Raw genomic sequence first — 57,671 nt, forward strand, 5'->3', positions numbered from 1 at the left:
AGGCTCCCCTGCTCGTGCTCGCCGCCGGACTGTTCCGCCACCAGCCCGATACCCAGCCCGAGCTCGACGTAGGTTTTAATCACGTCGGAGTCCTGGGCGCTGAGCACCACATCCGGCGTCAGCCCTTTGCGGTTGAAGGCCTCATCAATGCGTGACCGCCCGGTGATACCTTGCCGATAGGTGATTAAGGGCCATTTTGCGATAGCCTCGAGCGTCAACGGAGAGACCTGCGTCAGCGGATGGTCTGGGGGCAGCAGCAGGCTGTGATGCCAGCGAAACCACGGGAACGCCGCCAGCAGCGGATCGTTGCTTAAGCGCTCGCTGGCAATGCCAATATCCGCCCCACCGTTTTGCAACAGCATCTCTATCTCCTGGGGCGTACCCTGGATGAGCTCCAGGCGCACATCCGGGAACAGCTCCCGAAAGGCCTTGATCACCGGGGGCAGGCTGTAGCGGGCCTGAGTATGGGTGGTCGCGATAGTTAACACGCCGGTGGCGTCGTTGGTAAAGAGATCTGCCAGACGGCGCACGTTGCTGGCTTCATTGAGAATACGTTCGGCGATGGTCAACAGTGCTTTGCCGGGCTCGGTCATTCCCAGCAGACGTTTGCCGCGACGAATGAAGATCTCAATGCCCAGCTCCTCTTCCAGCTCGCGGATATGGCGACTGACGCCCGACTGAGAGGTATAGAGCATGTTGGCGACCTCGGTCAGGTTGTAATCCCGACGGGCCGCCTCACGGATAATTTTAAGCTGCTGGAAATTCACGGTTCACTCCGGCGAAACTGACATGACGCTATTGTTAAAGTGCGTCCGCCGTGTAAACAAATAATAAAAATCCGCAACTTATGCTTTTATGGAATATTAGCTGACCAGCTGCAGCTCGCGGTTCTCCAGCGACGGGCGGCTCACCAGCGACATCAGGATCTCTTTCACCGCCTGCGCCTGCGGTGACAGCGAGCCGCGGGCCGAGACGTTAAGCGATAACGGCAGGCTCATGGACGGCGAGCTAATTCTCGCCATCCAGCCGTTAGCGGCACTGGAGAGCGATCGCGCAGCCGATTCAGGCAGCACCGTCACCCCCATTCCGCTGGCAATGGCAGCGGTCAGGGTAGAGATGGAGTCGATCTCGCCAATGATTTTCGCCGTCAGACGGCGCAGCGAGAAGGCTTCATCGACGCGCAAACGCACGGCGCTATAATCACGCGGTAAGAACAGATTCATCTCGGCCACCGCCGTTAAATCGACGCTCTGACCCGGGCAATCCCGCGTCCCTACCAGATAGAGATCTTCTTTTAGTACTGGCTGGCTGGTGATCCCCGCCACGGGGGAGCGATCGTAAAGCACCGCCATATCCAGCTGTCCGCTGAGTAATTTGTCGTTCAGCGCCGCGCCGCTGTTTTCATGCAGGTAGACCAGTACCTCCGGCAGCTCTGCGCGCACCGCCTGCAATAACGGCATAGTCACAGACGAGGCCGCCGTACCCGGTGCCAGGCCAATCGAAACCTGGCCGGTCAGCGTCTGCCCGACATTGCCCACCGCCAGCTGCGCCTGTTCACACTGGCGCAAAATAGTGCGTGCATGGGTATAAAGGATCTTGCCTGCTTCGGTCGGGGTCACGCCGCGTTTCGTGCGGATCAAGAGTTGCTGATCGAGTTCACCTTCCAGAGTGGCCACCTGCTGGCTCAGTGCCGGCTGCGCGATATGTAACACTTCAGCGGCCTGGGTCAGGCTGCCGATATCGACGATTTTTACGAAGTATTTCAGTCGTCTTAAGTTCATGTTGCCCCCTGTACGAAATGCGTTGCCGGTTCCGGCGCGAATGTACAGAGGGTTTTGCAAGATGCTTGCCAGTTTTTAAAAGAGGTCCGATATGTCCGCTAAGCGGCTGAAAATAAGGAAATCCAATCACTGTCGTCGCATTTTAAAGTGAAACAGCGGTTTATGATCTGCCCCATTCGGGGTATATCCGCACCAAAAACGTGCAATCCGCTGGGGAAAGCATCACTTTGCTGATTTTGTCAGCAAACGCGTCAAACAGAGGAGATCACCCTTTGACAACGGCGACCCACGTCGATAATATGCGCCCCGTTCACACGATTCCTCTGTAGTTCAGTCGGTAGAACGGCGGACTGTTAATCCGTATGTCACTGGTTCGAGTCCAGTCAGAGGAGCCAAATTTAAGAAGCCTGCTTAAGGAAACTTATGCGGGCTTTTTGTTTTTGTGCACGGGTGCCGACAGCGTCGGCACCACCGGGTTTACTGGTATTCGAAAGAGGCCACGATGGCTGAAGAAACGTCCCCTGGCATAACGGTTCCCGCTTTCGAATAAACGCGCGCCTGAAGTTTGAAAGTGGTACTCCCCCCTTCCACAGCACCGATTAATGAGCTGTTATTGCTCAAAATGGTTCCCGTGGTTTGCTGAGATAACTCAACGGCAGTATTGGCTGCAGGTTGCGCCGCGTTGTTTGCCCATCGCGTGGCATCTGTCTGGTCAGGGGTACCCGTAAAAGTCACTTTTACATTAGTGGTGCTGGCCGGGCAGTCGGTCACAGGTAAATCAAACATGGTTATGGGTGACCCCGAACCTGCCGCCTCTAAGGACGTGGCCGCGATGGATTGTCCCAAGTCCACGTTCAATGTACTGGAGCCACCATTAAGTGTTTTACAGGGAGTAGCAATCACTTTTCCTGTGACATTGATACCCACCGTATCTGCCGCGTAAATATTGCCAGCAAAAAGAACAGCGGAAATGGATGCGGTCAAATAGCATAAACATTTTTTCATTTTAGCCCACCTTGGCATGATATTAAGATATGACAAACGTCATTGATATGTCAGTGTCAGCGTAGCAGTTGAATTCGCTTCACCGACAGTGACATGATTTTTTGTCTGATAATAACGGGCAGTAACAGGAAATAACTCTTTCCCGCCGCTGGATGTTTTTAACGCCAGCCTGCTGTTAATAATAAGAGGTTTACCATCATATAATAACTGCACCCCAACGCCTTGCGCGGTATTAGCGCCACCTTGATTATTTAATGCCATTACACTGGGATCGCTGACATCCGGGTTTTGCTGTCCGTTCAACGTGACATAGATATTGGCAGCTCGATCGCAATCCAGGCCAAGATTCTGCGTGCTGGTTTTTCCAGGGGTAAAGCCTGGCGTTGTGCCAAAATCCGCTTTTGAAACATTGCCTATCGGAAACGTTAAATTAGGTGTAGTGATCGAACAGGCCACCTGGGTAATGCCTCCCCCGTTCAAATGAACAATAACGGGTGTGATTCCTGATACCGACCAGGTGCCAAGCTGTCCGATAGTGAATGCACCGGACTGAATAACGCCCGTTTTATACAATGTATAGCTAATCGGGGGGAGGTTCACTGAACCTGAAACTGTATTATCGGTGGAGGGCGGGTTGTCCAGATATGCCCACGAAAAGTTTACTTCAATAGCCACACCGGGAATATTGGTCGCATAGGCATGGGTAATCGATGTCGCTACGCCACCCAGATAAGTCATTTTATAATAGTTAGTATTTGTGTCACCCTTGCATTCCAGCAGTTTCTGGCCTACTCCGGTCGAACTTGAATAGATTACGGAGCCAACGGGTACATCTCTTTGCACTATCACGTTATTGGGCGAAAAGCTCAGGATTTGTTGTCCCTGGCCCTCAGCAAATACACAATCGGCAAACACATCAAAGCTGGAAAACCAGCATACCATTATGAGTAATACGCCAGGGATCTTAGCGCCCATAATTTTATTTGCATATTTCATTGCTTAATACCACTCCGGAATTAATTGCAGATTCATGAAGCACATAATTAACGCGGCATTGTTCATCCGCTGCCTGGCCCCAGCGTGCAATGAGCTCTCCGCTGTTTTCGAGTCCGGTGAGGTAAACCTGGCCCTGATCCCCAACAATAAATCCGCGAGAATTTTTGTCTCGGGCAAGGGTCACCGTAGTTCCGAAGGGAACGGGCAGCCCATTTCCCCGTGTCAGGGTCATTAATACACGGATCCCCACGTTAGCGATATATTTCGCGCTGACCACCGCACCGCGAGTAGGAATAACGGTCTGAGTCGTTAATTGCAGTTCAACATCATCAGGTAGCGTTTCCGTCTCCAGGCTCAGGCTATTTTTGCGATATGGCGAGACATTGCTGGCGACAGTATAACCGCGAAAATCCGTTCTCACGCCGGTCTGGCCAGAGACGCCCACGCCCGACGCGCCCGGGGCTTTAATCAACGCGATGGTTTCGCCAAAAGGCTGAGCCAGCGTCATCCCGTTGGCATGAACCAAAATCCCCCCATTCAGGCCGTAGTTGACGCGCTGCATATTTTCGTCAGTGCTATAACCGCCGGTCACTTCGCCGTAGGTTCCGTGATAGTCAGCGCTAAGATTACCGGTACGACCTGCTGCGTTGTTGCTATACCCTCGCTGCATACTCCAGTCCAGGGCGTTTTCTTCCAGCGCCGTGCCACTCAGACTCACCGTCTGGGTTGTGTTTCCTTTTTTACTGGTATTCAGACTGTAGCTGGCCCAGGTATGACTCAGGAAACGATCCAACGGAATGCTGATATTTAATGCCAGGATCCGATCTTTATCGTACGTTTTCCCCCCGCCGCTGCCCGCTGCGCTCGCATTATTGCTGTAGCTATAACTCAGCCCCCAGGTAATGCCGTTCCATGCGTTGTTATAGCTGACGCTGTATGAGCTCATCGTCTTGTCAGCATTCCAGTAATCCTCACGGATTGCGCTGCCGGTGAGGGAGCCGAAGGCGGGCCCCAGCGTCTGACTTAACGTCATTTCAGCACGGTTACGCCGACGATCCTGCAACGAATCACTCTCGCCGTCGGCATCCAGCACCTCCTGCATTGCGTAATAGCCTGCCGTAGAGTAGCGATAGCTGGTCGCCGAAAAATTGGTTCCGGTATCGGTGAAATTTTTACTGAAGCGTACGCGCCAGGCTTGCCCGCTTGATTTGCTCATCGAGGCAGGGTTCGACCACGCCTGGGTGACATCCACTGACAAGGCGCCAATCGTTCCCATATTTTTACCGATGCCAAGGGCCCAGGCGTGATATGGGCGAGATACCTGTATGCCGCCATAGAGTGTTAAGCCCTGAGGCAGACCATAAATGGCGGTGCCCTGCATCAGCGGACGCTTTTCAACCTCGCTGTCACTGGGACGATACTGACCGCCCGTCAGGCTGTACTTCAACCGCCCCTCTCGCTGCAGAACAGGCACAGAGGCATAGGGCACCACAAAATCATGTTCGCTGCCGTCCGCTTCTTTAACGGAAACCGTTAAATCACCGGCGCCACCGGTGGGATACATATCGGTAATTTCAAATGCGCCCGGGGCAACATAACTCTGATAAATGATGTAGCCATCCTGGCGGATAACTACCTGGGCATTCGTGCGCGCAATGCCGCGAACCACGGGCGCGTACCCTTTCTGACTGTCCGGCAGCATCTCATCATCAGAGGCCAGCTGACCGCCGCGAAAAGGGATACTGTCGAAAACGTCGGAAGGCGATGAACTGTCGCCGAGCGTCAGCTGGCTTTTCAGGGGGATAATGTTGCGCTGGGCATAGGTGTAAACCGAATCCCACTGCGCTTTGCCGTCGTTATCCCGGCGCCAGGTTGTATAATTTCGCAGACGCCAGGGCCCCATATTGATACCCGGGCGCAGGTTGGCATACTCGCTATGGCTGTTATTCGTCGTGCTGTTTCTGCCCCAGGTATTATCGCCGCTGAGACTGTAATTCAGCAGCAAGGCGTTAATCCCCTCGTCCCACATTTCCGGCGCAACATAGCCGCGCGCCTGGGAAGTGAGTGCGGCCTGCGGAAAACTCAACAACAGTTTTTGCGCACCAAAGATAAAGTCGGCAGACGCCTGAGGAATGGCGGCGAGTTCTACGCATTCGCTTTCGGTATCGAGCCCGGGGAAGCGATCGGTTTTGACGCCATAACTTTGTAGCAAACCTGGCGACAGGCAAGGCTGCAGACGATTATCACCCCGGGTCGTGGCAACCGATCTGAATGCAATTTCGCGTGTATCCACCGTCTGACCGTTAACAACCACCTCAACGCGATATTTCCCTGGCACCTGCGCACCACGCGCAAAGGATGAGAGATCAACGCCTTTCATGGAGGGATTATCGACTTCCAGCAGTGCCGGATTAAAATACTCCTCTGCACAGGCGCTCTGCATCACACCGGGTAAAGCCAGTATAATTAATAAGGCGAGCCGGGTCGGTGGAAACCAGCAACATAATATCGTGCGCATAATGAGTTTTTATTAACCATCCCTTGGTTATCAACGCCTTAAATAGCGGCATGATGTGTCGCTCCGACACCACCATAGTCATTAATCAATTTAAATGTGACAGGCCCGGAACTGACCCCTGCCGGAAGTAAAAACGACGCCGATGCGCCTGATGCGACAAAAGTCGGTTCAGGCACGTTTTTTCCCGCAACGGAAATTTCATTAAAATTCATATAATAATTACCCGGATTACGCACCGAAACGTGATTCGCAGAAATTTTCCAAATCAATTTTTCAGCAAAATCCTCAGGCACCTTTCCTTTTAATGACGAAGGGCGATAAATTAATTTGATGCGTGTTTTTACTGCAATCTGAAGCGAGTTCGCTTTTTTTTCCGCCGCAGGAATGGCCTTGATATTTAACCAGTACATCGATTCTTTATTGTCCGGTAAATTCCCGGCGCGGACGATCCTCATCACATTCTCCTGACCGCGATCCAGTCGGTACAGAGGAGGCGTAATAATAAAGGGGATCCTTCCGGTGCTATTATCCTGATTATCAAACCATGACTGAATAAGGTAAGGCACGGTATCGGGATTGGAAACGCTAATGGCTGCTTCCTTTTTTCCGCCGTCGTAAATCACTCGCGTTCCGCCTATATTAACGCCCGCATAGGCTGACGATGCGCCAGAGAGTGCCAGCAAAACGGTAAAAAGGATATTTCTGAAACGTTTCATAAAATCTGGGTTTTAAATAAGCTGGTAAATATTTCACCAGAGTATTTATCTTTTCATTTAAGCCAACAATGAAAACCCAGCGTAATTTTACTCTGACAGACGCTTTACCTGCATTAAAGTAAAAGCCCGCTTAAGGAGACTTAAGCGGGCTTTTATTCTTACGGCCAGGCTTACTGGCTGGACGTCATGACCAGCGGCATGCTCTGTGCGCCGATACCGACATTCACCGGCATCCCCGACCGGCGCTCCAGCGCCCCGCTAGCCTTCACGGCATCCACATCCGCGCCGTTGAGCTGGGCGCGTAACCCTGCGGTCATCGGTAGCGGCACCTTATTTGTCGATTCAAACTCCGCACGATTACGGGACAGCGGCTCATGCACTTCGACCCAACGACTGCCGTCCGGCTCGGTGGTGACTTTAATCGGCTGATCGATAAGCTGCACGCGCGTCCCGACCGGAACATTATCGAAGAGGTATTTGATATCGTCGTTGCGCAGACGAATGCAGCCCTGGCTCACGCGCAGCCCGATCCCAAAGTTTGAATTGGTGCCATGAATTGCGTAAAGCCTGCCGATATAGAGCGCATACAGCCCCATCGGGTTGTCCGGCCCCGCAGGTACAAACGCGGGCAGAGTCTTGCCCTCTTTGGCGTAAGCCCGACGGGTGTTTGGGGTTGGCGTCCAGGTGGGCCCGTCCTGCTTGCGCTCGACGGCGGTTACCCAGTTACGCGGCGTCTCGCGCCCGGCTTCGCCGATACCGATGGGGAAGATCTCAACGGTGCTACCCCCTGGCGGGTAATAATAGAGGCGCATCTCCGCCACGTTGACCACAATCCCCTCACGCACGGTTGCGGGGAGGATGAGCTGTTGCGGCACTACCAGCTGTGTACCGGGTTGAGGCAAAAACGGATCAACGCCCGGGTTCGCCTCCAGCATATTACTGAGCCCCTGCCCGTACTGGGCCGCAAACGCCTCCAGCGGCAGTTTGTTGTCCTGCGGAACGGTGATCACCTGCGAGGCTCCCACCAGACGACTCCCTTCAGGCGGCAACGGATAACTCACCGCCAGCGCATGCTGACTGACCAATAAAGCAGCGATAAAGCCCAACTTCATTATACGACGCATTATTCCCTTCCTCTGTCGCTCCGCGTATCTGACAAGCATAGCCCTGTTGCTGTGTTTATCGCCAGTTAACAAACCATCATTTCAATGAATATCACCCGTTTACCTCACGCGGGGATAAAATCGTTTTCACCCGTCCGCTATCGCGGTAGTCTCATACCCGTCGCCGTTTCAGGGCGACCGCAACGTGAGCGATATTCTTTCTAATACCTATAAAAAATAACGTCAGACAGGATCACTATGGATACCACCCTCGCCTCCTCGTCCCCCGACGGGGCTATACCATCGCTGCATCGCGCGCGCCGCGCGGCCCTCGGCAGTTTTGCCGGTGCGGTAGTCGACTGGTACGATTTTTTGCTCTACGGCATTACCGCCGCGCTGGTTTTTAACCGTGAGTTTTTCCCGCAGATCGATCCGGCGATGGGCACCCTCGCCGCCTTTGCCACCTTTGGCGTCGGTTTTTTGTTCCGCCCGCTGGGCGGGGTGATTTTCGGCCATTTCGGCGACAAGCTGGGCCGCAAGCGAATGCTGATGCTGACGGTCTGGATGATGGGCATCGCCACAGCGCTGATTGGTCTCCTCCCCTCTTTTGCCGTTATTGGCTGGTGGGCACCGGTTCTGCTGGTGACCCTGCGGGCCGTGCAGGGTTTTGCCGTCGGCGGCGAATGGGGTGGCGCCGCGCTGCTGTCCGTTGAAAGCGCCCCGGCACGGAAAAAAGCCTTCTATAGCAGCGGCGTACAGGTGGGCTATGGCGTAGGTCTGTTGCTTTCTACCGGGCTGGTGTCGCTGATCAGCACGCTGACCACCGATAAACAGTTCCTGAGCTGGGGCTGGCGCATCCCGTTCCTTTTCAGCATTGTGCTGGTGCTGGGGGCACTGTGGGTGCGTAACAGGATGGATGAGTCTGCCGAGTTCGAGCAGCAGCGGCAACAACCCGCAGAGAAGCGTCGCCTGCCGGTGATGGACGCGCTGATCCGTCATCCGGCCGCGTTTTTGAAAATTATCGCCCTGCGCCTGTGCGAGCTGCTGACCATGTATATCGTCACGGCTTTTGCGCTGAGCTACTCCACCCAGAATCTCGGCCTGCCCCGGGAGCTGTTTTTGAATATCGGCCTGCTGGTGGGGGGCATCAGTTGTCTCACTATTCCCTGTTTTGCCTGGCTGGCGGACCGGTTTGGCCGCCGTCGGGTCTATATCACCGGGGCGTTAACGGGCGCATTGAGTACCTTCCCGTTCTTTATGGCCCTCGAAGCCCAGTCCGTTATCTGGATTGTGGTGTTTGCCATTTTGCTGGCGAATATCGCCCATGACATGGTGGTGTGTGTCCAGCAGCCGATGTTCACTGAGATGTTTGGCGCAAGTTACCGCTACAGTGGCGCCGGGGTTGGCTATCAGGTGGCGAGCGTAGTAGGCGGCGGTTTTACGCCGTTTATTGCCGCCGCGCTGGTGACCTTCTCCGGCGGTGACTGGCACAGCGTGGCGATCTACCTGCTGGCCGGGTGCCTGCTCTCTGCCGCCACCTGCCTGGTGATGAAACCGGCCGCTACCTGATCTCACTTTTGTTTCACATACAGGTGACATACTATCGGGTAACGCCGTACACCTGTGGAACAAGGAGACAGAGATGAATAATAAGGACTCCAGCCTGACCCCGGCTCAGGCACTGGACATGCTGGATGCGCTGTACGATCAGGCGGTTAACGCCCTGCGCAGCGCCATCAGCGACTATATCAAAGACGGAACGCTCCCCGATGCCGAGGCCAGAATGAATGGCCTCTTTGTTTATCCGTCACTCTCCGTGACCTGGGATGGCAGCGCCACCAATACGCCGAAGACCCGCGCCTATGCGCGATTCACTCACGCTGGCTGCTACTCCACCACGGTCACCCGTCCGACGCTGTTCCGCCCTTACCTGGAGGAGCAGCTGACGCTGCTGTATCAGGATTACGGTGCCCATATCACCGTGGAGCCCTCGCGCCATGAGATCCCCTACCCGTACGTTATCGATGGCTCAGAGCTGACCCTGGACCGCTCCATGAGCGCGGGCTTAACGCGCCATTTCCCGACCACCGAGCTTTCGCAGATCGGCGATGAGACCGCAGACGGGATCTACCATCCGGCGGAGTTTTCCCCGCTGTCGCACTTTGATGCCCGCCGGGTCGATTTTTCGCTGGCGCGCCTGCGACACTACACTGGCACCCCCGCAGAACACTTTCAGCCATTTGTGCTGTTCACCAACTACACCCGTTACGTGGATGAGTTTGTCCGCTGGGGCTGTAGCCAGATCCTCGATCCCAACAGCCCCTATATTGCTCTCTCCTGCGCGGGCGGGATCTGGATCACCGCCGAAACCGAAGCGCCGGAGCAGGCCATTTCTGACCTGGCGTGGAAAAAACACCAGATGCCCGCCTGGCACCTGGTCACCGCCGACGGTCAGGGCATCACCCTGATTAACATTGGCGTGGGCCCGTCGAACGCCAAAACCATCTGCGACCACCTCGCCGTGCTACGCCCGGACGTCTGGCTGATGATTGGTCACTGCGGCGGCCTGCGTGAGAGCCAGTTGATTGGCGATTACGTGCTCGCCCACGCCTATCTGCGTGACGACCATGTGCTGGATGCGGTGTTGCCGCCGGACATTCCGATCCCAAGCATCGCCGAAGTGCAGCGGGCGCTGTACGACGCCACCAAAGAGGTGAGCGGCATGCCGGGAGAAGAAGTTAAGCAACGGTTGCGCACCGGCACGGTTGTTACCACTGACGACCGTAACTGGGAGCTGCGCTACTCGGCCTCGGCGCTGCGCTTTAACCTGAGCCGCGCGGTGGCGATTGATATGGAGAGCGCCACCATCGCCGCTCAGGGTTACCGCTTCCGCGTACCCTACGGCACTCTGCTCTGCGTCTCCGACAAGCCGCTGCACGGGGAAATTAAACTTCCCGGCCAGGCAAACCGTTTTTACGAGGGGGCGATCTCCGAGCATCTGCAGATTGGCATTCGCGCTATCGATCTGCTGCGCGCCGAAGGGGATAAATTGCACTCGCGTAAACTGCGTACCTTTAACGAGCCGCCGTTCCGCTGATCATAAAAAAGGAAAGTTATGCAAACCACCTCACCCCTATCCACCCTGCGCCAGTGGCTGGAGACCCAGGCGCTGGATGGCATTATCGTCCCCCGCGCCGATGCCTTTCAGAGCGAATATTGCCACCCTCATGACGATATTCTCGCCTGGCTGACCGGCTTTGACGGCTCGGCGGGACACGCCCTGATCCTGCGCGATCGCGCCCTGCTGTTTGTTGATGGACGCTATCAGGTTCAGGCCCGGGAACAGGTTAATCTGGCCGAGATTGAGATCCTGCATCTGCACAACGATCCGCTGGCAGACTGGTTACAGCAGAACATGAAGCCCGGGGCGCGTATCGCCTTTGAAGCGATGCTGATGACCCATACCCAGTATGAAGCACTCAATGCCAGTCACTGTGAGCTTGTCGCCCTGAATGCATCGCCGTTTGATACCCTCTGGCAGGATCGTCCGGCCCCGCCTGCGGGTGCCATCCGCGAAATGCCGGTGGAGATCAGCGGTGAAAGCAGTACCGACAAGCGCCAGCGCGTTGCTGCCATTCTGGCAGAACAGCACGCCGATTATCTGGCCATCACCCAGCCGGATAACATCGCCTGGCTGTTGAACGTACGCGGCAGCGATATTCCGACGAGCCCGGTACCGAACTCGTTTGCCCTGCTGAGCCGCGACGGCGCGGTGACGTGGTTTGTCACGCCTGAAAAAACCCGCGCGCTTCCGCCCGCGCTGCTGGAGAGCCTGACGCTGGCGCCTCAATCCGATTTTCTGTCGCAAAGCCAGCAGCTGTGCGCCGGTAAGCGCGTGATGGTGGATGCCGATTCCGCCCCTGTCGCCCTGCGCTTTGCCGTAGAGCCGCAGGGGGAGATTCTCTGGCACGCTGACCCGATCACCGCGATAAAAGCGTACAAAAACCCGATTGAGCTGGCGGGCTACCGCGACAGCCACCATCAGGATGGCGTGGCATGGGTCAATTTCCTGGCCTGGCTGGCGCACGAGGTGCCGCGTCGCGAAGCCTCTGGTCAACCCATTACCGAGCTGGAAGCCCAGGCGCAGCAGCTTCTCTTCCGTCAGCAGCGACCGGGCTTTATCGAGCAGAGTTTTGCCACTATCTCCGCCTCTGGCAGCAATGCGGCGATGTGCCATTACCACGCCAGCGAGCAGACTAATGCGGCTATCACCCGCAATCATTTTTACCTCAATGATTCCGGCGGGCAGTATCACAACGGCACGACCGACGCCACGCGCACGCTGGCTTTCGGGCCGCTGAGCGACCAGTGCCGTCTGCATTACACCGCCGTGCTAAAAGGCTTTCTCTCGCTTATTTCCCTGCAATTCCCGTCCGGAACCTGCGGGCATCAGATCGATGCGTTCGCGCGGCGTGAGCTGTGGGGGCTGGGGCTCGATTTTGATCACGGCACCGGACATGGCGTGGGTCATCAGCTGCTGATCCATGAAAATCCGCAGCGTATCGCGAAGAAGGTTAACCCCTGGCCGCTGGTGGCGGGAAATATCATCACCATCGAGCCGGGCTATTACCTGGCCGATGCATATGGCATTCGCATTGAAAACCAGGTAGAGGTGGTGGAGAGCGTACCGGGCTTCTGCCGCTTTGCGTCGCTGACGCTGGTCCCCATCGACCTGAGTCAGGTGGATCTGCATCTGCTGAGCGAAAAAGAGATTAAATGGCTGGATGATTATCATCACCAGGTGCGTGAGGCACTCTCGCCGCACGTTAACAGTGAGGCGCGCCCATGGCTGATCGCGGCCACGGCGCCTGTTCGCGTACACGGTTAAAGCACAAAGACCAGAAACGGTAACCTTCGGGTTACCGTTTTCGGTTTACCGACCCATTTTCAGGGAAGCGGAAAGATGTTAATCACGCATATACTGGTACATTTCTGAAGCCGTCAGATTCCAGTGGCCTCCATCAAATAGTGGCATATAGCTGCCATCATCCACACCGAGTTCATCCGCGATCAGCTGATTTAATTTGTCGTTCATTTTTATGATCAGATCGCGATAGCGTTCCGGCTCTGTAGCCAGATTATGGTTTTCATCGGGATCGTTGACGATATCGAAGAGTTCAACATCGTTATTATCCAGCAATGCTTCCAGTGTCACTGGAGTATTATGCTGTTTCAGGGAGAAGTAGCGAGCAAATTTATACTGACCATCATTAATCATTCGGATAGCGGAGCGGTGCTTAAAATCAGGCGCTATTTTAGATATCTCTTTTTTGAACTCCTCATGGGGAAGCTTTTGGGCTGCAAGCGCTCTGAATTGTGCAGTATATTTCGCATCCATATATAAGATCATCCCATAGCAATAAAGTGAGCCAGAGCGAAGGGTATGTACACCTGCTCTTTCTGGCTGACTAAGCAGTACGCTCATATCGCGGCCTTTCCTGCCAGCCAGAACTTTACTGCGTTTTTCTATATCACATCCGGTCAGACCCACCAGCGTCGGCACTAAATCCAGATGGTTGGTTAAACTATTACAACGTTTGTTTCCCGGATAAGCGGGGTGGCGGATAATCATCGGGGTGTGAATCTGCTCTTTGTAAACTGATGAACCTTTGCCATGCATCTGATGTGCCCCGCCTAATTCCCCATGGTCTGCGGTAAAAACGATGATGGTCTTATCGGTCAGGAGCAGATTATCCAGTTCGTTGAGAATAGCCTCAAGATGCCGGTCATTGTCGCGAATACAGTTGAAATAATAATCCAGCAATTTGCGCCAGCGGCGATCTTCGTCTGGAAACTGCCCCTCCATGACGGCCCGGGCATTCTGATACTCTTTATGTGCGGCAGGTCTTCCGGGTTCGTCAAATGCCTGGTGGCGGTTGGCCGGAAGAGGATAATCAGGCCAGCTCTGCTGATAAATTTTATTATGCGGCGGCTGTGTCGGGAGCAATGTATGATTTTCTTTATCCATTGCGCCTTTCCATTGCACTTTTTCACCCGCTTCATCAGTATCGATAAACATCACATCATGTGGATTAACCAGATTAACGGCGGCAAACCAGGGTTTGTTCTCATCATTCAGCGGGCGCCCGGTATTACGTAACCAGCTTATCGTTTGCCCTGTGGTCACCGAGTCAAAGAAATAGCCGCCTTTACTTTTACCAATAAGATCGCCAATACCGTGATAGTCAGAAAAACCATACTCTTCCATAATCTGGTTCAGGCGAGGCGTTGGGATTTCTGCAATATCAATATCTTCTACCGATTTCCCAGCAACAGGCTGATCGATTTCCCGTGTTAAGTGCCATTTTCCTTTGTAAGCGGAGTAGTAGCCCAGTTCACGCATCATATGACCGACGGTGCGGAGCTCAGGATCAAGATCGTAATTCATCCATGGAAAGCCAAGGTTATCAAACATGCGGGTTTGCGGCATATGTAACCCGGTATACATCACTGACCGTGAAGGTGTACAAACGTTGGCCGTATTCTGGTGATTGGTAAAAGTCACCCCTGTTTTCATCAACCGCTCACGTCCAGGCACAGGAAAGGGATAACGATCGAAAAAACGTTCCTGATCGCAGGTTATCAATAAAATGTTATAGCCTTCAGGGAGGGTTTCCGGAATTTTACCTGTAAACGGCCTATCCCAGGCAGGTTTAGTTTCAGCACAGCTCTGCGCTGCATTTCCGGTTTCTGGCAACAGACTGGCAACAACGGCAATCCCCAGGCCTTTTAATAAATCACGACGATTTTCATTTATTATATTCTTTTCTTTCATTCTCCAGACTCCGTTAATTTTACTACCTGCGCCCGGATTTCCGGGGCAATTTTCATCACCAATGCGGGCGGCTGGTGATTTAATAGAAGCGTTCTCATGACGTTCATATAGGGTGTGATATGGCGGAAAAAAGCTAAATAGCCTTCGCAGAGGTAATTCTGTGCCTCGTTGCCCTCGGCGATAATACGGTGTTTAGGGCATCCGCCATGGCAGGCAAAGCGCCAGTGACAGTTCATACAGCGTGAGGAAAGCCGGGCCTTTTCTTGCCCAAACTGCCGTTGAAACGGCGAACTGGCCAGAACGGCCATTGAGTCCTGTTTAAGATTGCCCAGCTTATATTCCGGTGAGACAAAGTGATCGCAGCTGTAGACATCGCCATTTTTTTCAACCAGTAAGCTCTGTCCGCAGGTCGGTTGCATTGTACAAAGTGTTGCGGGCTGCCCTGTCCATACGCCAAGCAGGTTGTCAAAAAACTGGATAAACACCTCTCCGACATCCTGTTCCAGCCATTCATTGAAAATAGCGCACAAAAATTCCCCCCAGCCCTCTGGCGTCACTGACCAGGGAAACGCAGGTTCAACGAGAGGAATGAACTGAATATGGCGGAGGCCCAGTTTCCGGGTCAGACAACGGTAGAGGGTCTGTCCCTGAGTCTCAGACTGATGGCTGACCACCACCATGGCGTTAACCGGGACATCGTGCTGCTGAAGGCAGCGAATTGCCTGTACGACTTTTTTCCAGGAGGGTTTTCCCGCACGCGTTTTACGCCATGCGTCGTGAAGTGAAGCGGGCCCATCAATTGATAACCCCACCAGAAAATCGTTCTCTTTCAGAAAACGGGCCCACTTATCATCAAGCAGAATGCCGTTGGTTTGCAGGCTGTTGTGAATGGTTTTGTTACCACGGTAACGCTGTTGCAGCGCAACCACCTGTTCAAAGAACGCCAGTCCACATAATGTGGGTTCACCACCTTGCCAACAAAACTCCACGCTCATAGAGGGTGTCGACGCAATGGTATTCTGGATATAGGCTCCCAGCGTTTCGTCATCCATTACGGTACAGGCAGGACGGGACACATTATTTTTAAGATAGAAACAATAATCACATGCCAGATTACAAAGATTGCCCCCTGGTTTGGCGACGGTGTTAAAATTATTACTCATTACTACTTATGCTCGTTGGTATTAATTGCAGTGATGATAAAATCATTTGTATTAATAAGATCGTTGCCATTGTTACTAATAGTTCTGTAATTATATTATTCTTGTTTTATCTTTATTTATGTCAGCTACAAAAGCGAAGATGTTATTATCCGTTATAATTGGTGTAATTTAATAACGCCTTAATCATCTGGAAATAGAAATTTCTGGGTCGTGATGACTGTTTCTTTAAGGTGATCTATCAGGAAGCTATAAAAGCTTTCGAGGATTAAGCATTCGAAGAAAATATCAGTAAGGGTTGGAACTGACTGCGCGGGTGCTTGCCGGATGTGAAGGATTTATCTACGAGGCTGAGCTTGCGAATAGCGGTATCAGTGAAGGAGACCATGGGGGATCAGAAACGGCCAACGGAGCGTGAAGTTCCCGACCAGGCCGCAAAAGCGACAGAGATCAAAAAACCCGGCCATCTTACTCAGATGGCCGGGTTAATCTGGCTTTAAAGCATCCTAAGAGTCACTGCGCTCTCTTAAGATTAAAATTTGGCTCCTCTGACTGGACTCGAACCAGTGACATACGGATTAACAGTCCGCCGTTCTACCGACTGAACTACAGAGGAATCGTGTGAACGGGGCGAATATTAACGATGCCACCTGGCGTTGTCAAAGGCAGAATGCAGATTTTGCATCGTTTGCCGATTTATTCCCCACTTTGCGCATTCACTATCCGTTCTGCGGGGATCGCCGCCACATTTTCACGCACAGGCCGCGGATATTTCCATAACCAGCGCCCGCTGACCATTCGCCAGTAGAACAGCGCGCCGCGAACCGTCCAGTCGAGGAACATCCCCAGCCAGACACCCACCACCCCCATACCCAGCATGATCCCCAGGGTGTAACCTGCTACTACGCGGCAGCCCCACATCCCGAGCATCGAAACCCACATGGCAAAACGGGCGTCCCGCGCCCCTTTAAGCCCGGCAGGCAGCACCCACGACGCCGCCCAGATGGGCATAAAGGCGGCATTCAGCCAGATTAAGATAACCACCACGTCTTTTACATCCTGCTCATGGGTGTAGAACGACGCCATCAGGCTGGCAAACGGCGCGGTGCCCCAGGCAATGGCCGTGAGCCCGATTGTCGAAAGCCAGAAGACATGGCGCAGCTGGCGCTCCGCCTGGCCTATCTGCCCTTTCCCGAGCCGTTTACCGGTAATAATAGTGGAGGCGGAACCCAGCGCGTTACCCGGCAGGTTGATCAACGCGGCAATGGAGAAGGCGATAAAGTTACCGGCAATCACGTCAGTACCCATTCCCGCCACGAACATCTGGGTCAACAGCTTGCCGCCGTTGAACAGCACCGACTCAATGCTGGCGGGGACGCCGATCCCCATCACTTCCCAGATAATGGCGAAGTTGAGCGGCTTGAAATAACTTTTGAGGCTGATGCGCAGTGACGGGTTAAAACCAACCGCCAGCACCACAATAATGGCGATGGCGCCAATGTAACGGGAGATAGTCAGACCCAGACCGGCCCCGATAAAACCGAGCCCGTCCCAGGAAAAAAGCCCGTAAATCAGCACGCTACTGATTAGAATGTTGAGGATGTTCATCCCACCGTTTATCAACAGCGGAATTTTGGTGTTCCCTGCCCCACGCAGCGCCCCGCTGCCAATCAGCGCAATCGCCGCGGCCGGATAGCTGAGCACCGTCATTTCGAGATACGACAGCGCCAGAGCTTTTACTTCTCCGGTCGCTTCCCCAGCCACCACATCGATAATCTCTTCGCCAAAATAGTGGATCACCGCCGCCAGTACAATGGAGAACAGCGTCATGATCACCAGCGATTGCCTCGCAGCAGCCCTGGCCCGGCGCGGATCGCGCTTGCCCAGGCTAAAGGCCACCACCACCGTGGTACCGAGGTCTATCGCCGCGAAGAAGGAGATAATGACCATATTGAAGCTGTCGGCCAGCCCGACACCCGCCATCGCCTCTTTACCGAGCCAGCTGACCAGGAAAGTGCTAAGCACACCCATCAGCAGTACACAGGTATTTTCCAGAAAGATAGGCACGGCAAGGGGGGTGATTTCGCGCCAGAAGAGAACTTTGTAGCTCTTGCGTTTGCTATACCAGCGCGTGCGCATCACGGCCTGGCGTAAAGCGGAGGTGACGTTCAAAGTGGACCTTAAAGAGAAAGTTGAAACTACATTTCAAATAATGAGGGAGAAATGCAGATCCTGCAAAGTATTTCCCACAAAAATATGTAGGGAATTACGACAAACTGGTGACAGAATCGGCAGTTGGTCGAATCGGACTAAGATCAGGTTTGACAAAAGTTTTTTCGCCGCTAAGATAACGCTCCACAACGATTCCTCTGTAGTTCAGTCGGTAGAACGGCGGACTGTTAATCCGTATGTCACTGGTTCGAGTCCAGTCAGAGGAGCCACATTTAAAAAGCCTGCTTTCGAGCAGGCTTTTTGCTTTTCTGATGACGGTAGACCGGCGCCCAAAAAAAAGCCCTCCGACCTGTCGGGGGGCTTTGCTTTTTGGCGGTGATTACTCGCCTTTGGCTTCCGCGTGCTTCATCTCGCCCATAACTTTCAGTTTCTTGGAGATCTCGCGACGCTCTTTAGAGATCTCGGCGTTTTTGATGATGTAGTCGTCTACGCGGTCTTCGTAGTCGCTTTTCATGCTGGCAATGATGCCCTGGATTGCTTCAACGCTCATGCCTGGCTTGATGTAATCGCTCAGGTTGTCCAGCAGCAGAACACGCTTCTGGTTGTCACGGATCTTCTTCTCAACGTCCTGGATTTCACGTTGCAGTTTGTTCTTGCGGCGGAACAGGCGGACGAACTCCAGAACATCCTGGAACGAAGGCTTAGTTGTTTCCATTTTTACACCCCTGATAATGTGAGATTCGGATTCGTTTAAACAACCGCGATAGCATTAACCTTACTGACAGCGATTGCTGATGACAATAATTTTCCGTTGTCCCTATCATAACCTCAATTTCTGCTGAATCGAAGCAGCAGACAACACAACCCTGCATAGCCGCTTTTTATTTGCGCAATGCCCGGCAGATTAGATGCGACAATAATTCCAGCTGGCGAGCAAGTTCCATGCTCAACCATACATAGCCGTGTATGGGCGTTTCCGCCACGTTTTCATTGTGATGATCGTTGATCAGCTGACGCAGCTCGGCAACGATTTCGTTCAGCCGCTCGGTGTTCGCCAGTATGGGCTGCGGATTGCCTTCATAAAGCGCATGGGCAATGGTGAGCAGCGTTTGCTGTGTCATCTGCTGCGTCTCTTTTAAGGTCCGGGCATTCAGCATCACAAAATGGCTGGCCCGGGAGGACCAGTGGGCGTTGATCTGTAGCTCGAGCATGCAGACAAGATTGCGGCTCACGGTCTGGATCGCTTCAAAGATCGCTTTCTGGATATGGGTCTCTTTGCTGGCCGGGGTAATCAGACCGCGCATTTTGACCACATCGTTGAGGATGGTTTGCAGGTGTTTTTCCAGCCGTGGTCGTTCCACCAGGTTGGGGGAAAAGCCCGCCTGATAGACCCGGTTAAAGGCGGTGACGTAGTTCGCCATCTGAATACGCCAGTGCAAAAAGGCCCGCTGCGGCCAGATGCCAGTAAAGAGCATCGCCAGCAATGACCCCAGGATCACATCACCGCTTCGCCAAAGCGCAGTTTGCATATCCCCGGTCGGCGCACCAATCACCACCGCAAGGGTGATACCGATAAGCAGCGCCTGATAGGGTCGTTTGCCCAGTGCCAGCCAGCCGCAGAGAAACATGGCCGCCGCGCACCACAGCAGCATCAACGGCAGAGAGATAAGCTCCAGTTTCAGGGCAATTAACCCCATTGCCGAGCCCAGAATGGTGCCGCCAATGCGCTCATACGCGCGCGGAACGACGTTCCCCCAAAAGGAGATCGGCCCCATGATGACCACCAGGGTGATCAGCGGCCATGTCCCTTCCGGCACGGCCAGCAGACGCACCAGTAAAAAAGTGAGGATAAACGCCAGCGCGATACGGCATCCATGTACGATGCGGTAATGACGATACAGTCGAATTTCAAAAGGCGTTAGAGATTTGTCGGGGCGCACACGCTCTCCAGCTTTACGGCAAACCCTGATTGTACTGCGTTTTCTGCCGGAGTTGTGCTCCCCGGCAGAAAAACCCTGTTAAGTGTGGGCATTAAGGAACCGTTATGCCATGCGGCTCTGTACAGGAATAAACATCTCAATATCCCAGTAGCCGTCGACATTCCCATCATTCAGATAACGTTCAAAACAGGCTTTTGGCGCGATCTGGTAATCGACATCCTCAAGCAGACTGTCGAAAAACCGATTCCACGGCGTGGCGAAATCATGGTTCTCAACGCGGGCCGTCGCCACCGCGTAGTCGCCTGCCGCCACTTCGGTCAGGATCACCCCTTCACTGTTGGGAGGAATAACAAAATCGTCCGGCACGGTGACAACCGTGTCGCAGCGTAGTTTTTCGGCAGGCACTTCGTCAGGGTTATCATAATAGACCGCCACCCACTCCAGCGGCTGGATCTGACGCCCCTCTACCCACATCATCAGTTGTTCAAAACCCTGCTTAACGGTTTGCTCCCACGGGCCAACCATATGAAAACCGGCAATTTTGCGTTTATTCTGGTGCGTGATGCTGTAGTCCATGCTGCCTCCGATTGTTTACTGTATATACATACACTGTAATGCAGAAAAAAGCGGTTTAACAATAATGACCTGTCTATTATGGGAGCAGGCTCGCACTGTCGCCAGCCTGCTCCTCCAGGCGCTACGCCTTATGGTGCAGATAGTCGCTCAGCCGCGAGAACATCCCGCCTTTACCCACATTCTCCAGCGTCACCAGCGGCCAGTGGGCTACCACTTTATCGCGATCGTACAGTTCGATCTCCCCGACCCGCTGATGGGCGGCAATCGGTGCTTCGAGCTCTTTCTTATCGAGGACATACTTCGCCTTGATGTTCGGCAGCTCCGCCTTTGGCAGTGCCAGCCAGAAGTCCCGATCGGTACCTAACGAGATACGCTCTTTATCGCCGTACCAGATGCGCTCGTTGCCCACCTGCTTACCGTTACGCAGGATCTGCACGGTATCGAAATTCTGCTGGCCCCAGTGGAGCAGTTTGCGCGCCTGATCCTCGCGGCCTTTTGGGCTTTCAGCCCCCATGACGACAGCAATCAGACGGCGCTCACCGTCAACAGCAGAGGCGATCAGGTTAAAGCCGGCGCCAGAGGTGTGTCCGGTTTTCAGGCCATCCACGCTGAGCGACTTGTCCCACAGCAGACCGTTCCGGTTCTGCTGGGTGATACCGTTCCAGGTCAGGCTCTTTTCACTGTACATATGGTAAAACGCCGGCTCGCCGTGGATGATGGCGCGGGAGAGCACCGCCAGATCGTAAGCGGAGCTGTGCTGGCCCGGCGCATCGAGACCATGTACCGTTTCAAAGTGGGTGTCGCGCAAATTCAGCTTTTTAACGTAATCATTCATCATATTGACGAACTGCGGCTGTCCGCCCGCCACGTAATCGGCCAGCGCCACGCAGGCGTCATTCCCGGAATCGACAATCAGTCCGCGGCTGAGGTCGCGCACGGAGACCCGTTCACCCGCTTTCAAAAACATTAGCGAGGAGCCGTTAAAAACCGGGTTCCCTTTGGCCCACGCGTCCTGGCCTACGGTCACCATATCGTCCGGCGTAATGCGATGGCTGTCGATCGCGCGGTCAACCACATAGCCGGTCATCAGCTTGGTCAGGCTGGCCGGATTGCGCTGCTGATGTTCGTTGCCCGCCGTTAAAATTTGTCCCGTCGTATAGTCCATCAGCACCCAGGAACCCGCCTGGATAGCTGGCGGCTGCGGCGCATAATTAATCGGGTCGGCAGCCAGCGCGGATGAAATGCTCAAAGTGAGTAAAGAAACAGCAATAAACAGACGGCGTTTCAACGGTATATCCTCAGGTCATTTAAAATCGTTGCCCTTTTTACGGAAGTTTCCCGCTGGATACCTGGAATAATTGCAAAAAAATGTGACAGCACGCATGTTTTTCCCGGATACCAGGTCGCAAATTTGCAGGTGGGCAGCGCTTTTTCTTCGGCGTGCCTGGCCGGATGGTTTACCATAGCAGTGTCACTCATAAACAGGATGGTATTACTGGTGTCTGACTCCGCCGCGCGCCCGACTTTTTTATTCCACGATTACGAAACCTTCGGCACCAGCCCTTCGCTGGATCGCCCTGCCCAGTTTGCTGCCATCCGCACCGATGCGGATTTCAACGTTATTGGCGAGCCGGAGGTATTCTATTGCAAACCGGCCGATGACTATTTACCCCAGCCGGGGGCAGTGATGGTGACCGGTATTACGCCGCAGGAGGCCCGCGAGAAAGGGGTGAATGAGGCTGAGTTTGCCCGTCGCATTCACGACCTGTTCACCGTGCCCAACACCTGCGTGGTGGGCTACAACAACGTGCGCTTCGATGATGAAGTAACCCGCCATATTTTCTACCGTAACTTCTACGATCCCTACGCCTGGAGCTGGCAAAATCGTAATTCGCGCTGGGATCTGCTCGACGTGATGCGCGCCTGCTACGCCCTGCGTCCGGAGGGGATTAACTGGCCGGAAAACGACGACGGGCTGCCCAGCTTCCGTCTGGAGCATCTGACCCGCGCGAACGGCATTGAACACAGTAATGCCCATGATGCCATGGCGGATGTGTATGCCACCATTGCGATGGCGAAGCTGGTTAAGACCCGACAGCCGAAGCTGTTTGAATATCTGCTAAGCCATCGCAGCAAGCAAAAATTAACCACTCTGATTGATGTGCCGCAGATGAAACCGCTGATGCACATCTCCGGGATGTTTGGCGCCTGGCGAGGCAACACCAGCTGGGTCGCCCCGCTGGCCTGGCATCCGGACAACCGCAACGCGGTGATTATGGTGGATCTGGCTGGCGATATTACCCCGCTGCTGACGCTCGACAGCGACCAGCTTCGCGAGCGTTTGTATACGCCGAAAGAGGCGCTGGGTGACGATGCCGCCGTACCGGTGAAGCTGGTGCATATCAATAAGTGTCCGGTGCTGGCGCCAGCCAACACCCTGCGCCCGATCGATGCCGAGCGGTTGGGCATCGATCGTCAACGCTGCCTGGCTAACCTGAAGCTGCTGCGGGAAAACCCGCAGGTGCGGGAAAAAGCGGTGGCGATCTTCGCTGAAGCGGAACCATTTATTCCTTCTGAGAATGTCGATGCCCAGCTCTATAACGGCTTTTTCAGCGATGCGGACCGCAATGCCATGAACATCGTTTTGCAGACCGATCCCCGCAACCTGCCCGCTCTGGACATTACCTTTGTGGATGAGCGTATCAGGAAGCTGATGTTTAACTACCGCGCGCGAAATTTCCCCGGCACGCTGGATGAGGCCGAGCAGGAGCGCTGGTTGCAGCATCGCCGTACCGTCTTTACGCCGGAGTATTTACAGGCTTATGCCCAGGAGCTGGAGATGCTCTACGGTGAGTATGAAGGCAATGCGGAGAAGCAGGCACTGCTGAAAGCGCTGTATCAGTATGCGCAGGAGATAGTGTGACCTGAGAAAGCAAAAAAGCCGGAGGCGATGTCTCCGGCTTTTTTTGCCCGTCGGCACTACGGTGGCGCGGGCCTACGGGTTTTGTGGTCTATTAATCAGGCGACGTCTTCGTACTGCGGTACCGGGTTGCGGAAGCTTTTAGTCACACATGCCAGGTAAACCAGACCAATACCACCCCAGATCAGACCCAGAACCATGGAGCTCTCTTCCAGGTTGATCCACAGCGCACCCACGGTCAGCGCGCCACAGACCGGCAGAAGCAGATAGTTGAAGTGGTCTTTCAGCGTTTTGTTGCGCTTCTCACGGATCCAGAACTGCGAGATCACGGAGAGGTTAACAAAGGTAAAGGCAACCAGCGCACCGAAGTTAATCAGGGCGGTAGCGGTAACCAGGTCAAAGTTAATCGCCAGCAGCGCAATCGCACCGACCAGCAGCACGTTCCATGCTGGGGTACGCCATTTCGGATGAACATAACCGAAGAAGCGCGTCGGGAATACGCCGTCGCGGCCCATGACATACATCAGACGAGAAACGCCCGCGTGCGCCGCCATGCCGGATGCCAGTACGGTAACGCTGGAGAAGATCAGCACGCCCCACTGGAAGGTTTTACCCGCAACATAGAGCATGATTTCTGGCTGTGACGCGTCCGGATCTTTGAAGCGAGAGATATCCGGGAAGTAGAGCTGCAGGAAGTAAGACGCACCGATAAAGATGATGCCGCCCAGCAGCGCCGTCAGGAAGATAGCGCGCGGGATGACACGCTCTGCGTCTTTCGTCTCTTCAGACAGAGAAGAGATACCATCGAAGCCCAGGAACGAGAAGCAGAGGATCGTCGCACCGGTGATCATTGGCACAACATGCGCATCTTCAGACCAGAACGGACGTGAGCTTACCAGCGTACCCGCACCTTCACCGTGAGAAACGCCGTAGATGATCAGACCGACAATGACCGTCACAATCGCCATCTGCAGGATAACGATCAGGGTGTTGAAGTTGGCAACGGTCTTGATGCTGCGCAGGTTAGAGATGGTCATAAAGGCCACCAGCGCCACAACGAAGATCCACGACGGCACGGAAGGCACCAGCGCTTCGAAGTAAATTTTTGCCAGCAGAATGTTGATCATCGGCATGAACAGATAGTCCAGCAGTGATGACCAGCCCACCATAAAGCCAACAGCCGGGCTAATGGACTTCTGAGCATAGGTGTACGCAGAGCCTGCGGACGGGAAGCGGCGAACCAGCTTGCCGTAGCTCAGCGCAGTAAAGAGGATCGCGACCAGCGCAAAGGCATACGCCGTTGCAACGTGACCGTCAGTGAGGCCTGATACGATACCGAATGTATCAAACAGCGTCATCGGCTGCATATAGGCAAGGCCCATCATAACAACCGGAATCAACGTAAGCGTTTTACGTAATTCCACGCGAGAGGTTTTTGGAGTTGCGTTATGCGACATAGTTATTCTCCTTTACGGTGAATACCGCCACGTAAGCGAATGATTGCCCCATTTCTTTCTTCCTCAGCGACAACAACTGTCGGATTTTAGTAAATATCTATCCGGTACGAAGCCCGGCCTCTTGGATTTAAATGATTTTCTTACATGCAAAAAAAAATAACCGACGCCTTTTATATCGTCGATTATTTATATGTTTGCAGCGGCGCATTTTGCCCTGGTTTGAGGCGAAAAGGCAAGGGTGCGACGGCAATTTGAAACAATAATTCATACTAATTGCTTGATTTTCCGGCTTCGCTTTGGGCATAAACAGCAGCAATAGCACTATTTGCTAAAATTTCCTGCCGCCACCAGGCACTGGCGAGGCCAGCAGTCTGTTCATTCCAGCCTATCCATACTGAATCATAACTGGATTGCGCCATCACCTGCTTCTCAATTAACGCCCCACTTTCGATAAAACGCTGAGCTAAATAACGCGGAAGGTAACCGCAGCCTAAGCCGCTTATTTGCAGTTCCAGTTTGGTTTTAAAATCGAAAACGGTAATGGCTTCCTGATCGTCGAGCAGCTGCGATGACGCGGTGCAGCCAGGCAAAGCGCTGTCGCCCACCACGATGGCACGGTAGCTTTTAATGACCCGGCGGTTAATTGGCTCTGGCTCCTGGGCTAAAGGATGGTGCGGGGCAATGACGAAGACCTGTTCGAGCTGCCCCAGACAGGCAAAACCAAATTCACTGAGCTGGGGCGGCTCGTGTAATGCGCCGACGACGATATCTGCCCGCCCCTGCACCAGCGCTTCCCAAGAGCCCGCGAGGACGCCGTTGATAAACTTAAGCCGGGTAACGCTGTGTCGCTGATAGAAGGCTTCAATCAGCGGCGAGAGCAGTGAAAAGGGAAAGGTGTCGTCTACGCCGATTACCAGCTCATTTTCCCAGCCCTGATGCAGTTTGACGGCCTGCTTTTCCAGCTCGCGTACTGAATGCAACACTTCCCGCCCTTTTTCCAGCAGCATTTTTCCGGTGCGGGTAAAGCGCGCCCGGTGACCGGTACGGTCGAGGATCTGAATGTTGAGGTCGCTTTCAAGCTTATGAACGGTATAACTGAGGGCGGAGGGCGTTTTAAAGAGCTTCGCCGACGCCGCAGCAAAGCTCCCCTCTTTTTCCAGGGCATCGAGGATGATTAGGACATCCAGCAGCGGTTTCATGCTCACCCCCTTGTGGTGCGCTTACGCTCCGCCAGCGGCGTTACTCCATAGGCATAACCAGCGGATCGGGAAAGAGATACTCAAATCCCAGTTCATGACAGATGCGGTTCCCATCAATCAATTTGCCCTTCCCCTCTCCAGGGGCATCGTGAAAGTGCGGTGGTGCCAGGCCAAGCTGACGAGCCATCATCGGATAGAATGTACTGCGTGTCGGATGAGAGGGCGCACATATATTATAGATGTGCCCGCCCTTTGGAGCCTGTAATAGCAGAGTAATCGCACCAATAACATCTTCAAGGTGTACCAGATTGACACCATGTTGTCCGTCAGGCGCTGATTTTCCGGCAAAAAAGCGCCCCGGATGACGGCCAGGCCCAACCAGCCCCGCAAGCCGTAATATATCCACCTGGGTGCCGGGTAAATTATGCAGCCAGTCCTCCAGCTCTTTTAAAACACGCCCGCTGGAGGTTACCGGCTGGCGCGGCATATTTTCTTTGACGGCACCTTCGACATCGCCATATACCGAGGTTGAGCTGGTGAAAATAATGCGCGGAATATGGTGTGCCAGCGCGCTGTCGACAATTTCCTGCACCGCTTGCAGATAATAGGTTTCACCCGGACCGGTGCGACGTGCCGGCAGCGTTAATACCAGCGCATCCACATTCATCAGAGCGTCCAGGTCATCGGCGTCGCATACCAGTTCCGGCTCAAGGCGCAACTCAACGCTCTCAATACCGCACATCCGCGCCGCCTCGACGCCATCTGCGGTGGTTTTGCTGCCAGTGACGTGCCAGCCCCGCGCCTGTAACGACATAGCCAGCGGCATTCCAAGCCATCCCAGACCGACAATTGCGACCTTTTTCATGCGTTTTCTCCTGACTATTACGCCTCTGCTGTAAGGCTACGCCAGCCACGCTGAACTGACAATTGATAGCGCTAATATGAAATCATTTAATGATTAAAAAAAGCCCTTGCTTTATATAGCGCAAGTGGTTTAGGTTAAACGACATCACATGAATAAGCATTCATCGAGAATTTTATGACACGCGTTCAATTTAAACACCACCATCATCACCATCATCCTGACTAGTCTTTCAGGCGATGTGTGCTGGAAGACAGTTAGATCTTCCAGTGGTGCATGAACGCAAGAAAAAGCCCCCGGAAGATCATCTTCCGGGGGCTTTTTTTTGGACCGTGTTCAGGCAAGTTACAACAGGATCATGAGGAACCGACAATGTTAGATAATTCACGTTTACGCATAGCTATGCAGAAATCAGGTCGTCTTAGCGACGATTCACGCGAACTGCTGGCGCGCTGTGGCATAAAAATTAACCTGCACACGCAGCGTCTGATTGCGCTGGCAGAGAATATGCCGATTGATATTCTGCGCGTGCGTGACGATGACATTCCGGGCCTGGTGATGGACGGCGTGGTGGATCTGGGCATCATTGGCGAAAACGTGCTGGAAGAAGAGCTGCTGACCCGCCGCGCCCAGGGCGAAGATCCGCGCTACTTCACGCTGCGCCGTCTGGATTTTGGCGGCTGCCGCCTGTCGCTGGCCACCGCGGCTGACGAACCGTGGGACGGCCCGGCTTCCCTGAACGGCAAGCGAATTGCCACCTCCTACCCTCACCTGCTGAAGCGCTACCTCGATCAGAAGGGCGTGCAGTTTAAATCCTGTCTGCTGAATGGTTCTGTTGAAGTTGCGCCGCGTGCCGGTCTGGCTGATGCAATTTGCGATCTGGTTTCCACGGGCGCCACGCTTGAAGCGAACGGCCTGCGCGAAGTGGAAGTGATCTACCGCTCCAAAGCCTGTCTGATCCAGCGCGACGGCGAAATGCCTGAAGCCAAGCAGCAGCTGATTGACCGCCTGCTGACCCGAATTCAGGGAGTGATCCAGGCCCGTGAATCTAAGTACATCATGATGCATGCGCCTACTGAACGCCTGGATGAAGTGATTGCCCTGCTGCCAGGCGCTGAACGCCCAACTATTCTGCCGCTGGCAGGGGATCAGCAGCGCGTGGCAATGCACATGGTCAGCAGCGAAACCCTGTTCTGGGAAACCATGGAAAAACTGAAAGCGCTGGGCGCCAGTTCAATCCTGGTGTTGCCGATTGAGAAGATGATGGAGTAACAACCATGAGCTTTAACACCGTGATCGACTGGAACACCTGTAGCGCGGAACAGCAGCGCGACCTGCTGATGCGCCCGGCTATCTCCGCGTCACAGAGCATTACCCGCACCGTGGCGGAGATTCTGGAAAATGTGAAAACCCGCGGCGACGACGCCCTGCGGGAGTACAGCGCTAAGTTTGATAAAATCGACGTCGCGGCGCTGAAGGTGAGTGAGCAGGAGATTACCGAGGCCGCAGCGCGTCTGAGCGATGAGTTAAAGCAGGCGATGGCTGTCGCGGTACAGAACATTGATACCTTCCACACTGCGCAAAAGCTACAAACCGTCGATGTGGAAACCCTGCCCGGCGTACGCTGCCAGCAGGTGACCCGTCCGGTCGACTCGGTGGGCTTGTATATTCCGGGTGGCTCCGCTCCGCTCTTCTCTACCGTGTTGATGCTGGCGACCCCTGCCCGTATCGCCGGTTGCCGTAAAGTGGTGCTCTGCTCTCCGCCACCGATTGCCGATGAAATCCTCTATGCCGCGCAGCTGTGCGGGGTACAGGAGATCTTCAACGTCGGCGGGGCGCAGGCTATTGCGGCGCTGGCGCTGGGGACGGAGTCCGTTCCGCGCGTGGATAAAATCTTCGGCCCGGGCAACGCCTTCGTCACCGAAGCCAAGCGCCAGGTCAGCCAGCGGCTGGACGGTGCGGCCATCGATATGCCAGCCGGTCCGTCGGAGGTACTGGTGATTGCAGACAGCGGCGCGACCCCGGATTTTGTCGCTTCCGATCTGCTCTCCCAGGCCGAGCACGGCCCGGATTCACAGGTTATCCTGCTGACACCGGATGCAGATATGGCAAAACGAGTGGGTGAAGCCGTAGAACGTCAGCTCGCGGATCTGCCCCGGGCAGAGACTGCCCGTCAGGCGCTCTCTGCCAGCCGCCTGATTGTCGCCCGGGATCTGGACCAGTGCATCGCCATCTCTAATCTCTATGGCCCGGAGCACCTGATCATTCAGACCCGCAACGCCCGTGAGCTGGTCGACAGCATCACCAGCGCCGGTTCGGTATTCCTTGGGGACTGGTCCCCGGAGTCCGCAGGGGATTACGCTTCCGGAACGAACCACGTGCTGCCGACATACGGTTATACCGCCACCTGCTCCAGCCTGGGGCTGGCGGATTTCCAGAAGCGTATGACCGTGCAGGAACTCTCCCGCGAGGGCTTTGCCTCTCTTGCCGCGACGATTGAAACCCTGGCCGCCGCTGAACGCCTGACCGCCCACAAAAATGCCGTGACGCTGCGCGTTGCCGCCCTGAAGGAGCAAGCATGAGTATTGAAGAGTTAGCCCGCGACAACGTTCGCGCCCTGACCCCGTATCAGTCTGCCCGCCGCCTGGGGGGCAATGGCGATGTCTGGCTGAATGCCAATGAATTTCCGACGCCTGTCGCCTTTGAGCTGACCCAGCAGACGCTGAACCGCTACCCGGAGTGTCAGCCGAAAGCGGTGATTGAAAACTATGCGGCCTACGCTGGTGTAAAACCGGAGCAGGTGCTGGTGAGCCGCGGTGCGGATGAAGGCATCGAACTGCTGATCCGCGCCTTCTGCGAGCCGGGTAAAGACGCAGTGCTCTACTGCCCGCCGACCTACGGCATGTACAGCGTCAGCGCAGAAACCTTCAACGTTGAGCTACGTAAAGTGCCAACTCTGGAAAATTGGCAGCTTGATTTACAGGGTATTGCCGATAATCTCGACGGCGTGAAGGTGGTCTTTGTCTGCAGCCCGAATAACCCCACCGGCCAGCTGATTAATCCGCAGGATATTCGCGCCCTGCTGGAGATGACCCGCGGCAAAGCCCTGGTGGTCGCCGATGAAGCCTATATTGAGTTTTGCCCCCAGGCGACACTGGCCGGCTGGCTGGCAGAGTATCCGCACCTGGTGATCCTGCGGACCCTGTCAAAAGCGTTTGCCCTGGCCGGGCTGCGCTGCGGCTTTACCCTGGCGAATAAAGAGGTGATCGATCTGCTGATGAAGGTGATTGCGCCTTATCCGCTCTCGACGCCAGTGGCGGATATCGCCGCGCAGGCGCTGTCGGCAGACGGCATTACGGCCATGCGCAGCCGCGTGGCGCAGATCGTTGACGAGCGTCAGTATCTGGTCAGCGCACTTAAAACCATTGCCTGCGTTGAACAGGTTTTCGACTCAGAAACCAACTATATTCTGGCGCGTTTTACCGCCTCGAGTGCAGTATTTAAATCTTTGTGGGATCAGGGCATTATCCTTAGAGACCAGAACAAACAACCCTCTTTGAGTGGCTGCTTACGCATTACCGTAGGCACCCGGGAAGAGAGCCAGCGCGTTATCGGCGCCCTGAATGCGGAGAAAGTATGAGCCAGAAGTACCTCTTTATCGATCGTGACGGCACCATTATTTCGGAACCACCCTCGGATTTTCAGGTCGATCGTTTCGACAAGCTGGCGTTTGAAGCCGATGTCATTCCGGTGCTGCTTAAGCTGCAAAAAGCCGGTTTTAAGCTGGTAATGATCACCAACCAGGACGGTCTGGGCACCGACAGCTTCCCGCAGGCCGATTTTGACGGCCCGCACGATCTGATGATGCAGATCCTGACCTCACAGGGCGTCGCCTTTGATGAAGTGTTGATTTGCCCGCATTTACCCGCTGATAATTGCGACTGCCGTAAGCCGAAAGTGAAGCTGGTCGAGCAGTATCTGGCCGAAGCGGCGCTGGATAAAGCCAACAGCTACGTGATTGGCGATCGCGCTACCGACATAGAACTGGCCGCTAATATGGGAATTACGGGCCTGCGCTATCACCGTGACGCCCTGAACTGGGCGATGATTGGCGAGCAGCTGACCAAACGCGATCGTTTCTCCCACGTGGAGCGTAATACCAAAGAGACGCAGATCGACGTTAAGGTCTGGCTGGATCGCGAAGGCGGCAGCAAAATCCACACCGGCGTGGGCTTTTTCGATCATATGCTGGATCAGATCGCTACCCACGGCGGATTCCGTATGGAGATCGGCGTGAAAGGCGATCTCTACATTGACGATCACCACACCGTGGAAGATACCGGCCTGGCGCTGGGCGAAGCGCTGAAGCTCGCGCTGGGTGACAAGCGCGGGATTAACCGCTTTGGCTTTGTGCTGCCGATGGATGAGTGCCTGGCGCGCTGCGCGCTGGATATCTCTGGCCGTCCGCACCTGGAATATAAAGCTGACTTTGCCTACCAGCGCGTAGGCGACCTGAGCACCGAGATGGTTGAGCACTTCTTCCGCTCCCTCTCCTACGCCATGGGCCTGACGCTGCACCTGAAAACCAAAGGTAAGAACGATCACCACCGCGTGGAGAGCCTCTTTAAGGCCTTTGGCCGCACCCTGCGCCAGGCCATTCGCGTGGAAGGCGATACGCTGCCGTCGTCGAAAGGAGTGCTGTAATGAACGTGGTGATCCTCGATACCGGCTGTGCCAACCTTAACTCCGTAAAATCAGCCATTGCCCGCCACGGCTACGAGCCGCTGGTTAGCCGCGATCCGGATGTGGTGCTGCGCGCCAGTAAACTCTTTTTACCGGGCGTCGGTACGGCACAGGCGGCGATGGATCAGATCCACCAGCGTGAACTGGTTGAACTGATCAAAGCCTGTACCCAGCCGGTGCTGGGAATTTGTCTGGGCATGCAGCTGCTGGGCCGCCGCAGTGAAGAGTCCAACGGCGTGGACCTGCTGGGCATTATTGATGAAGACGTGCCGAAAATGACCGATCACGGTTTACCTCTGCCGCACATGGGCTGGAACCGCGTCTACCCGAAAGCGGGCGATCGCCTGTTCCGTGGTATTGAGGACGGGGCGTACTTCTATTTCGTGCACAGCTACGCAATGCCGGTGAACACACACACTATCGCTCAGTGTCATTACGGCGAGCCTTTCACCGCCGCGGTGCAGAAAGATAACTTCTACGGCGTGCAGTTTCACCCGGAGCGTTCCGGTGCCGCAGGCGCGCAGCTGCTGAAAAACTTCCTGGAGATGTGATGATTATTCCTGCTTTAGATTTGATTGACGGCACGGTTGTCCGTCTGCACCAGGGCGATTACGGCCAGCAGCGCGACTACGGTAAAGATCCGCTGCCACGCCTTCAGGACTATGCCGCCCAGGGCGCCGAGGTGCTACACCTGGTTGACCTCACCGGGGCGAAAGATCCGGCCAAACGCCAGATCCCGCTGCTGAAAAAACTGGTCGCGGGCGTTAATGTTCCGGTGCAGGTTGGCGGCGGCGTGCGTACCGAAGAAGATGTGGCGGCGCTGCTCGACGCGGGCGTGGCGCGCGTGGTGGTAGGCTCCACCGCGGTGAAAGATCCCGAGACGGTAAAAGGCTGGTTCAGACGCTTTGGCGCCGACGCCCTGGTGCTGGCGCTGGATGTGCGTATTGATGAACAGGGTCAGAAACAGGTGGCGGTCAGCGGCTGGCAGGAGAACTCTGGCGTGACGCTGGAGGCGCTGGTCGATCTCTATCTGCCGGTGGGCCTGAAGCATGTTCTTTGCACCGATATCTCCCGCGACGGCACCCTGGCCGGTTCCAACGTGTCGCTGTATGAAGAGGTCTGCGCCCGTTATCCGCAGGTGGCGTTCCAGTCCTCAGGCGGCATTGGTGATTTAAGTGATATCGCGGCCCTGCGCGGGACGGGCGTTCGTGGGGTTATCGTTGGTCGCGCCCTGCTGGAAGAAAAATTTACTGTGACGGAGGCGATTCAATGCTGGCAAAACGGATAATTCCTTGTCTCGACGTGCGGGATGGTCAGGTCGTGAAGGGTGTGCAGTTCCGCAACCACGAAATCATCGGTGATATCGTTCCCCTGGCAAAACGCTATGCGGAAGAAGGGGCTGACGAGCTGGTCTTTTATGATATCACCGCCTCCAGCGATGGACGCGTGGTGGATAAAAGCTGGGTGGCGCGCGTGGCGGAAGTGATCGATATTCCTTTCTGCGTGGCGGGTGGAATTAAATCGGCGGACGATGCGGCCAAAATTCTCTCCTTTGGCGCCGATAAGATCTCCATCAACTCCCCTGCCCTGGCCGATCCCGAACTGATTACCCGTCTCGCGGATCGGTTTGGCGTACAGTGCATTGTGGTCGGCATCGACACCTGGTTTGATGAAGCCACCGGCAAATACCACGTTAACCAGTACACCGGCGATGAGAGCCGTACCCGCGTGACTCAGTGGGAGACACTGGAGTGGGTACAGGAAGTGCAGAAGCGCGGTGCGGGGGAGATTGTCCTGAATATGATGAACCAGGACGGCGTGCGCAACGGTTATGACCTCGAGCAGCTGAAAAAGATGCGCGCCGTCTGCCATGTGCCGCTGATTGCCTCGGGTGGCGCAGGCACGATGGAGCACTTCCTGGAAGCTTTCCGTGATGCCGATGTTGACGGCGCGCTGGCGGCCTCGGTATTCCACAAGCAGATTATCAATATTGGTGAGTTAAAAACGTTCCTGGCGAATCAGGGCGTGGAGATTAGGGTATGTTAACAGAGCAACAACGTGCGCAGCTGGACTGGGAAAAAACCGACGGCCTGATGCCGGTGGTGGTGCAGCACGCGGTGTCCGGTGAAGTACTGATGCTGGGCTATATGAATCAGGACGCCCTGGCGAAGACCGTCGATAGCGGCAAAGTGACTTTCTTCTCACGCACCAAACAGCGGTTGTGGACTAAAGGTGAAACCTCCGGCCATTTTCTCAATGTGGTCAGCATCACCCCGGACTGCGATAACGATACCCTGCTGGTGCTGGTAAACCCTATCGGACCAACCTGCCACCTGGGCACCAGCAGCTGCTTTGGCGACGCCAGCCACCAGTGGCTGTTCCTGTACCAGCTGGAGCAACTGCTGGCCGAACGCAAAACGGCCGACCCGCAAAGCTCCTATACCGCGAAGCTCTATGCCAGCGGCACTAAGCGCATCGCGCAGAAAGTGGGTGAAGAAGGCGTTGAGACAGCCCTGGCCGCCACCGTGAACGACCGGGCTGAACTAACCAATGAAGCCTCTGACCTGATGTATCACCTGCTGGTGCTGCTCCAGGATCAAGATCTGGACTTAACGACGGTGATTGAGAATCTGCGCCAGCGGCACAAATAAAAAAACCGGGGAAACCCGGTTTTTTTAGCTGTTGAATCTGTATCAGGCTCTGGCGTTATAGTTACGCAGCGCGTTGCGGCCTAAGACAACGCCGGAGCCAATAATCCCGCCCAGCAGCACCGCAAGAACCAGTACGATTGAACGTTTCGGGCTATCGCGACGAATCGGCAGATCCGGCTTCATCACGTAACGATAGGCATGGATGGTTTCCGGATCGATTTTCAGCTTCTGAATATCGAGCAGTTTCTGTTTGTTCTGATAGTAACTGTCGGGCAGCGTCAGAGGGCGTGAAGACTCACGCGCAACCATGGCTTGCAGTGCTTCGGTACCTAACAGAAACATCGTTTCCTGAGTAACATCCTGAGTCTGTTGAATTTTTGGGGTAGTAATATTTGCCGCCTCAGCATATTTCAACGCTTCTGCAACCTGCTTGATGCGTAAATCCTTCTGTTCCTGAGCAATCGTCTCCTGGTTACTCAATACATCATTTAGGCTGGCGACCTGCTGCTTGATGTTGTCGTTAAGGTCAACTTCAAGCTCTTTTTGAATCAGCTCATCAACCTGCTGAATATACTGTGCGACCTGCTTTTGCGCCGCTTCGGCTGAACCACTTACATATTTGATACTTAAGGGAAAATTTTGACCTTTAACTGTAGGCTCTATAGTAAGTTTTTCTGCGTCAACTTTATTTTCCAGTGTCTGGGACAATGCAGAGAAAGAGGCGTTATAACGAGTAATCACACTCTCCTGGATATCGGTTAATTTTGGCGCATTACTACCATAGAGGATGTTGAGTGCATTGCTAAAGCCGCCAATTTGGGCTGCATCAGGTTGAGTGATAATCGCAGTAGATGTCCACTTCTCTTTGGCAAAACTCAGGTACACCCCAGCAATAATAATGGCGATGGCGACAAACGCAGCGATTAACCATTTTCCACGCCACAGCTGTACCAAAAGATCAATTAAATCAATCTGCTCAGGGTCACTGCTTCGCGTGACCACGTTATTGTTGTTCTGCGTCATATAATCCTTAGAAGGCCAAAAAGCGCAAATAATAAAGTTTCAGGTATAGTTTATCGATTGTTGACGGATTTTCTATAGGAATCCGATGAGGCATATCGAAAATATGATGTTTGGTAACCCTGCGCATCGCGTTATCATACCTTAAATCCGGTACTTAACGCACCGGACATGATAAGTCATAGATGAGGACAGTTATGAAATTTCTGGTCACTGGCGCAGCAGGCTTTATCGGCGCACATGTCAGCAAGCGGCTTCTGGATGCGGGTCATCAGGTTGTGGGTATCGACAACCTCAATGATTATTACGATGTGAACCTGAAGCAGGCGCGTCTTGATCTTCTGACGTCCGCGAACTTTACCTTCCATAAGCTCGATTTGGCTGACCGCGAAGGTATGGCTACCCTGTTCGCCGATGAAAAATTCGATCGCGTCATTCATCTCGCCGCGCAGGCAGGCGTACGCTACTCCCTGGATAATCCACACGCCTACGCAGAAGCTAACCTGGTCGGTCATCTGAACGTACTGGAAGGCTGCCGTCACAATAAAGTCCAGCACCTGCTGTACGCATCATCAAGTTCGGTCTATGGCCTGAACCGCAAAATGCCTTTCTCGACCGATGATTCCGTTGACCACCCGGTATCGCTCTACGCTGCGACCAAAAAAGCCAACGAACTGATGTCCCACACCTACTCCCATCTTTACGGGCTGCCAACGACCGGTCTGCGTTTCTTTACCGTTTATGGGCCGTGGGGTCGTCCGGATATGGCGCTGTTTAAGTTCACCAAAGCTATGGTGGAAGGCAAAAGTATTGACGTTTATAACTTCGGTAAGATGAAGCGCGACTTCACCTATATCGATGATATTGCTGAAGCCATTGTTCGCCTGCAGGATGTGATCCCTCAGGCAGACAGTGAATGGGCGGTTGAGTCTGGCTCTCCTGCCACCAGTTCCGCGCCGTATCGCGTTTATAACATTGGTAATAGCTCCCCTGTCGAACTGATGGACTACATCACGGCGCTGGAGGAGGCGTTAGGCATTGAAGCTGACAAAAACATGATGCCGATTCAGCCTGGCGACGTGCTGGAGACCAGCGCGGATACCTCCGCCCTGTATGAGGTCATCGGCTTTAAACCGCAGACTTCGGTGAAGGATGGCGTGAAAAACTTCGTTGACTGGTACCGCGGATTTTACAAGGTATAAGAAAAAGCCCGGCGATAATGCCGGGCTTTTTTAACTGCTGTATCAGTCGCTACCAAACAGATCGCGGGTATAGACCTTATCCGCCACGTCAGAGAGCTCTTCCGCCATCCGGTTGGAGATGATCACATCCGCCTCTTTTTTGAAGGCCTCCAGATCGCGAACCACACGTGAATGGAAGAATTCATCCTCTTTCATCACCGGTTCATAAATAATAACCTGTACGCCCTTAGCCTTAATACGCTTCATGATCCCCTGAATGGAGGAGGCACGGAAGTTATCCGAGCCGCTCTTCATGATCAGACGGTACACGCCCACCACTTTCGGGTGACGCGCCAGAATGGAGTCGGCGATGAAGTCCTTACGCGTCCGGTTAGCATCCACAATGGCAGAGATTAAATTGTTTGGTACGGATTGATAGTTAGCCAGCAGCTGCTTGGTGTCTTTCGGCAGGCAATAGCCGCCATAACCGAAGGACGGATTGTTATAATGGTTGCCGATACGCGGGTCGAGGCACACGCCTTCGATGATCTGACGGGTATTCAACCCAAGGCTCTCTGCGTAGCTGTCCAGCTCGTTAAAATAGGCAACACGCATCGCCAGATAGGTGTTAGCAAAGAGTTTAATGGCTTCCGCTTCTGTCGAGTCCGTGAACAGCACGTCAATGTCCTTTTTGATTGCGCCTTCCTGCAGCAGCGCAGCAAAACGTTCCGCACGCGCTGAGCGCTCGCCAATGACGATACGGGACGGGTGCAGGTTATCGTACAATGCCCTGCCCTCACGCAGAAACTCGGGTGAGAAGATGACATTATCGATACCCAGCTCTTCTTTAATCGACTGAGTGAAGCCAACAGGAATGGTCGATTTGATGATCATCACGGCATTCGGATTGATTGCCGTCACGTCCTTGATCACCGCCTCAACGCTTGAAGTATTGAAGTAGTTCGTCTTCGGATCGTAGTCGGTTGGCGTGGCGATGATGACAAAATCGGCCCCGGTGTAGGCATCAACTTTGTCCGTGGTGGCCCGGAAGTTCAACGGCTTGTTGCTCAGGTACTCCTGGATCTCTTTATCCACGATGGGAGAGATCTTCTGGTTCAGCATATCAACTTTGGCCTGCACGATATCCAGTGCGACCACTTCGTGGTGTTGCGCGATCAGGATCCCGTTTGAGAGACCCACATAACCTGTTCCGGAGATTGTTATTTTCATTGAGTTAACTTCTTTAGATTAAGTGTCCGGGAGCGACTACCGCCCCACCGCAATAAGCAACTTTTGGGGGTTTTACCTCGTATGCCGAGTTGATGTCAAGGCGTATGGCTGGCTACAGAAAGGCATAAATACAGTGGTTTATGCTGCGCTCTAGCGTGTCGGTTGAATCAGCCGAGGTAATGCAGGGTATTACACATAAAAAAAGCCCGGTGATGTTCACCGGGCTTCGCTACATGACTGAGTTAAATCAGATTAATCCAGCCACTCGGTGTGGAATACACCTTCTTTATCAGTGCGTTTATAGGTATGTGCACCGAAGTAGTCACGCTGCGCCTGAATCAGGTTGGCAGGCAGCACGGCGGCACGATAGCTATCGTAATAAGCAACGGCTGCAGAGAAGGTTGGAACCGGAATACCGTTCTGTACCGCATAAGCGACGACATCACGCAGCGCCTGCTGGTAATCATCGGCAATCTGCTTGAAGTATGGTGCCAGCAGCAGGTTTGCGATGTCCGCGTTTTCAGCATAGGCATCGGTGATTTTTTGCAGGAACTGAGCGCGTATGATGCAACCGGCACGGAAGATCTTCGCGATTTCACCGTAGTTCAGATCCCAGTTGTTTTCGTCAGACGCGGCGCGCAGCTGAGAGAAGCCCTGAGCGTAAGAGACGATTTTGCCCAGGTACAGTGCACGGCGAACTTTCTCGATAAATTCCGCTTTATCACCGGCCAGTTTCGGCTGCGGACCGCTCAGCACTTTAGAAGCCGCGACACGCTGCTCTTTCAGGGAAGAGATATAACGTGCAAAGACCGATTCAGTGATCAGGGACAGGGGCTCGCCCAGATCCAGGGAGCTCTGGCTGGTCCATTTACCGGTACCTTTGTTTGCCGCTTCATCAAGGATCACATCGACGAGGTATTTACCGTCTTCATCTTTCTTGGTGAAAATGTCTTTGGTGATGTCGATCAGGTAGCTGCTCAGCTCGCCGTTGTTCCAGTCGGTGAAGGTTTGCGCCAGCTCGTCGTTAGTGAGATTCAGGCCGCCTTTCAGCAGAGAATAGGCTTCAGCAATCAGCTGCATATCGCCATATTCAATACCGTTGTGAACCATTTTTACGTAATGACCCGCACCATCCGGACCGATATAGGTCACACAAGGCTCACCATCTTCGGCAACAGCAGCAATCTTAGTCAGGATTGGCGCAACCAGCTCGTAAGCATCTTTCTGGCCGCCTGGCATAATAGATGGGCCCTTCAGCGCGCCCTCTTCACCGCCGGATACACCGGTACCGATAAAGTTGAAGCCTTCAGCTGACAGTTCACGGTTACGACGAATGGTGTCGTGGAAGAAGGTGTTGCCGCCATCAATGATGATGTCGCCTTTTTCCAGATACGGCTTCAGGGAGTCGATGGCAGCATCAGTGCCAGCGCCAGCTTTCACCATTAACAGGATACGACGAGGCGTTTCCAGGGATTCAACAAACTCCTGAACCGTATAGAACGGAACGAGTTTTTTGCCTGGGTTCTCGGCAATCACTTCTTCAGTTTTATCACGGGAGCGGTTGAAAACGGAGACGGTATAACCACGGCTTTCGATGTTCAGCGCCAGGTTGCGCCCCATCACTGCCATACCGACGACGCCGATCTGTTGTTTGGACATTAGCAACTCCTGTCTTAAAGTTGACCTCTGTGAGGACTCTCCCCACAGAACAAGTGTAATAGCAATGTTAACTCAGCTTTTAATCTATAAGATAGCGATTGATGCGTTAGAGAACACAAGCGTGCATATGTTGTGCAACCCTATCGGAAAAATCACTTACTAACGCAGTGCTCCAGGGAAACGGAATCAACCACTTACATTATAATAATCGACTACATCTTTCTGAGGTTCAGTGGTGTCAACATGGTATTGACCGTCTTTCCCTTTGATTATCTTATAAAAATCATCACCAATTACAGATAAATGCGAGTAAGGGCTAGAACAAGTAAGGTCGAATAAAGAGCACCCTAAAAAATAATTAGGACCATTATTTATGTTAAGGATTTGTAAGATTGTAGGTGCTAAAGAAAGACTATTGTTACCATATGCATCTATAGTACGATGTTTCACTCCTGCACCAATCATAATAAGCGGTATTGTATCGACAAAATAGTCAGAACTGGTGTTAAAACTACTTTTAAAATCAGGCACAGGAAATGTTGAATGATCGGCTGTAATAATTAAGAGGGTATCATTATATCTCGGACTATTTTTAAACCAATTCACGAACTGGCCAAGCTGATAGTCATAATTAAAAAACTTGTTATAAAAAGCATTTTTACCAGATTTATATTTTTCATCAGGACTGTCCATACCATGGTGAGTGCCAGATGAATAAATGGAAATAAAGAAAGGCTTACCACTTTGCTTAGAAACAACCTCTTTTAAAGCTGAGAAAATTTTCTTATCAGACATCCTATCGTTCTGATGCCAGTTGAAATCCTCCATACCATAAACTTTCTGAAAGGGCATTGTTTCCATCAAGGTATTGAGATTGCTATGTACTTCAGTTGCAGCAATAAAATAGGAGTTGTAGTCGTTGGCCTTTAAAATCTCAGGAAGAGAAATTAAGCGATTATTATAGTTTTTGGAAACTGTAGCGTTATCATTTTGAAAAAAACCTTCGCCTTTTCCATCGACACCATCACGATACTGGAAACCTGAACTGAGCTGTCCTCTTAACCCTCTGAAGGTCGCAGCCGTATGATTAAAATAGTTCTTAAAAACTAGTCCTTCAGAGTAATAAGAATCCATGTTGGGTGTAATATTTAGCCCCAAATTATTTTCTTTATCAATAACTTTCGCTGACATACCCTCGGTAAATATGACGATGATATTTTTTGGGGCTCCGCTCGGAAAATAATCTTTTAAATCCTGATAGTTATAAAAATCAAATTTTAGAAATTTATTTGCAATTTTTGGATAATTATAGTTAGGCTTATAGGTCAACTGCTTATAGTATTGATATAAGCTAGAGACAAGATGATGAACTGGGCCATTGATTACAGTAAAACTTAGTAATAATAAAAACGAAATAACTTTTGGCGCTTTAAGCTCTGACTTGTAAATCAAAAGTGATAGCATTACATAGGATAAAATAACTATCGAGACCTGAAATGAAATTTTATGTCCTACTGCTTGAAATTCCGATAAGTTACTTAGCGTCAAAGGAATTATATAATCGCCTGTATTGACAATTGAACAAACCTGCATCCCAACTATGACACAAAATAGAGTCCAAACCCCTCCCCTCGCCCCTTTACTTTTTATAAAAAGAATACCAAAGAAAAAGGAAATAATCTCTGCCGAAAAATATAGGATTATCTCTATTTTTGTAGTAGCAAATGATAAAATTGTTAGAGTAAAAATTAGAATTGCTAACACAGGTAGATATTTGATAAAACTATCTATTTTATATAATTTCATGGCGTTTTAATTGGCTATCATAAAAGAAATTTTGTAATACATTACTTGATGGAGTAAAGAGAAGAATATTCAGCGATCATTCTCTCTTTCGAGAACTTTTCAGTAACATATTTTTTAGCATTGTTGCCATGTTCAACAATCATGCTTTGATTGTTTAAATAAACCAACATACATTCTGCAAGCGCCTCAGCATCTCCATTATAAAGAATCCCGGTTTCAGAGTCTAATACCACTTCGGGAATGCCTTCGACATGAGTTGCAATAGAAGGTATTCTAAAATATGCAGCCTCTACAAATACAAGACCAAACGCTTCCCATTTAGAAGGTTGGCATAATACATCAACATCATTAAAAAAATTATTTTTATCTTTAATCCAACCCGGCATTGAGATTCGGTTTTCTAGTTTAAGATCAGCAATCATATTACAGCATTGTTCATGTAAATCACCCTCTCCAGCAAGCGTGAATTTTGGCTTAATATCCCCAGTATAATTGCGTAAAACAATACTTGCTGCTTTTATAAAATCTAATGGATTTTTCTGCTCATCTAATCTACCTAAAAATGCAAAATGCATTTCATTTTCGATGTTCTTTTTATTAGGAGTTAACTGAGTAAAATCAACCCCATTATAAATAACTTTGCTTTTTACGAATGGATAATACTTTACGTATTTTTTATTAACGGTGACATTAACATGCCCAAATAATGTTGCAATATTTTCCAGTATATAATAAACAGTCCTTGTCAAAATATTAGTATGTGCATGAAAAGCGATACCATGAACTGTATGAATTATCCTTTTCGACCCTGAACATCTTGCAGCTACTCTCGCAATAATACCCGGCTTGGTTGAGTTTGTATGTATAATGTCATATTTNTTTAAATAATCTATACAACTCAATAAAGCATTTCAAATCATGCAGGCCGATATTTCTTTTTAACGATCTAATAGAGATGACTTTGATCCCAGCGTTAGCAAATATTTCTCTAAAATCATTATCAATAAGTTCGCCACAAATTACAGTCTTATCGATAACTTGTTTCGTATCTTTATCGCTTTCATCTAAACCAGAAAGAATATCTAAAGTTATTTGTTGGACACCAGATAACTTTGGAATGACCTGCACATGTGCAATTTTCATAAAAATGACCTATAAATAACAACAAACGACTACTTAAATAGAATACATTTGAAAAATGATGCGACGATAAAAAATCTATATTTAATTTTATCAAACAAACTTCTTTTACTTGCAAAGCCGGTCGTGGTGACAGTCGAACTATGGCGACGATATAAAACAAGAGGTTCATTTAAGAAATGTACTTCTCCGTAATAACTTCCTGTCATACCTAACCACAGGTCGTGCCCTATAGGATAGAGAGGAAATGGTGTTGCTTTATTCACAACTGAGCGATTAAACGCCATACAACAACCATGAAAGGAACTTTTAACTATAGTGCGAATAATGTTTGCGCTAGGAGTGATATATGAAAAGTATGACTTAATTAAAACCTTATCATTTTCATCAACCACTGTACAATTACAGACTACTACCGTAGGCTCTTTACTTTTCAGCAGTGGCAGTGCTTTATTAACGCGACCTTCAAGCCAAATGTCATCTTGATCGGAAAGAAATATATAATCTCCATTAGCCTTAGAAAGAGCGTTTTGGACGTTCAGTGAAACTTTAGCCAGAATATTACTCACGTCTATTGTCTGCTCATCCGGTCGAAATAGAAACACTTTGATTCGGGGATCATTAATTTCTTTAATCACGTCCAAAGTATTGTCGGTAGAGTAGTTATCAGAAATTATTATTTCGTCTTCTGAGGAAATTTGAGGTAAAATACTATTTATTTGTTCTTTTATAAATTTAGCGCCATTATACGTAGGTATACAAACAGATATCATTTTTCCCCTCGCACATACTTCTTGTAAAAAACTTTTATAAAACTACTTTTTTTAGTTCTAATAGCCAGTTTTAAACCTCTTACCAGAACCATCATAAAATAAATGAAATGATCATATAGCTTTTCTCGATGGCAATTTCTGGCACAATCACAGTAAATTGCATATCGGATGAGTAGGTTGTTAAAGTTCTCATCCTCATTAGATAAGTCTTGTTGTAATGAAAGTGGCATTAGATAAAATTCAGATGAGATAGTTTTAAGCCTCTCAATGAATTGAAAATCACTGAAGTCCAAATAGACATTTTCGTTATAACCACCGCAGCGAAGCGCTACCTCAGCATTAAGTAACATACCGCTATTTATTGGTGAGTAGGTATCAAGTGAATAAACAGCCGAGTCTAATTTCCCGATTACAAATCCCCGATGCATGGCATATTTAAGAGGTGAACAATATTCGCCTTTCTTTGTGATAAGGCTAGGAACATAAAGATTGACATTGGGAGAATTTTCAATTGATTTTTCGTAAACACTCAATGACTCGGGAGGGAAAGATGTGTCCTGATCTAAAATTAGGACATATTTATAACTTAACTCCAAAGCTTTTTTCAAACCGGCATTATAAGCAGTACTGACCCCTGGATTAGTGGGATCTTTTATATAAATTACATTTCTTCCTCTATAGCATTTATCTACCAGTAAAGGATCGTCTTGACCGCCGGGGCTATTATCGTAAACATAGATATCGCTGATTGTATCTTTTTTATCACTGTCAAGTAACGTATTAATACTTTCTGCTTCATGAATATGCTTTTTATATAAAACAACTATGGGTAATATTACTTTATTCATATTTGAAATTCATAACCTTTAACAATCTCATTGTGAAATAAATTCATTAAGAGTATAAAGCTTGACAGTAGAATTATAATAAATCTAACCATTCGATTTTGTTTGCAGTAGCTTGCTAACATTGGTAATACAACTATATCTGCTACATAAAATAGTTCACTTACTCTGATCGCAAAGGCTGGCAACGACGATAAAAGAACCAAGCAAAGAGGAGATAATGAATATATTTTGCAGAGCAAAACTATTGATGTGTTATTTTCAAATTTTTTTGCATTAGCAAATATGAATAAAATCACACCAAGCCTGATTATCTGAATAGCAGAAATAACATTGACAGGCTCAATCATTTCATTTTCAGTTTGAAAAGTATAAATGGCAAACTTTTCTTGTAAAACAGGAATAGGTATATATTGCAAAAGGCGAAGGGGGTTGATATTCAAGAATATTAAACCATAACTTATACCTATCAATACACATGTTACTAAAATAAATTGACTGTTAATTTTCCTTTTATCAAATATCAACGCTATAAATAATACCACCATTGAAAAATGGAAAAGTGCCGATAACAAAACAAGAACAACAAAATTTCTTTTATTATTTTCTATGAGATGCTTTAGAGCAAAAAAACCAATGGCACTCGCAGCACCTATTCTTATTTGTGTTAACTCATGAATGAAATAAAAGTTCGAGTAATATACAATCAAGGACAAGCATATATAAGGGGAAAAATATCGAATATATTTTGATTTGTAATACAGCGCTATCAACGCATAGACAACAAATATTAGAATCGGGGAATTTGTAAAGGCATGAGATATATATGTGAGCAATATAAAAGTTGGTTCAATCGTATATTGATCACCATTTATTAAGTATTCATAAATACTAATATATGTTTTATAATCTCGATCAACTTCATCCCCCCTCATAATTGCAAATATGAATAGGACAAATATACCTAAATAAAAGAATTTTCTATTGTTTTCAAAACAACAACAAAAAATCAAAAATAGCAGAACAATTATATAGATTAACATTTAGGCCTACTAGTGGTTATCGAACTTTCTCATTCCTTTGCGAAGAAAATATTTTAATAAATAATATCGCCTACGCATTCCCCAGAAAATCTTCATTGGCTTTGCTAATATCTGATAAAACAATCTTATTTTAAAGCTCACCTGTTGTAATTGCGTTTTCTTTAAATCGGCGCCCATTATTGTAAAGCATTTTATTTTTTCTTCTAAACTCGAGATTTCTATTTCAGATTTATAATTAATCCAACCGTGATGGATTACTGTAAAGTTTCGCGGCGTTCTACAGGAATATAACTCTGGGCGAAGATATCTAATATGATCGGGATAAAACTTATATCCTGTAATTGACCAATCCCATCGGTAAATAGCTGCTGTTGTATCGACAGGCGAAATATAAAGTGAACCTATTTTTTGTTTTTCTTTGTATAGATTCAGTTCCTGTTCATAAATTTCTTGGTAAAAGTTATCTTTAGCTATCAGATCCCATTCTAATGAAAGGCCTATTTTACCCAGACACTTATACTCATCCATCAAAGCAATCAAATCGCTAAGCCAGCATGTTGATTCATTTTGGTTTTTAAATTCAATATCACCATCGGTAAGGACAAAATAATCAGATAATGAATTATCTTTGATTTTATCAAGATGATTATTCAATCCCAAAACCCAAAAATTATTTTTGTTTTTTAAAACTGATATTTTGGGATGTGATTCGTAATCATTAAGAATAAAATTTTGCTCAATATCCTTTGAGTTATTGTCTACAATATATATATGGAACGGAAATTTCGTTGTTTGCAGTATTGAGTCAACGCATGTTTTTAGTAGATTATTTTCATTTCTTGTCATTATAACAATTGGTATAACTTGACTCATTTCAAACCCTTTTCAAAATCTGTTGTTTCATGAACGTCCGAAGGTCTCTGCTTCCTATTAAAAAGATTAAACCGCCGATGACTGATGAAATCATACCTAAGATAGCGCAATGAATGACAAACTGACTTAATGTATTTCCATGCAGCGTAGTTATAAAGTCCATTTTTTCAATCAAGAGGTAGTATAATGCCGCTACAGTTAACAGCGCCAGGATCCAAACTGATGCATGATGTACTGCGAATTGGCTTGTGCTTTTATTGAATGCTCTGAGATACAAATAATAGGGCCTGGCCGCCATGATAATACAAACATTTGAAATTATCGTTCCAATAATGACGCCATTTATTCCCATAAACTGTACTAAAATGAGAGAAAATATTAGATTAAGGCAGCCTTCTAAAATTGGAAGATGAGTATCTGACATATATCCATAGGCAACTTTAAAGATGTCGACTGATGTCCTTGCAATTAGGCAAAAACAGTTAAATGCCAGCAGAGCTACAGTTAGATTAGGCAATACCACATTGCTACCAAGCCAAAGTGTTATTAGGCTGCTCGAAGCTGTATAATAACAAAACGCGAATATCGAAGAGCCGCACATAAAAATAGTGTTTATTTGCATGAACTTTGAAACAGCGGCTTCGTTGCCTTTCTCATGCAAATAGTGCCCAAATGCCGAATTAAGTGGAACGCTTAACGTGGTAATTAAAAAGGACATCGCCTGCGCCAGCATAATATACGATGAATAAGACGTTACATAAGAAAGGCTTAAAAAGATTGAAATAATGATATAATCGGTATTAAAAATAAGAACACCAGAAACTTTATGAATGAAGGTTTTTTTTATTTCTGCAAAGATATCCTTTTTAACTCCAACTAATGCATCTATATCTATATTACTCGTTAAATAATATTGTTGCCTTACAATTTTCTTAAAGAAATACATCTGGAATAGCACAGACACTATTTCCAAAAAACTAAATAAAATGAAGCCGAAGCCGAATTTGAGAATGATAATTTGTAATAAAAAACATAACACCCGACCTAAACCGTTAATTATCCTGAGATAATGGACTTTCTGATCGGCGGTAAGTAAAATCGACTCAGCGCTATAACTATAAGATAGAGCTGTGCTAAAAACAAAAAACAACCACGGGAGATATAGGTTGTAAAGGTCGATTTGTGATTTTACGATAAAAGGTAACAGTGTAGCTAAAATCAATCCTATTGCCAGAATTGCCTTCTGAATAAGTTTATAAATTTTGTTTATAGCAAAGAATGTTAAAGATAATGAATTATTATTTTGGTCATTTAATGGCTTGAATAATAAATAGGTCGAAGCAGTACCTAATCCTAACTCTGCCAGATTTAAAAAGCCTAGCATTTGATTTATAAGCAGATAATAACCGGTTAACTCCGTACCTAGCGTATCAAAAAATACCTTCCTTACCCAAAATGTCATTAACATTATTAGTATGGAAAAAATAAAGCCATATTTAAATGACTTCATTACACTTTTTTTTCTCATAGATAAAATATCATCTTATGTCTTCAAACATTAAATGTTACGTAAGCATTTAATATCTGAATCAATGTTGATTATGATCATTTTAAACACTGGCCTTGAAATCTTACAACCATCCTTTAACAGACAAATAAAGCGCTGACTTAATACAGATCAAAATATCTAAATATGGAGGTTGTATCAATAAATTGCCAATTTAATAATCGTACACTTCCCTTGAAACCAGATTTAAAGAATAATTGGTTATTATTTTTATCCCAATCTTAACCAGTCAATAACCTTTAATTATCTTGAGAAGATACTGACCATAAGCGTTTTTAGATAATGGCGCGGCGAGGTTTTTAACCTGCTCCGCATCAATAAATCCTTTGCGATACGCAATCTCTTCCGGGCACGCCACCTTTAACCCCTGACGCTCTTCTATGGTCGCAATAAAGTTACTGGCTTCAATCAGGCTCTGATGTGTACCGGTATCCAGCCAGGCAAAACCACGTCCCATCATGGCAACGGACAGACGGCCCTGCTCCATATACAGACGGTTGATGTCAGTGATTTCCAGCTCACCACGTGGCGACGGTTTAAGGCTCTTCGCCATTTCAACCACGCTGTTGTCATAGAAATAAAGACCCGTCACGGCGTAGTTACTTTTTGGTTCAGCTGGTTTTTCTTCCAGGCTAACGGCCGTGCCCTGTTTATCAAACTCAACAACACCATAGCGCTCCGGATCGTTCACATGATAAGCAAAGACGGTAGCTCCGCTCTCTTTGTTCACAGCGGAGTCCATCAACTTCGGCAGGTCATGGCCGTAGAAGATGTTGTCACCTAACACCAGGGCACAATCGTCATCACCAATGAACGCTTCGCCAAGTATAAATGCCTGAGCCAGGCCATCAGGGCTCGGCTGCACTTTGTACTGCAGGTTAAGGCCCCATTGGCTACCATCACCGAGCAGTTGCTCAAAACGAGGGGTATCCTGAGGGGTACTGATAATCAGGATGTCACGAATACCCGCCAGCATGAGCGTGGAGAGCGGGTAGTAGATCATTGGTTTGTCATAGATGGGCAGCAGCTGCTTGCTGACCGCCATCGTCACCGGGTACAGACGTGTTCCCGAGCCACCGGCTAAAATAATCCCTTTACGCGTTTTCATTTCATCATCTCTTTAATGTGCAAAATGCCCGTAAACGGGCATTTAATTAAAAGTCAGACCGCAGTGGTCGTAAATAGCTCAGCCAGCATTCGTTTCACACCGGTTTCCCATGCAGGTAATACCAGGTCGAAGTTCTGCTGGAATTTCTCAGTATTCAGACGGGAGTTATTCGGACGACGCGCAGGGGTAGGATAAGCGCTCGTAGGCACCGCGTTAAGCTTTGTAATCGCCAGTTCAATACCTGCTTCACGCGCTTCGTCGAATACCAGGGCGGCGTAGTCATGCCAGGTGGTCACGCCACCCGCAACCAGATGATAGAGTCCTGCAACTTCAGGTTGTTTCATCGCCACACGAATCGCATGCGCTGTACAGTCTGCCAGCAACTCAGCTCCTGTTGGCGCGCCAAACTGATCGTTGATGACCGACATCTCCGTACGCTCTTTGGCGAAACGAAGCATGGTTTTCGCAAAGTTATTGCCTTTACCCGCGTAAACCCAACTGGTGCGAAAAATTAAGTGGCGGGCGCAATTTTCCTGCAAAGCTTTCTCACCGGCCAGTTTGGTTTCGCCATAGACATTCAGCGGCGCAGTGGCATCTGTCTCCCGCCATGGTTTTTCGCCGTTGCCCGGGAAAACATAATCGGTGGAATAGTGCACAACCCAGGCGCCGATTTTGGCGGCTTCTTTGGCAATGGCTTCAACGCTTGTAGCATTCAGCAACTGCGCAAATTCTGCTTCTGACTCGGCTTTATCTACGGCGGTATGGGCAGCCGCATTCACGATGACATCAGGCTTAATGCGACGGACGGTCTCAGCCACCCCTTCAGGATCGCTGAAATCCCCGCAATACTCGGTGGAGCGAACATCCAGGGCAATCAGATTACCCAGGGGCGCGAGTGAGCGCTGTAGCTCCCAACCCACCTGCCCTGTTTTGCCGAACAAAAGGATATTCATTACTGACGTTCCCCATAGTTCTGCTCAATCCAGGACTGGTAGTTGCCACTTTTCACGTTCTCAACCCATTCGGTATTAGCCAGATACCATTCCACCGTTTTGCGGATCCCGCTCTCGAACGTCTCCTGCGGCTTCCAGCCCAACGTCTGGCTAATCTTATCGGCATCGATGGCATAGCGACGGTCATGACCCGGGCGGTCAGTCACATAGGTGATTTGATCGCGATAGGACCCCTCTTTCGGTACGATTTCATCAAGCAGATCGCAAATCGTATGGACCACATCCAGGTTCTGTTTCTCGTTATGGCCGCCGATGTTGTAGGTTTCACCTGCTTTACCCTGAGTCACTACGGTATAGAGCGCTCGGGCGTGATCTTCTACATAGAGCCAGTCGCGGATCTGATCGCCCTTGCCGTAAATCGGTAACGCTTTACCTTCCAGCGCGTTCAGGATCACCAGTGGGATCAGTTTTTCCGGGAAATGATAAGGGCCATAGTTGTTCGAGCAGTTAGTCACGATGGTCGGCAAACCGTAGGTACGTAACCAGGCGCGCACGAGGTGATCGCTGGAGGCCTTCGAGGCTGAATAGGGGCTGCTTGGTGCATAGGCCGTGGTCTCGGTAAACAGCGGTAGTTCCGTTGACGCCGGGTGTTCATCCGGATGCGGCAGATCGCCATACACTTCGTCGGTGGAGATGTGGTGGAAACGGAAGGCTTTCTTCGCCTCTTCGCCAAGCGTTGACCAGTATGCCCGGGCAGCTTCCAGCAGCACGTAAGTCCCGACGATATTGGTCTCGATGAATGCAGCCGGGCCGGTAATCGAACGGTCAACGTGGCTCTCTGCCGCCAGATGCATAACGGCATCAGGCTTGTGTTCGGCAAAAATACGATCCATCGCTGCTTTATCGCAAATATCAGCATGCTCAAAAGCGTAACGCGGGTTGGTGTTCACGTTAGCAAGAGATTCCAGGTTACCTGCATAGGTCAATTTATCGACATTAACGACTTCGTCCTGAGTGTTTTGAATAATATGTCGGACAACCGCAGAGCCGATAAAACCGGCACCACCAGTAACAAGAATTTTCACGCGTTATTTTCCGTTAAATGAATATTTCGGGATAGTGACGACTGCCGCGGCCTTTAATCGCGAGGCAGAAATCAGACACGCTACCGCCCCTGGCTTTACAGCTACCAGTGCACTGAACGTTGTCGTAATTGAGGTAATTCACCGCCTGACCCCGTTAAAATCGCGACAGGGTAGCGTTCAAGTCAATTAATAATTGTCGTCTTAAATGCTGGCAGAAACAAGGGAAAAAAGCAGGCTAACAACACAAAAAAGCTGCAATTAAACCTCTGAAATTTAAGGGTAAATTTAAAAAAAGAAAACGGCAGTGTCATTCTCATGGCCAATAACGCCTGGAATGATCCACTGCCGTTTAGTCAACGACCAACCAACCGTTAGTCGTTGGTTAAGAGTTTCATCATGCTTTCGCGGAACTTCTGCCCTTCTTTCAGATTACGCAGGCCATACTGAACAAAGGCTTGCATATATCCCAGTTTCTTACCGCAGTCGTAGCTGTCGCCGGTCATCAGCATAGCGTCTACAGACTGCTTCTTCGCCAGTTCAGCGATAGCATCCGTCAGCTGAATACGATCCCAGGCACCTGGTTCGGTACGTTCCAGTTCAGCCCAGATTTCCGCGTTCAGCACATAGCGGCCGACGGCCATCAGATCGGAATCCAGCGTCTGAGGTTGATCCGGCTTCTCGATAAATTCAACGATACGGCTGACTTTACCTTCGGTATCCAGCGGCTCTTTGGTCTGAATAACGGAGTATTCAGACAGATCGCCTTTCATGCGCTTCGCCAGCACCTGGCTACGGCCCGTCTCGTTGAAACGCGCCACCATTGCCGCCAGGTTGTAGCGCAGCGGATCGGCAGAAGCATTGTCCAGAATGATATCGGGCAGGACGACCACGAACGGGTTATCCCCCACTACAGGACGCGCGCACAGAATAGAGTGGCCCAGCCCCAGCGGCTGCGCCTGGCGAACGTTCATAATGGTCACGCCCGGTGGGCAGATGGACTGCACTTCCGCCAGCAGTTGACGCTTAACGCGCTGCTCCAGAAGGGCTTCAAGTTCGTAGGAGGTGTCGAAGTGGTTTTCCACCGCATTCTTGGAGGAGTGCGTAACCAGAACGATTTCTTTGATCCCTGCAGCAACAATCTCGTCGACGATGTACTGAATCATCGGCTTGTCAACGATCGGCAGCATCTCTTTAGGAATGGCTTTTGTGGCCGGGAGCATATGCATGCCGAGACCGGCTACCGGAATGACTGCTTTCAAATTAATCATATTTCTTCCACCTTAAAATGGTTGCCGAATTATAGCCCTTTAGCCTGGTTTCGCCAGCACGAATTGCTACAAATCTGGAGATGATGTTACGCAATTACAGCGTAAATTTCAGCGGATGCAATCCGAATAGTCGCGCTTTAATTCCAGGAATCCTCGCAAAATGCCGGCTGGTTAATATTTAGCGCTTCGGCAGGTTAAAATTCAGCCGTTCCGTATTGAGCGTATGATGGTCAATTCGGTCGATATCGACCGAACTTTGCCCCTTTTCATTAACCGCGTTAATGTTCGCCAGCGAAAGCAGCGTTTCGTCCCGCGCCATAAACTTCCCGCGCACATCTTTGCGCAGATCAAAATTCAGCTTCAGGGCTGGGCCCCTGTCTGCATCCTGCATCACGTTGATATTACGCATAAAAAGATGCTGAGGTTTATTATGGAACTCCAGAGAGGCGCGCTTCATCTCAAGGTTGGTGAGGGCGACGAACGAGGTTTTATTGCCGGAGGAGATCTGTATTCCGCGCAATTTTCGTGCAAGTTTCTGGTTATCCAGATGAATATTGTTGAGGCGGAAATTCTGCGGTATCGACAAATAGTCGCCTTTAATCACGCCGTAACCAATTAACATCCCGGCGCTGTCGGTCATCTCAACATTATCGATGACAAAATTATCGCAGCCATATATCGCGACCGTTGCGTTATCAATACCCGCTTTCTTACTAAAGTCCGGGGTGATATTGCGGGCCTTAACATTACGTATGATAAAGTGTTTGCCGTTTTCAACGTGCACCAGCTGACGGCAATTGCTCCCGGTAATATTGGCCACCACGAAGTTCTTTACCGTCTGGTCTTCAGGGTAGTTATTGTCGTAGGTGCTGCCCGCCAGACCGATGCCGATACCCCAGTTAATTTTCCCGTTAGTGCAGTCGATATGGTCGATCACGTGGTCTGAGATGAGGATGTTTTTGTCATTAATCGCCACGTTCCATTCGATGGCGTCACCCTGCAGGTAGCTGAAATGACAGTTGGTAATCTTTACGCCATCCATCTGGTTATGAAACCCCTGGCGCAGGATTGCATAGTTGGCTTTAGTGACCCGCAGGTTGTCGATCAGCAGATTACGCATCACCCGCTTTTGTTTACCGCCAATGTAGATCTGGGTCACCGGGCCATAGCCGCTCATCGCCAGTCCCTGGATCACGCAGTCAGAACCGCGCACGTCGAGGGTGATGTTTTCGCTGCGCCCCTTCCCTTCCCCGATTACCTTGCTGCCATCCTGCAATACCAGCCGCCCGCGGCCATTGCCGGTCATCGCACCGAGAATGCGCAGGGTTTTGCCCTCGGGAATAAAAATGGCGGCGTTGATGTTCTCGCAGGTGACGTCCGCAGGTACCACGACGGTATCACCCTCGGTAAAGGCCTTCTTAAATGCGGCAATTCCGTCACGAAGGTCATACCGGCTGATCTCCACCGTGGCAGCGTTTTTGGCGGCCCGAACGCCGACCAGCGGCGCGGCCGCCAGCACGGAACAGGTGGTGACAAACGCGCGTCGCGTCATCTCTTTCGGCATATCGCCTCCGTTTAAAGCGTGTGTAGCAGAGTGGCTAACTGTCGATTGATAAGGTGTTGATTGAAATCGGTCTCCACCTTTTTGCGCGCATTGTGCAGCACAGGCGAGAGCTCCTGATGGGCAATCGCGGCAAACTGTTCAAGCTGGTTAGCCAGCGCCTCCGGATTGTTCTCCTCCACCAGCCAGCCGGAATGGCCTGGTTCGATCAGTTCAGGAATACCGCTATGCACTGTGGACAGGACCGGTATGCCCACCGCCATGGCTTCCATCAGCGCAACCGGGATCCCCTCCATATCACCGTCTGCGCCGGTAACGGAGGGAAGTAAAAAGATATCGGCGGCATCGAGCATGGCTTTGACCTCATGGCTGGGCTTGAACCCTGGCATCTCGACATGCGCCTCCAGCTCATACTGTTCGATCAGGGTGCGCAGCCGGCGCTCCCAGGGGCCAATGCCCAGAATACGGTAGCGAAAATCCACCCCACGCGCTTTCAGCTGGCGGCAGGCTTCGATTGCCACGTGTAGCCCTTTTTTCTCCGTCAGACGTGCAACAGAGATGATTTGCAGTGGGCTTCCCGGCGTTTTAACCGGCCGCTGGGTAAAGCGCTGCATATCCACGCCCATGCGCGAAACGGTGATTTTCTCCGGCGGACAGCCCATGGTTTTGAGCCGCCCGGCCCACAGTTCGCTGATGGGCAGCATCATGTCGCCGCGCTGAAAGAGCCGCTGGTATTCAGGTGTATAGTGGTTCAGCACCTCACGGCTGGAGATATCAATGCCGTGAAAGACGGTGGCGATTTTCCCCTCAATAACGCCCAGCTCGCGCAGCTTGGCCGCCGTCACGCCTGCCGGACCGAAGTGGGCGATAAACACATCCGCACGCCAGGGACGCTGCGTCTGGCCGCAAATGGCGGAGAGGATCAGATTGCGCGACTCGGCGCCATAGCGGGAGATATTCAGCGCCTTCCAGGTGCCAGGGCGGTGCAGCCCGCGCAGGGTCTGGCGGGCGCGGTAACGCAGTTTCGCAAGCCGGCCCTGGGGCTCATCCTGCAGCCAGCGGGTTTTGCTGGCGAGGTCATACTGCGTCCATGCGGCGTGGGTATTTTGCGTATCGCCCTTTTGCAGGGCGATAATCTCCACGTCATATCCCATATCGATAAAGGCGGTGATCTGATTAAGCACAAACGTTTCGGAGGAGAGCGGGAATTTCAGTAAGAAGAAACCAACCTTCATTTGCCCTCCCCGACCCGATCCAGTACCGATTTCACCATTTTGATGCCGTTTTCACGTTCGGCTTTCACCGCTACCGCCAGGCGTTCGTTGATGGCTGACAGCTGGCCGAGGGTATCGCCGACCATTGCCCCCAGGGAGCCGTCCAGCAGATGACGAATATCCACCGCCATCTCCGGCATACCCAGCTGCTGCATGATCCCGGCAGACTTGTGTTCGTAGTTAATCGCGATGGCCGGGGTGCCGAAGTTCATGGAGATAATGGCCGAATGCAGACGGGTGCCTACGGTCAGATCGCACGCCCCCAGCAGCTTGCCCATCTCCAGATCGTTAAGTTCGTCCATCACCACATGGTAGCGGGACGGATCGCTGACGTGCTGGCGCAGATTCAGCGCCACCATCCGGTCATCTTTGTTGTAGCTGTCGATGCCGGTACAGGTAGAGAGCGCCAGCACCTGATAGCCGCTGTCCAGCACCCGGTTGACCACCTCAGCAAAGGCTTTCTCATAGGCCGCCTGGGTGGTGCCAAGACGCTTATCAAACGGCGCCAGCTCGCGCAGGGTAATGGCGACGGTCTTCTGCTGCGCCGCCACGTTCAGCCAGTGCTGCACGGCATAGCTGGGGGTAAAATTCGCCTCCTGATGATCCACCAGCCAGGCGGTATCCACTCCCTGCTCGACCTTGCTTGTGTCGATCTCGCTACGCTGCATCAGATTCAGGCTCACCGACTCGCGCAGGATTAGCGCGTCACAGTGACCAAACACGTAGTTTGCCAGCTGATTGAACTGGGGATCCTGGAACGGACCGACGCTGTGACCGACCATAAACAGCGGCTTTTTCGCCATAAAGGTGCAGAGCGCATGCTCAAACTGCGGCACGCCGTAAAGGTCGACAAAAAAGGATCCGCCCACCTGAATAATGGCGTCGTAGCCGGAGAGCAGACGGACAAAATCGGTAAAGCCCTGGGCAATGGCAATATTACGCAGCTTGCCGGTGTCGGTCACACGTGACAGCAGCACCTGGTGCTGATAGCGGCGGCGCAGCACCTTTTTCACCCGGCCCATCACGCCCGCGGCGCTGTTATGCTGCTTCATCTGGCTGTAGAGCGGATCGCCCATCACCGGGCGGTTCAGTAGCCAGGAGGAGCTGACCGGATAACGGCTCATCACATCCACTTCTGTCTCAGGGGAGAGGGTGTAAATCGCATCCAGCAGGCCGCGCAGAATGGCGCTGTCACCGCGGTTGCCACAGGTATGGTTGCCCAGAATCAATAATTTCATAATAACCTCTTAAAAAATTCCCCTCCCCAGCGGAGAGGGGGAGGAAATAATTAACCTGCGCGAAGCAGCGTTTTCATCTTTTCGTTGCGGCAGAACTGGCGCTTGATCTCCACCACCAGCGCGTTCCGCGACAGCACAATCATCACCGCGAAGGCCAGGGCGCCCGCGGCGACCTGCACCGCCAGCAGCGCCGCCAGCGGCAGATGGCCTTGCAGGGCCAGCCCTAAGCCATAGCTCACGGCAAGGGTTGGCAGTGAGAGGTAAAACGGCAGCCAGAGGCTCAGGATGTACTGGCGGTAGCTGGAGCCCAGCACCGGCTTAATCATTACGAAGTAGCTCAGGATGGTGTTGACGATCTGCACCAGCAGGAAGCCCAGCGTGACGCCCATCGCGCCTGCCAGATGGCCGCCGATAACGATCGCCGGAATAAACAGAAAGGTTTTGAAGACGTTGAATTTAAAGCTGATATCGACGCGGGCTTTTGCCATCAGCAGCGATCCGATCGGGTTGCCGACGGAGCGCAACAGCCCCACCACGCACAACAGTTGCAGGATCGGTACAATGCTCAGCCACTTCTCACCGAATACCAGCGGCACCAGATTGCCGGAGACCACCATCAGCCCCAGCAGGGTCGGGAAGTTAATGATCCCCACCACCGACAGCAGCTTGTAGAAGTTGAGCCTGAGTTTGTCGGTGTCATCCTGAATTTTGGCGAACGCCGGAAACAGCACCCGGGTGATGATCGGGTTGAGCTTCATTGGCGGAACGACCGCCACGTTGTACGCCAGGTTATAGCCCCCGGCGACGCTGGCACCGAGAATACGCGCCAGCACCAGGGTAGAGAGGTTGGTATTCACATAGTTGATGATGCTGTCGGCGGTCAGCCAGGCGCCGAAGCGCAGGTTGGAGGACACCGATGCGAGCGAGAAGTGGAAGCCCGGACGGTAGATTTTGCGCCCGAAGTAGCCGAACAGCAGCGTGCGCACGACAGAGTTGACCAGGTAGCCGAGGATGGCGGTTAACGCCAGCGGCCAGAAGTGGGCGCTGATCACGGTAAAAGTAAATCCGGCCAGCACCGAGCTGGTCTCGATCATGCCGATCTTGCTGAACTCAAGCTCCTTTTGCATCAGCGCGCGGAACTGCTGTCCGTGAGGGATCACCACAAACGCGAACGACAGCGCGCGCATCAGGGGCGCCAGCTCAGGGTTATTCAATACCCGGGCAATAAGATCGCTCAGCAGGAACAGCGACACGAACACGAGAATACCGAGGCCGACATTAAGCCAGTAGAGGGTGGTTAGCTCCAGCTGGCTAATCTCTTTGCGCTGAATAATCGAGTTGGCGATGCCGAAATCAGACAGTGTATCGGCGAGGGCGATGATCACCAGCGAGACGGTCAACAGGCCAAACTGG

At 51.2% G+C, this 57,671-nt stretch carries 50 protein-coding genes, 3 tRNA genes and 1 other annotated feature (2 of these 54 only partly in view); of the genes, 16 read left to right on the plus strand and 37 right to left on the minus strand.

From position 1 onward, the window contains the following. Positions 1-767: the 5' portion of an HTH-type transcriptional regulator Cbl gene (gene cbl / locus ACOKCT_RS07305; protein ID WP_103180169.1), read on the minus strand. 184 nt of this gene lie to the left of the window's left edge; the window shows 767 of its 951 coding nt (coding positions 1-767); the start codon lies at positions 765-767; its stop codon lies off the left edge, out of view. A 96-nt stretch (positions 768-863) separates the two neighbouring features. Then, positions 864-1,781, minus strand: a complete 918-nt coding sequence (nac, locus tag ACOKCT_RS07310) for a nitrogen assimilation transcriptional regulator NAC (RefSeq protein ID WP_103180170.1) — start codon at positions 1,779-1,781, stop codon at positions 864-866. Positions 1,782-2,100: 319 nt separating this feature from the next. Here nac and ACOKCT_RS07315 point away from each other — a divergent pair. After that, positions 2,101-2,176: transfer RNA gene (locus ACOKCT_RS07315), tRNA-Asn, on the plus strand. An 82-nt stretch (positions 2,177-2,258) separates the two neighbouring features. Here the strand turns inward: ACOKCT_RS07315 and ACOKCT_RS07320 are convergent. From ACOKCT_RS07320 to ldtA, 5 genes are all read right to left on the minus strand, one after another. After that, entirely contained in the window at positions 2,259-2,786 is a 528-nt protein-coding gene (locus ACOKCT_RS07320) for a fimbrial protein (protein WP_158251033.1), read from the minus strand. A 39-nt stretch (positions 2,787-2,825) separates the two neighbouring features. Further along, positions 2,826-3,782 (minus strand): fimbrial protein, encoded by a 957-nt coding sequence (locus ACOKCT_RS07325; RefSeq protein ID WP_156654840.1) that lies wholly within the window; start codon positions 3,780-3,782, stop codon positions 2,826-2,828. Continuing rightward, the gene (locus ACOKCT_RS07330; protein WP_231736531.1) at positions 3,766-6,225 is read right to left on the minus strand and encodes a fimbria/pilus outer membrane usher protein; all 2,460 of its coding nucleotides are present in this window, start codon (positions 6,223-6,225) and stop codon (positions 3,766-3,768) included. Before ACOKCT_RS07330 ends, ACOKCT_RS07325 begins: the two co-directional genes overlap by 17 nt. Before the next feature lie 113 nt (positions 6,226-6,338). Continuing rightward, positions 6,339-7,016 carry a molecular chaperone gene (locus ACOKCT_RS07335; RefSeq protein WP_420193327.1) on the minus strand — a complete coding sequence of 226 codons (678 nt, stop codon included), beginning with the start codon at positions 7,014-7,016 and terminating at the stop codon, positions 6,339-6,341. Positions 7,017-7,186: 170 nt separating this feature from the next. Next, the gene (ldtA, locus tag ACOKCT_RS07340) at positions 7,187-8,143 is read right to left on the minus strand and encodes a L,D-transpeptidase (RefSeq protein WP_420193404.1); all 957 of its coding nucleotides are present in this window, start codon (positions 8,141-8,143) and stop codon (positions 7,187-7,189) included. Between the two features lie 234 nt (positions 8,144-8,377). Between ldtA and shiA the strand changes: the two genes are divergently transcribed. The 3 genes from shiA (at position 8,378) to ACOKCT_RS07355 (ending at position 13,007) form a co-directional block, all read left to right on the plus strand. After that, a complete protein-coding gene (gene shiA / locus ACOKCT_RS07345) occupies positions 8,378-9,688 on the plus strand; it encodes a shikimate transporter (protein ID WP_156654842.1) in 1,311 nt (436 codons plus the stop codon). Between the two features lie 73 nt (positions 9,689-9,761). Beyond that, positions 9,762-11,216: an AMP nucleosidase gene (locus ACOKCT_RS07350; protein WP_156654843.1), complete on the plus strand. Its 1,455-nt coding sequence runs from the start codon at positions 9,762-9,764 to the stop codon at positions 11,214-11,216. An 18-nt stretch (positions 11,217-11,234) separates the two neighbouring features. After that, positions 11,235-13,007, plus strand: coding sequence for an aminopeptidase P family protein (locus tag ACOKCT_RS07355; RefSeq protein WP_420193328.1), 1,773 nt, complete (start codon positions 11,235-11,237; stop codon positions 13,005-13,007). Positions 13,008-13,085: 78 nt separating this feature from the next. Here the strand turns inward: ACOKCT_RS07355 and ACOKCT_RS07360 are convergent, their stop codons facing one another. From ACOKCT_RS07360 to ACOKCT_RS07375, 4 genes are all read right to left on the minus strand, one after another. Next, positions 13,086-14,954, minus strand: coding sequence for a sulfatase-like hydrolase/transferase (locus ACOKCT_RS07360; RefSeq protein ID WP_420193329.1), 1,869 nt, complete (start codon positions 14,952-14,954; stop codon positions 13,086-13,088). Beyond that, entirely contained in the window at positions 14,951-16,117 is a 1,167-nt protein-coding gene (locus ACOKCT_RS07365; RefSeq protein ID WP_156654846.1) for an anaerobic sulfatase maturase, read from the minus strand. Before ACOKCT_RS07365 ends, ACOKCT_RS07360 begins: the two co-directional genes overlap by 4 nt. Before the next feature lie 537 nt (positions 16,118-16,654). Further along, positions 16,655-16,730, minus strand: a tRNA-Asn gene (locus ACOKCT_RS07370). Positions 16,731-16,810: 80 nt separating this feature from the next. Further along, positions 16,811-18,286: an EmmdR/YeeO family multidrug/toxin efflux MATE transporter gene (locus ACOKCT_RS07375; RefSeq protein ID WP_114314540.1), complete on the minus strand. Its 1,476-nt coding sequence runs from the start codon at positions 18,284-18,286 to the stop codon at positions 16,811-16,813. A gap of 193 nt (positions 18,287-18,479) precedes the next feature. Between ACOKCT_RS07375 and ACOKCT_RS07380 the strand changes: the two genes are divergently transcribed. After that, positions 18,480-18,555, plus strand: a tRNA-Asn gene (locus ACOKCT_RS07380). A gap of 110 nt (positions 18,556-18,665) precedes the next feature. On the opposite strand, the gene ACOKCT_RS07385 is transcribed toward ACOKCT_RS07380, so the two are convergent. The 4 genes from ACOKCT_RS07385 to dacD form a co-directional block, all read right to left on the minus strand. Continuing rightward, positions 18,666-19,001, minus strand: coding sequence for a DUF496 family protein (locus tag ACOKCT_RS07385; protein ID WP_103180181.1), 336 nt, complete (start codon positions 18,999-19,001; stop codon positions 18,666-18,668). Between the two features lie 166 nt (positions 19,002-19,167). After that, positions 19,168-20,226 carry an FUSC family protein gene (locus ACOKCT_RS07390; protein WP_103180182.1) on the minus strand — a complete coding sequence of 353 codons (1,059 nt, stop codon included), beginning with the start codon at positions 20,224-20,226 and terminating at the stop codon, positions 19,168-19,170. A gap of 102 nt (positions 20,227-20,328) precedes the next feature. Continuing rightward, the gene (gene sbmC / locus ACOKCT_RS07395) at positions 20,329-20,802 is read right to left on the minus strand and encodes a DNA gyrase inhibitor SbmC (protein WP_156654847.1); all 474 of its coding nucleotides are present in this window, start codon (positions 20,800-20,802) and stop codon (positions 20,329-20,331) included. Between the two features lie 121 nt (positions 20,803-20,923). Further along, positions 20,924-22,096, minus strand: coding sequence for a serine-type D-Ala-D-Ala carboxypeptidase DacD (gene dacD, locus ACOKCT_RS07400; RefSeq protein ID WP_325941137.1), 1,173 nt, complete (start codon positions 22,094-22,096; stop codon positions 20,924-20,926). A gap of 204 nt (positions 22,097-22,300) precedes the next feature. On the opposite strand from dacD, the gene sbcB reads away from it, so the two are divergent. Beyond that, complete coding sequence (sbcB, locus tag ACOKCT_RS07405; protein ID WP_420193330.1) at positions 22,301-23,725, plus strand: exodeoxyribonuclease I; 1,425 nt, start codon at positions 22,301-22,303, stop codon at positions 23,723-23,725. Between the two features lie 95 nt (positions 23,726-23,820). Here the strand turns inward: sbcB and ACOKCT_RS07410 are convergent, their stop codons facing one another. From ACOKCT_RS07410 to ACOKCT_RS07425, 4 genes are all read right to left on the minus strand, one after another. Next, on the minus strand, positions 23,821-25,179 hold the full coding sequence (locus ACOKCT_RS07410) for an APC family permease (RefSeq protein ID WP_201304732.1): 1,359 nt from the start codon (positions 25,177-25,179) through the stop codon (positions 23,821-23,823). Further along, a complete protein-coding gene (yoeI, locus tag ACOKCT_RS07415) occupies positions 25,169-25,231 on the minus strand; it encodes a membrane protein YoeI (RefSeq protein WP_138370007.1) in 63 nt (20 codons plus the stop codon). Before yoeI ends, ACOKCT_RS07410 begins: the two co-directional genes overlap by 11 nt. Before the next feature lie 217 nt (positions 25,232-25,448). Beyond that, entirely contained in the window at positions 25,449-26,378 is a 930-nt protein-coding gene (locus tag ACOKCT_RS07420) for a LysR family transcriptional regulator (RefSeq protein WP_103180187.1), read from the minus strand. A 40-nt stretch (positions 26,379-26,418) separates the two neighbouring features. Next, on the minus strand, positions 26,419-27,243 hold the full coding sequence (locus ACOKCT_RS07425) for an SDR family oxidoreductase (protein ID WP_263950460.1): 825 nt from the start codon (positions 27,241-27,243) through the stop codon (positions 26,419-26,421). 174 nt (positions 27,244-27,417) lie between these two features. On the opposite strand from ACOKCT_RS07425, the gene hisL reads away from it, so the two are divergent. From hisL to hisIE, 9 genes are all read left to right on the plus strand, one after another. Continuing rightward, positions 27,418-27,468: a his operon leader peptide gene (hisL, locus tag ACOKCT_RS07430; RefSeq protein WP_001364200.1), complete on the plus strand. Its 51-nt coding sequence runs from the start codon at positions 27,418-27,420 to the stop codon at positions 27,466-27,468. Continuing rightward, positions 27,444-27,567: a sequence feature (His leader region), on the plus strand. Its footprint overlaps the gene before it by 25 nt. A gap of 45 nt (positions 27,568-27,612) precedes the next feature. Then, the gene (hisG, locus tag ACOKCT_RS07435) at positions 27,613-28,512 is read left to right on the plus strand and encodes an ATP phosphoribosyltransferase (protein ID WP_103180189.1); all 900 of its coding nucleotides are present in this window, start codon (positions 27,613-27,615) and stop codon (positions 28,510-28,512) included. A 5-nt stretch (positions 28,513-28,517) separates the two neighbouring features. Then, positions 28,518-29,822 carry a histidinol dehydrogenase gene (gene hisD / locus ACOKCT_RS07440; protein ID WP_180209837.1) on the plus strand — a complete coding sequence of 435 codons (1,305 nt, stop codon included), beginning with the start codon at positions 28,518-28,520 and terminating at the stop codon, positions 29,820-29,822. After that, on the plus strand, positions 29,819-30,880 hold the full coding sequence (gene hisC, locus ACOKCT_RS07445) for a histidinol-phosphate transaminase (RefSeq protein ID WP_420193331.1): 1,062 nt from the start codon (positions 29,819-29,821) through the stop codon (positions 30,878-30,880). Before hisD ends, hisC begins: the two co-directional genes overlap by 4 nt. After that, positions 30,877-31,944, plus strand: a complete 1,068-nt coding sequence (hisB, locus tag ACOKCT_RS07450; RefSeq protein ID WP_420193332.1) for a bifunctional histidinol-phosphatase/imidazoleglycerol-phosphate dehydratase HisB — start codon at positions 30,877-30,879, stop codon at positions 31,942-31,944. The genes hisC and hisB overlap by 4 nt, the downstream gene beginning before the upstream one ends. Beyond that, the gene (gene hisH / locus ACOKCT_RS07455) at positions 31,944-32,534 is read left to right on the plus strand and encodes an imidazole glycerol phosphate synthase subunit HisH (protein ID WP_103180193.1); all 591 of its coding nucleotides are present in this window, start codon (positions 31,944-31,946) and stop codon (positions 32,532-32,534) included. The genes hisB and hisH overlap by 1 nt, the downstream gene beginning before the upstream one ends. Beyond that, positions 32,534-33,271 (plus strand): 1-(5-phosphoribosyl)-5-[(5-phosphoribosylamino)methylideneamino]imidazole-4-carboxamide isomerase, encoded by a 738-nt coding sequence (gene hisA, locus ACOKCT_RS07460; RefSeq protein WP_420193333.1) that lies wholly within the window; start codon positions 32,534-32,536, stop codon positions 33,269-33,271. Before hisH ends, hisA begins: the two co-directional genes overlap by 1 nt. After that, entirely contained in the window at positions 33,253-34,029 is a 777-nt protein-coding gene (gene hisF, locus ACOKCT_RS07465; protein WP_156654852.1) for an imidazole glycerol phosphate synthase subunit HisF, read from the plus strand. Before hisA ends, hisF begins: the two co-directional genes overlap by 19 nt. Then, entirely contained in the window at positions 34,023-34,634 is a 612-nt protein-coding gene (gene hisIE / locus ACOKCT_RS07470; protein ID WP_156654853.1) for a bifunctional phosphoribosyl-AMP cyclohydrolase/phosphoribosyl-ATP diphosphatase HisIE, read from the plus strand. Before hisF ends, hisIE begins: the two co-directional genes overlap by 7 nt. A 42-nt stretch (positions 34,635-34,676) precedes the next feature. Here the strand turns inward: hisIE and wzzB are convergent, their stop codons facing one another. Next, complete coding sequence (wzzB, locus tag ACOKCT_RS07475) at positions 34,677-35,657, minus strand: LPS O-antigen chain length determinant protein WzzB (RefSeq protein ID WP_263950456.1); 981 nt, start codon at positions 35,655-35,657, stop codon at positions 34,677-34,679. A 194-nt stretch (positions 35,658-35,851) separates the two neighbouring features. On the opposite strand from wzzB, the gene ACOKCT_RS07480 reads away from it, so the two are divergent. Beyond that, positions 35,852-36,856, plus strand: coding sequence for an NAD-dependent epimerase (locus ACOKCT_RS07480; RefSeq protein ID WP_263950455.1), 1,005 nt, complete (start codon positions 35,852-35,854; stop codon positions 36,854-36,856). A 42-nt stretch (positions 36,857-36,898) separates the two neighbouring features. Here the strand turns inward: ACOKCT_RS07480 and ugd are convergent, their stop codons facing one another. From ugd to wzxC, 17 genes are all read right to left on the minus strand, one after another. Continuing rightward, positions 36,899-38,065: a UDP-glucose 6-dehydrogenase gene (gene ugd, locus ACOKCT_RS07485; RefSeq protein WP_263950454.1), complete on the minus strand. Its 1,167-nt coding sequence runs from the start codon at positions 38,063-38,065 to the stop codon at positions 36,899-36,901. A 252-nt stretch (positions 38,066-38,317) separates the two neighbouring features. Next, the gene (gene gndA / locus ACOKCT_RS07490; RefSeq protein ID WP_263950453.1) at positions 38,318-39,724 is read right to left on the minus strand and encodes an NADP-dependent phosphogluconate dehydrogenase; all 1,407 of its coding nucleotides are present in this window, start codon (positions 39,722-39,724) and stop codon (positions 38,318-38,320) included. A 186-nt stretch (positions 39,725-39,910) separates the two neighbouring features. Then, positions 39,911-41,530, minus strand: a complete 1,620-nt coding sequence (locus ACOKCT_RS07495; protein ID WP_420193334.1) for an LTA synthase family protein — start codon at positions 41,528-41,530, stop codon at positions 39,911-39,913. A gap of 41 nt (positions 41,531-41,571) precedes the next feature. After that, positions 41,572-42,408: glycosyltransferase (locus tag ACOKCT_RS07500; protein ID WP_420193335.1), on the minus strand; the 837-nt coding region annotated here is incomplete at its 5' end. Between the two features lie 294 nt (positions 42,409-42,702). Continuing rightward, positions 42,703-43,443 carry a glycosyltransferase gene (locus ACOKCT_RS07505; protein WP_263950450.1) on the minus strand — a complete coding sequence of 247 codons (741 nt, stop codon included), beginning with the start codon at positions 43,441-43,443 and terminating at the stop codon, positions 42,703-42,705. After that, entirely contained in the window at positions 43,440-44,291 is an 852-nt protein-coding gene (locus tag ACOKCT_RS07510) for a glycosyltransferase (RefSeq protein ID WP_263950449.1), read from the minus strand. The genes ACOKCT_RS07505 and ACOKCT_RS07510 overlap by 4 nt, the downstream gene beginning before the upstream one ends. Then, positions 44,288-45,331, minus strand: coding sequence for an EpsG family protein (locus tag ACOKCT_RS07515; protein WP_263950448.1), 1,044 nt, complete (start codon positions 45,329-45,331; stop codon positions 44,288-44,290). Before ACOKCT_RS07515 ends, ACOKCT_RS07510 begins: the two co-directional genes overlap by 4 nt. A gap of 9 nt (positions 45,332-45,340) precedes the next feature. Then, a complete protein-coding gene (locus ACOKCT_RS07520; RefSeq protein ID WP_263950447.1) occupies positions 45,341-46,204 on the minus strand; it encodes a glycosyltransferase in 864 nt (287 codons plus the stop codon). Position 46,205: 1 nt separating this feature from the next. Next, on the minus strand, positions 46,206-47,714 hold the full coding sequence (locus tag ACOKCT_RS07525) for a lipopolysaccharide biosynthesis protein (protein WP_263950446.1): 1,509 nt from the start codon (positions 47,712-47,714) through the stop codon (positions 46,206-46,208). A 286-nt stretch (positions 47,715-48,000) separates the two neighbouring features. Continuing rightward, entirely contained in the window at positions 48,001-48,879 is an 879-nt protein-coding gene (gene rfbA, locus ACOKCT_RS07530) for a glucose-1-phosphate thymidylyltransferase RfbA (RefSeq protein WP_263950445.1), read from the minus strand. Positions 48,880-48,932: 53 nt separating this feature from the next. Next, positions 48,933-49,832 carry a dTDP-4-dehydrorhamnose reductase gene (gene rfbD, locus ACOKCT_RS07535; protein ID WP_263950444.1) on the minus strand — a complete coding sequence of 300 codons (900 nt, stop codon included), beginning with the start codon at positions 49,830-49,832 and terminating at the stop codon, positions 48,933-48,935. Further along, positions 49,832-50,917: a dTDP-glucose 4,6-dehydratase gene (rfbB, locus tag ACOKCT_RS07540; protein WP_263950443.1), complete on the minus strand. Its 1,086-nt coding sequence runs from the start codon at positions 50,915-50,917 to the stop codon at positions 49,832-49,834. Before rfbB ends, rfbD begins: the two co-directional genes overlap by 1 nt. Positions 50,918-51,288: 371 nt before the next feature. After that, the gene (gene galF, locus ACOKCT_RS07545; RefSeq protein ID WP_263950442.1) at positions 51,289-52,185 is read right to left on the minus strand and encodes a GalU regulator GalF; all 897 of its coding nucleotides are present in this window, start codon (positions 52,183-52,185) and stop codon (positions 51,289-51,291) included. Positions 52,186-52,363: 178 nt separating this feature from the next. Next, positions 52,364-53,749, minus strand: coding sequence for a colanic acid biosynthesis protein WcaM (gene wcaM / locus ACOKCT_RS07550; protein ID WP_103180210.1), 1,386 nt, complete (start codon positions 53,747-53,749; stop codon positions 52,364-52,366). An 11-nt stretch (positions 53,750-53,760) separates the two neighbouring features. After that, positions 53,761-54,981 carry a colanic acid biosynthesis glycosyltransferase WcaL gene (gene wcaL / locus ACOKCT_RS07555; RefSeq protein WP_103180211.1) on the minus strand — a complete coding sequence of 407 codons (1,221 nt, stop codon included), beginning with the start codon at positions 54,979-54,981 and terminating at the stop codon, positions 53,761-53,763. Continuing rightward, a complete protein-coding gene (gene wcaK / locus ACOKCT_RS07560; RefSeq protein WP_103180212.1) occupies positions 54,978-56,258 on the minus strand; it encodes a colanic acid biosynthesis pyruvyl transferase WcaK in 1,281 nt (426 codons plus the stop codon). Before wcaK ends, wcaL begins: the two co-directional genes overlap by 4 nt. Before the next feature lie 50 nt (positions 56,259-56,308). Next, on the minus strand, positions 56,309-57,671 hold the 3' portion of the coding sequence (wzxC, locus tag ACOKCT_RS07565; protein ID WP_103180213.1) for a colanic acid undecaprenyl disphosphate flippase WzxC. It continues 116 nt past the right edge of the window; the window shows 1,363 of its 1,479 coding nt (coding positions 117-1,479); the start codon falls outside the window, past its right edge; it ends in the stop codon at positions 56,309-56,311.

Source organism: Leclercia sp. M-A074-M, from assembly GCF_965195605.1.
Classification (GTDB): Bacteria; Pseudomonadota; Gammaproteobacteria; order Enterobacterales; family Enterobacteriaceae; genus Enterobacter.

Bases quoted from the DNA above. Each gene is read 5' to 3' on its own strand.
- nac (WP_103180170.1), bottom strand. From the start codon at position 1,781: ATGAACTTAAGACGACTGAAATACTTCGTAAAAATCGTCGATATCGGC.
- ACOKCT_RS07320 (WP_158251033.1), bottom strand. From the start codon at position 2,786: ATGAAAAAATGTTTATGCTATTTGACCGCATCCATTTCCGCTGTTCTT.
- ACOKCT_RS07325 (WP_156654840.1), bottom strand. From the start codon at position 3,782: ATGAAATATGCAAATAAAATTATGGGCGCTAAGATCCCTGGCGTATTA.
- ACOKCT_RS07330 (WP_231736531.1), bottom strand. From the start codon at position 6,225: ATGCAGAGCGCCTGTGCAGAGGAGTATTTTAATCCGGCACTGCTGGAA.
- ACOKCT_RS07335 (WP_420193327.1), bottom strand. From the start codon at position 7,016: ATGAAACGTTTCAGAAATATCCTTTTTACCGTTTTGCTGGCACTCTCT.
- shiA (WP_156654842.1), top strand. From the start codon at position 8,378: ATGGATACCACCCTCGCCTCCTCGTCCCCCGACGGGGCTATACCATCG.
- ACOKCT_RS07350 (WP_156654843.1), top strand. From the start codon at position 9,762: ATGAATAATAAGGACTCCAGCCTGACCCCGGCTCAGGCACTGGACATG.
- ACOKCT_RS07355 (WP_420193328.1), top strand. From the start codon at position 11,235: ATGCAAACCACCTCACCCCTATCCACCCTGCGCCAGTGGCTGGAGACC.
- ACOKCT_RS07360 (WP_420193329.1), bottom strand. From the start codon at position 14,954: ATGAAAGAAAAGAATATAATAAATGAAAATCGTCGTGATTTATTAAAA.
- ACOKCT_RS07365 (WP_156654846.1), bottom strand. From the start codon at position 16,117: ATGAGTAATAATTTTAACACCGTCGCCAAACCAGGGGGCAATCTTTGT.
- ACOKCT_RS07385 (WP_103180181.1), bottom strand. From the start codon at position 19,001: ATGGAAACAACTAAGCCTTCGTTCCAGGATGTTCTGGAGTTCGTCCGC.
- sbmC (WP_156654847.1), bottom strand. From the start codon at position 20,802: ATGGACTACAGCATCACGCACCAGAATAAACGCAAAATTGCCGGTTTT.
- ACOKCT_RS07410 (WP_201304732.1), bottom strand. From the start codon at position 25,179: ATGTCGCATAACGCAACTCCAAAAACCTCTCGCGTGGAATTACGTAAA.
- ACOKCT_RS07420 (WP_103180187.1), bottom strand. From the start codon at position 26,378: ATGAAACCGCTGCTGGATGTCCTAATCATCCTCGATGCCCTGGAAAAA.
- ACOKCT_RS07425 (WP_263950460.1), bottom strand. From the start codon at position 27,243: ATGAAAAAGGTCGCAATTGTCGGTCTGGGATGGCTTGGAATGCCGCTG.
- hisG (WP_103180189.1), top strand. From the start codon at position 27,613: ATGTTAGATAATTCACGTTTACGCATAGCTATGCAGAAATCAGGTCGT.
- hisD (WP_180209837.1), top strand. From the start codon at position 28,518: ATGAGCTTTAACACCGTGATCGACTGGAACACCTGTAGCGCGGAACAG.
- hisC (WP_420193331.1), top strand. From the start codon at position 29,819: ATGAGTATTGAAGAGTTAGCCCGCGACAACGTTCGCGCCCTGACCCCG.
- hisB (WP_420193332.1), top strand. From the start codon at position 30,877: ATGAGCCAGAAGTACCTCTTTATCGATCGTGACGGCACCATTATTTCG.
- hisH (WP_103180193.1), top strand. From the start codon at position 31,944: ATGAACGTGGTGATCCTCGATACCGGCTGTGCCAACCTTAACTCCGTA.
- hisA (WP_420193333.1), top strand. From the start codon at position 32,534: ATGATTATTCCTGCTTTAGATTTGATTGACGGCACGGTTGTCCGTCTG.
- hisF (WP_156654852.1), top strand. From the start codon at position 33,253: ATGCTGGCAAAACGGATAATTCCTTGTCTCGACGTGCGGGATGGTCAG.
- hisIE (WP_156654853.1), top strand. From the start codon at position 34,023: ATGTTAACAGAGCAACAACGTGCGCAGCTGGACTGGGAAAAAACCGAC.
- wzzB (WP_263950456.1), bottom strand. From the start codon at position 35,657: ATGACGCAGAACAACAATAACGTGGTCACGCGAAGCAGTGACCCTGAG.
- ACOKCT_RS07480 (WP_263950455.1), top strand. From the start codon at position 35,852: ATGAAATTTCTGGTCACTGGCGCAGCAGGCTTTATCGGCGCACATGTC.
- ugd (WP_263950454.1), bottom strand. From the start codon at position 38,065: ATGAAAATAACAATCTCCGGAACAGGTTATGTGGGTCTCTCAAACGGG.
- gndA (WP_263950453.1), bottom strand. From the start codon at position 39,724: ATGTCCAAACAACAGATCGGCGTCGTCGGTATGGCAGTGATGGGGCGC.
- ACOKCT_RS07495 (WP_420193334.1), bottom strand. From the start codon at position 41,530: ATGAAATTATATAAAATAGATAGTTTTATCAAATATCTACCTGTGTTA.
- ACOKCT_RS07505 (WP_263950450.1), bottom strand. From the start codon at position 43,443: ATGATATCTGTTTGTATACCTACGTATAATGGCGCTAAATTTATAAAA.
- ACOKCT_RS07510 (WP_263950449.1), bottom strand. From the start codon at position 44,291: ATGAATAAAGTAATATTACCCATAGTTGTTTTATATAAAAAGCATATT.
- ACOKCT_RS07515 (WP_263950448.1), bottom strand. From the start codon at position 45,331: ATGTTAATCTATATAATTGTTCTGCTATTTTTGATTTTTTGTTGTTGT.
- ACOKCT_RS07520 (WP_263950447.1), bottom strand. From the start codon at position 46,204: ATGAGTCAAGTTATACCAATTGTTATAATGACAAGAAATGAAAATAAT.
- ACOKCT_RS07525 (WP_263950446.1), bottom strand. From the start codon at position 47,714: ATGAAGTCATTTAAATATGGCTTTATTTTTTCCATACTAATAATGTTA.
- rfbA (WP_263950445.1), bottom strand. From the start codon at position 48,879: ATGAAAACGCGTAAAGGGATTATTTTAGCCGGTGGCTCGGGAACACGT.
- rfbD (WP_263950444.1), bottom strand. From the start codon at position 49,832: ATGAATATCCTTTTGTTCGGCAAAACAGGGCAGGTGGGTTGGGAGCTA.
- galF (WP_263950442.1), bottom strand. From the start codon at position 52,185: ATGATTAATTTGAAAGCAGTCATTCCGGTAGCCGGTCTCGGCATGCAT.
- wcaM (WP_103180210.1), bottom strand. From the start codon at position 53,749: ATGCCGAAAGAGATGACGCGACGCGCGTTTGTCACCACCTGTTCCGTG.
- wcaL (WP_103180211.1), bottom strand. From the start codon at position 54,981: ATGAAGGTTGGTTTCTTCTTACTGAAATTCCCGCTCTCCTCCGAAACG.
- wcaK (WP_103180212.1), bottom strand. From the start codon at position 56,258: ATGAAATTATTGATTCTGGGCAACCATACCTGTGGCAACCGCGGTGAC.